This is a genomic window from Methylobacterium trifolii, assembly GCF_022179685.1.
Classification (GTDB): domain Bacteria; phylum Pseudomonadota; class Alphaproteobacteria; order Rhizobiales; family Beijerinckiaceae; genus Methylobacterium; species Methylobacterium trifolii.
This window is the reverse complement of sequence record NZ_BPRB01000050.1, coordinates 1-48027: the sequence shown is the minus strand read 5'-3', so window position 1 is coordinate 48027 and position 48027 is coordinate 1. Positions and strand designations below refer to the sequence as shown.

Here is a 48027-nt window from a genome sequence, read left to right as displayed (position 1 = left end):
TCATAACACGCTCTAGAGCTCGTAGGGCTCCTGCCTTCCTTCGTAGACGCCCGAGACCAGATTCATCCCGTCGCGCAGGAGGCCGCCATTGCAGGTCGCGACGTTGAAGCCGCAGATGAAGAAGTTGTCGGAGGTCCGACCAAGTCACGGATTGCTGTTGACGCCCGGCATATAGGCGAGCGTGTCGGTGAAGTTCTGCTCACCCTTGTCTCGGATCTGCCGGGCCAGTACCACGGAGATCGGTTGCGGGGTTTCCAGAATCGGCGTGTCGGTCTTCGAGCCCGACGCGCTCCGTGTGGCGTAGTAGCCGCGCACGGGTCCGGTGGCGCGCGCAACGGCCGGTCCGCCCTGCCCGACGACCTTCAACTCGTCGGGGGTTAACTGTGGCCGCGTCGGCCCCGCGGGTATGCGCGGCTGCACTGCCGACGTTCGGTGCGAATCCGAAGGCGGCAAGAGCCGAGAGCGCGACGCTCGACGGGGCCGTACCGCCGATGAAGCCACGGCTCGCGCCGTCGCGGAACGGGGCACCGTCGATGGAACTGCGCCTGCTTACTCTCCCCGGTTCGACCGAAATGCCTACGCCGAGCGATCGCAATCGGCGGAGCGGGCTTCGAACGCCGCCCCGCCTTCGATGGGGGAATTGTGTTCGCGCGCTGGCATGCATTCGGCAATACGGGAATACAGCCACGCCTACGCGAAATATAATCCGTAATAATTAGAGCAAAAAATCGAACTATTATCCTTATAATGTGTCCTGCAAAAGTCTGTTACGCGCGATTCCGGACTATTCCAGCTGCGACCAAGCTGGATGGATTGGCACTTACTCGGAGAACAGCGTCGTGAAAGGCAGCTTTCGGCAATCAATTGCGTGGTTGCACACATGGGCGGGTCTGGTAGTGGGCTGGCTGCTCCTCTCGGTCTTCGTTGCCGGCACCGCGAGCTACTACCGGGCGGACATTTCCCGCTGGATGCGTCCGGAGTTGCAGGGCGCCGCCGCCGTCGATCCGGGGCAGGGCGCCGACCAGGCCATCGCAGCCCTGAAAGCGCGCGCGCCGGAGGCACGGCAATGGCACGTGCGTCTGCCGACGACCTCAGACGGTTCCCTCGGCCTGCAATGGCGCGGCAAGGTCGGCCCCCGAGAGAACCTACTCCTCAATCCGGCGACCGGCATCCCGGTACAGGTGCGCGGCACACTCGGGGGCAAGTTCCTCCACCAACTCCACTACGAGTTGCACATGCCTCCGCTCTGGGGGCGATAGATCGTCGGCATCGCGGCGACAATCATGCTAGTGGCCATGGTAAGCGGTGTCGTCACCCATCGCCGGATCTTCAAGGACTTCTTCACGTTCCGGCCGCGCAAGGGAGCCGGCGCGCCTGGCTCGACGCGCACAACGTCGTGGGCGTTCTGGCGCTGCCGTATCATCTCCTCATCGCCTATAGCGGCCTCGTCCTGCTGTCCTTGACCCTGATGCTCTGGGGCGTCGTCGCCGGCTACCGCGGCGACACGGCGCGATTTATACGGAAGCCGGTGTCACGGCGATGTCACCCCGCCCGGCCGCCGGGCGCGCGGCCGCCGTCGCCCGGCTCGGCCCGATGCACGCGGCGGCGACCCTGCGGGCGGGCGCCGAGCCGGAGCACCTCGTGATCGACAAACCATGCGACGCCAACGCCACCGTCCTGACGGAACAGCTCCGCGGCATAGCCTACCACCACCCCCAGATCGCTGTCGACGGCGTCACGGGCGCAGTCCTGGCCGAGACGGGCACGCCTCGGTTGGCCGCGTAGACCTATTTCACCTTGAGTGGACTCCATGAGGCGGACTTCGCCGGTCCGGCCCTACGCGTCCTCTACGTCCTGTGCGGTTTGGACGGCGCGGCAGTGATCGCGACTGGGCTCGTGCTTTGGGTGCAGGCGCGCATGCCCGCGCCGGGAGTTCCGCTCGCGCTCGGCCTTCGCCTCGTACGCGGCCTCAACCTCGGGACCCTCGTTGGATTGCTGGCCGGCATCGCCGCCTACTTCCTGGCCAACCGCCTCCTGTCGCTCGAACTCTCCGATCGCGCATGCTGCGAGGTCCGCGCCTTCTTCGATGCTTGGTTGGCGACCGCGGCAATGCCGGCGATCCTCACCTGCGGAACCGCCCGGCGCTCGGCGCTGGCCGCCGCCGGGCTGCTTTACTTGGGTGATTCCAATCGTCGATGCGGCAACCGTGCGGTGCACCGACACGGCATTCCTGATCTTCGATGAGACCATGCTCTGCTTGGGTCTCGTGCTCCTGCTTAGCGCCTGGCAGATCAGAGCCCCCGAGCGTGCAATCGAAGCCGATTTCGGTCCTGCAATCGAAAGGCTATAGAGGAAGGGAAGCGGAGCGATCGAATGCCCTGGCTCATCCACAGGCGCGACACGACGGCCGGAACCGCCATCGCGCCGCCGATCAGGTCTCGCCTTCCTCAACCTCGATCCCGTGCTCGGCCAGTATCCAGAAGATCGCCTCCAGGTCTTCGGCCGAGACATCACGGGGGGGCAGGGCCTCCTCAAGGTCGTCATAGGTGAGGCAGCGGCTGCGCTGGGCCTCGGCCTTGGCCAGCAGGGCGTCGATCGCCCGGCGGATGTCCGCGGCAAGCGCGTCGTGGCTCGGTAGGCGGTAGGTAAAGGCCGGGCGCAGGGCGTCGGCCAGCATGCCGTCGATCACGGCCTGCCGCCGGCCATGCGCGTCGTCACGCTTGCCGGCCCCGTCCCTGCCTTTGCCTTGCTTTGCCATCGGTGAAGATATGGCTCGGGACCGCGCCGAGTCGAGTGCCTGCCGTGGCTTAGCACGGTGCCGGCCTACCCGACGCCGACCGGACGCTTCGTCACCGCCGGGACGCGCAGGGTGACGAGTTCCTCGGACGCCGTCGGGTGCACGGCGATGGTGCGGTCGAAATCGGCCTTGGTGGCGCCCATGGTCACGGCGATGCCCACCGCCTGGATGATCTCGCCCGCGTCGTGGCCGAGGACGTGGACGCCCACCACCCGGTCGCTGGCGCAGTCCACGATCACCTTCATCAGCACCCGCTCGTCGCGGCCCGAGAGGGTGGCCTTCATCGGCCGGAAGCGCGCCTTGTAGACCTCGATCTCCCCGTAGACCGCCCGGGCCACGTCCTCGTTGTGGCCCACCACCCCGATCTCGGGCGTGGAGAACACGGCCGTGGGGATCAGGGTGTGGTCGACGCAGGTCTCACGGCCGCCGAACACGGTGTCGGCGAAAGCGTGGCCCTCGCGGATCGCGATCGGCGTGAGGTTGGCCCGGTCGGTCACGTCGCCGACCGCGTAGATCGAGGGCACGGCGGTGCGCGACCAGGCGTCGACCGGGACGGCGCCGGCCGCGTCCAGTGCGATGCCGACCCGGTCGAGGCCGAGCCCGGCGACGTTGGGCCTGCGCCCCGTGGCCACCAGGACCTGGTCGACGACGATCTCCGTCCCGTCGTCGAGGCGGGCGCGGATGCCGCCCTCCGCCCGCTCCAGGCTCTGGAGCGTGCGGCAGAGGCGCAGGTCCATGCGCTTGCCGTAGGCCTCGCCCAGCGCGTCCCGGATCTCGTCGTCGAAGCCCCGCAGCAGGCGGTCGCCCCGGTGCAGCAGGGTGGTGCGGCTGCCCAGGCTCGCGAACACGCCCGCGAACTCCACCGCGATGTAGCCGCCGCCGACGACGAGGATGCGCTCCGGCAGGCTCTCCAGTTCGAACACCTCGTTCGAGGTGATGGCGAGTTCCATGCCCGGGACCGCCGGCTCCTTGACGGGGTGTGCGCCGACCGCGACCAGGATGACCTTCGCCCGGACGCGCTCGCCCGTGCCGGTGAGCCGCACCGTGTGCGCGTCCTCGATCACGGCGCGCTGCGGCACGATCTCGACGCCCGCGCGCATCAGGTTGGTGTCGTAGATGCCCTCCAGCCGCGTCACCTCGGCGTCGCGCCGGCGCTTGAGCACGCCCCAGTCGAAGCGCGGCGGCTCGACCGTCCAGCCGAAGCCGGCGGCGTCCTCGAACTCGTCGGCGAAGCGGCCGGCATAGACCATCAGCTTCTTGGGCACGCAGCCGCGGATCACGCAGGTGCCGCCGACCCGGTACTCCTCGGCGAGCTTGACCTTCGCCCCGTAGCCGGCCGCGATCCGCGCCGCGCGCACCCCGCCCGAGCCGCCGCCGATGACGAAGAGATCGACGTCGTAGGTCTCGCTCATGGGGCTGTCCTGTCGAGGGAAGAGGGCGGGCGCGGGGCCGCTTCGCGCAGCAAGGAGGCTTGGCGCAGCCGGAACGCCTCACGCAACCACGTGATCGCAGCCCCCAGCCCGGCCGTCCACCAGGCCGCCCAGGCATTGTGCTCCACGAAGGCGATGGCGGTCCCTGCGGCGATCAGGGCCAGCGCCGTGGCGCGCTCGGCAGGCGCCGCGCCGGACAGCGTCCGCAGGGTCAGCATCGAGACCAGGGCGGCGAGGCCCGCGCCGACGATCCCGAGTTCGGCCCAGACCTGAAGGAAGCTGTTGTGGGGATGGCCGACCGCCAGCAGCCCGCGCATGTCCGGCTCGAGGCGGGCCGCGACCGGGGTCTCGGCGAAGCGCGGCGCGACGCCGAAGCCCGCCCCGCGCCACGGGTCGGCGGCCACCGCCGCGCCGAAGCTGCGCGCGATGGCGACGCGGGCGCGGGAGGACGATTGCGTCAGCCGGGCATGGGCCGCCTCGGGCATGACGCGTTCGAGCAGGTCGCCCTCCACCGGCGCCAGCGCCAGGGCGAGGCCGAGCATCAGGCCGCAGAGCCCGATCGCCGCTCGCCTCGGGAGAAGGCGGGCGAGGGCGAACACGGCGGTGCCGGCGATCAGCCCCAGGGCGGCGGCCCCGCTGACGGAGCGCAGGATGCCCAGCGCCGAGAACGCCAGGGCCGCGAAGGCCGGCAGGCGTCGCCCCTGCCGCCACAGGACCAGGGCGAGGGGGCCGGCCACGAGCGACAGCGTCAGGGCAGGCCGGTTGAACACGAAATCCGCGATCCGCTGGCCCAGGACCTTCTGGATCGGCAGCCCCGCGGCGAGGCTTCCGGCGACGAAGAGGCCGGCCGCGACGATGGCCGCCGCCGCGAGGGGCGCGGCGAACGCCGGAATCCGTCCCGGTGCGAGGCGCGCCAGGACGTAGGCGGCCACGAGGACCGGCAGGAACTCGCCCGCGCTGCGAAAGGACGCCGCCGGGAACGGACTCCAGGCCAGCGAGGCGAGGCACCAGCCGAGGAAGGCCAGGGCAGCGACGCCCAGGGGCGTGCGCAGAGGGCCGGCGAGCGCGCGGCCCGCCGCGGCACGATCCTCGCTCGCGCGACCGGCGAGGAACAGGAGCGCGGCGAGGCCGACGACCGCGGGGCTCGACCGGTTGGCCAGCGCCATCACGAGCGGCATCGACGCGAGCAGCGCCGCGCCCGCCGCGTAGAGGCGGCCGGGAACCATCACCGATGCCCCGGATACGGGACGGGGCTACTGCATCTGCTGGCCGCGCTTGCCCATCTCGGCGCGCACGCGGACCATCACGTATTCCGACACGTCCTGCGTCCACACCTGCATCGCCTGGACCATCTCGTCGAGCACCTGCGGCTGGGTCTCGACGTAGCGCTTGCCGGCGGCCGAGCGGAAGAAGTTCGCGATCTCCTGCAGCTCCGCCTCCGTCATCTTGCTCGCGTAGATGCGGGCGGCGACGTCGATCATCCGCTGCTTCTGCAGCTCCATCTCCGGCCGGAGGGCGGTCAGAACCTCTTCGAGGTCCTTGGTCAGCTCGGGACGCGTCACCGCCTGCTGGCGGATCTGGTCGGCGAAGGCCGGCAGGACGGAATCGAACGAGCGGGCGATGCCCGAACTCAGCATCACCTCGCGGGCGAGCGCCAGATGGTTCGGGGTGTAGGTGGGCGCGGCCGGCGTCGGCGCCGGTGCGGCGGGCTTGGCCGGCGCCGGCTTCTGCGCGGCCGGTTTGGCCGGCTGGGCCACGGCGATGCCGGGCATGGCGGCCAGCAGGACGGCCAGGATGGCAGCGAGGGTGCGGGGCATGGTGGGCGTTCCTGGAGAGGCGTTTGCGTTCGGGGCGCGGGGGGGCCTCAGGCGAGGCTGCCCAGCACGGTGATCTCGGCTTGGCCGTCGCGCTCGGCCGCAAGGATGGCCATGGTGGCGATGCCGAGGAACAGGCCGTGCTCGACCACCCCCGGCACGGCCCAAAGGGCACCTGAAAGTGCTTCCGGATCGGGGATACGGCCGAGATGCGCGTCGAGGATGCGGTGGCCGCCGTCCGTCGCGAGCGGGCTGCCGTCGCCGGCCAGGCGCAGGCGGACCGCGCCCCGGCATCCGGCCGCCGCGAGGGCGGCCTCGACGGCGATCTGCGTGGCGCGCAGGCCGAAGGCGTTCACCTCGATCGGCAGGGGGAAGGCGCCGAGCGTCTCGACGCGCTTGGCAGCATCCGCGATCACCACCATGCGCCGGCTCGCGCAGGCGACGATCTTCTCCCGCAGCAGCGCGGCACCGCCGCCCTTGATGAGGCGCAGGGCACCATCCACCTCGTCGGCCCCGTCGACGGTGAGGTCGAGCTCCGGCATCTCGTCCAGGGTGGCCAGCCGGATGCCGGCGCGGGTGGCGGCCGCATGGGTCGCCTCCGAGGTCGGCACGCCGACCACGTCGAGGCCGGCGCGCACCCGCTCGCCCAGCAGGTCGACGAAGGCGGCCGCCGTCGAGCCGGTGCCGAGGCCAAGCCGCATCCCCGGCCGGACCAGGTCGAGGGCGCGGGCGGCGGCGGCGCGGCGCAGGTCCGGCCCGCTCACCGGATGAACTTTCGACGCTGGGGGGACGCGTAGGACATGGTCTGTCGGATGCCGAAGATTTTCGCGAAGTGGATGGCGCGCCCGTAGCATGCCGGCCGCGGCGTCGGGAAGGCGACGATCCCCAAAGCGGTTACGGACGCCCCCCTTGCGGCGGCGTGGCGCTGGCGCCGGCCCGGCCCGGAACCGGCCCGGTGAGGGGCGCGTCCGGCACGCGTTCGGCCGAGGCGCTGGCCTGCTGGGTGCAGACCACCTGCTCCTTCTTCACCAGCACGAAGCAGATGCTCATCTCGCCGGTGCGGTAGTTGACCCGGAACACGCCGGCCTCGCGGGTGTGGTGGGTGGCGACCAGACCGTACTCGGACGGGGCCTGGGATCCGGCCCCCTCCCCCGGCCCGAAGCAGACGGTGAGGCCGATGCCGCCGCCGACCTCCTGGAGCCCGTACTGGCAGGACGTGACCTCCCCCGTGACCTTGTCCACCCGGTACATGCGGTTCAGGTCCGCCTGAGGCGCGGGCACGAACTCGAAGGAGGCGGCCGCGGCCGAGGCGGCGTGGAGGGCAGCGCAGGCCGCCAGGACCGGCAGACGGACTATCATGGCTTGTCTCTGAGTGGACGGGTCGTCGCCGTGGAGGATCGCGTGTCTTGTCCGCGCCCTTTCGGGCAAGTCTGGGGCGCTGCCTTCACGCGCCGATCCTTCACGCACGCGCCCAGCCTTGCCTCACGCGCCAAGCTTTGCTGCGCGCACCAAGCCGTGCCTCACGCGGGTGATGGCTCAATCTGACATGCGATCCGGCTCGACCGGCCGGTCCCGAGCCGACCCGGCTGTCGAGCGGTCCGGCAGGTGGCGACCCATGCCAGCGGTGCCGACAGCCGTCAGCGCTTCCCGAAAGCGGCCATTCGTCGGCCGTCCGGCAGCTTCGGCAAGGGGTGGCAAGGGGTGGCAAGCGGACCCTGACCCATCGCCCTGAAGGGGAGATTCCGTCTCCGACCCACCCTGGTCGTACTGGCCGCCACCAACCTCGCAACGCAGCAGGCCTGAGTTCAGGACCTTGGGGGCATGCAGGGCTTGGCCGAACGCCGTTCGCCCGCTTTGAGCCTTCGACCGCCTAAAGTCCAAGTCGCCGGACGGCAGTTACATAAGCACCGGAATCGGCCGTCCCTTCCGGTTTTCGGGGGGCACACACGTTGCGTCGATTCGCGCAGGGATTAAAACCGATCCTCAAGAAATGCGGCCCTCGAAACGGCCGCGGCTAGTTTCTGGAGGGACGCCGTGGCTACGTTCTCGGAACGCGATCGATCCAAGTCCAAGGTGGCGACGGTGCTTCGCGTCACCAGCGGCAACTTCCTGGAGATGTTCGACTTTTTCCTTTTCGGATTCTACGCCTCCTATATCTCCAAGGCTTTCTTCCCGGTCGCCAACGAATACGCGTCCCTGATGCTGACGTTCGTGACGTTCGGCGCGGGCTTCCTGATGCGGCCCCTTGGGGCGGTGATCCTCGGCGCCTACGTGGACCGAATCGGACGGCGAAAGGGCTTGATCGTCACGCTGATGATCATGGCCCTTGGAACGGTCCTCATCGCCTTCGTGCCGAGCTACGCGACGATAGGGCTGTTCGCCCCCTTCCTCGTTCTCATCGGTCGCCTCCTGCAGGGGTTCTCGGCCGGCGTGGAACTCGGCGGCGTCTCGGTCTACCTCGCCGAGATGTCCACCCCCGGCAACAAAGGCTTCTACGTATCGTGGCAGTCCGGCAGCCAGCAGGTCGCGGTGATGTTTGCCGCGATCATCGGATACTTCCTGAACCACGCGCTCGTCCCCGCCGAGATGAACGACTGGGGCTGGCGCATCCCGTTCTTTATCGGATGCGCCATCGTCCCGTTCCTCTTCTACATCCGCCGCTCGCTGGAGGAGACGGAGGAGTTCCTTCAGCGCAAGGTACGGCCGAGCACGCAGCAGATCTTCAGATCGCTCGTTCAAAACTGGAGGATCGTCGGCCTCGGCATGCTGCTCGTCGCCATGACGACCGTGTCCTTCTATACGATCACCGTCTACACGCCGACGTTCGGCAAGAACGTACTCAAGCTCTCCGACACGGACAGCTTGCTCGTGACTTTCTGCACGGCCCTATCGAACCTGTTCTGGCTGCCCGTCATGGGGGCGCTGTCGGACCGGGTCGGTCGCAAGCCGCTCTTACTGATCTTCTCGGCGCTGACCTTGCTGACGGCCTACCCTGCGCTGTCATGGCTGGTCGCCAACGCGTCCTTCACGAACATGCTGATCGTCTTGCTTTGGCTGTCGTTCCTGTACGGCAGCTACAACGGCGCGATGGTCGTCGCCCTCACCGAGATCATTCCCACGACTGTGCGCACGGCAGGGTTCTCGCTCGCCTATTCGCTGGCGACGGCCTTCTTCGGAGGGTTCACGCCCTTGATCTCCACATGGCTGATCGAGGAGACGGGCAACCAGGCGGCACCGGGATACTGGATGGCGTTCGGGGGGCTTTGCGGCCTTGTCGCGACGATCGTCATCTACAGGGGCGTCGCCGTCAGGGACCGGCTGTCAAACCTCGAAACGACCGCCGCATTGCGCTGAACCATACGCCAGCCGGTGAAACCATCGGCCTGTTGTCAGGCGTGCGAGGGTGGGCAACGTCCCTGGTTTCGGCACCGAAAGTGGACCAGTCGAGATTCGCCTGTTCCGGTCGTCGGTCGGTATCCACCAAGCTGCCGGGAGGCGGACCGGCGGAAATCCACCCGTCACGGACGTTCAGGACACATCTCGAACCGAGACACTGCCCCCACGCACCGGGCCTTGCCCGTGCCGTAGCCGGCCGTTAGCGAGGGCGCGCCGTCCACAGTGAGACTCCGCATGCCCGCCCTGCCGCCGATCGCCGTGTTCGACCTCGACGGCACCCTCGCCGAGACCGCTGGCGACCTGATCGAGACGCTCAACGTGCTGCTCGTGCGCGAGGGCCTGGTCGAGCTGCCCCTGTCCGAGGCGCGGGAGATGATCGGCGCGGGCGCCAAGGCCCTGATCCGGCGCGGCTTCGAGGCCGAGGGCCGCGCGCTGACGCCCGAGCACCACGAGACGCTGTTTGCCGACTTCATCGCCCATTACGGGGCGCATATCTGCGACACGTCGCACCTCTATCCGGGCGTCGTGGAGGCCCTGGACCGGCTGGAGGCGGACGGCTTCCGGCTCGCCGTCTGCACCAACAAGTACGCGGCGCAGGCCGTCGACCTCCTGGAGCGGCTCGGGGTGGCCGCGCGCTTCGCGGCGATCTGCGGCCGGGAGACCTTTCCCTACAGCAAGCCGGACCCGCGCCACATCACCCTGACGATCGCGCAGGCCGGGGGCGATCCGGCGCGCGCGGTCATGGTGGGCGATTCCCGCGCCGACATCGACGCGGCCAAGGCCGCCGGCATCCCGGTGGTGGCCGTGACCTTCGGCTACACCGACACGCCGGTGGAGCGGCTCGGGCCGGACAGGATCATCGGGCATTTCTCGGAACTGGCCGGCGCCGTCGCGGCCCTGGTGCCGCGGGCGGCGGCCTGAGCGTCGCGCCGGGACGCCCCTCGCAACCCTCGAAGAACCGCTCTATAAGCCCGGCTTCGCGGGGGAATCACCCCGTTCGACAAGACGCCGAGAGGTGCCGGGAGTCAGTGATGGGCGAGCGTTGGACACCGAAGACATGGCGCAACCTGCCGATCCAGCAGGTGCCCGAGTATCCGGATGCGGCTGCGCTTACCGCGGTCGAGACCCAGCTCGCGAGCTTTCCGCCCCTGGTCTTCGCCGGTGAGGCCCGCAAGCTGAAGGCGTCGCTCGCGCGCGTCGCCTCGGGCGACGCCTTCCTGCTCCAGGGGGGCGACTGCGCCGAGAGCTTCGACGAGCACTCGGCCGACAACATCCGCGACTTCTTCCGCGTGTTCCTGCAGATGGCGATGGTGCTGACCTTCGCCGGCGGCTCGCCCGTGGTGAAGGTCGGGCGCATCGCGGGACAGTTCGCCAAGCCGCGCTCCTCGCCGACCGAGACCCTCGACGGGGTGGTGCTGCCGAGCTACCGCGGCGACATCGTCAACGGGCTGACCTTCACGGACGAGGCCCGCATTCCCGACCCGCGCCGCCAGATCGAGGCGTACCGCCAGTCGGCCGCGACCCTCAACCTGCTGCGCGCCTTCGCCACCGGCGGCTACGCCAACCTGGAGAACGCGCACCGCTGGATGCTGGGCTTCGTCAAGGACAGCCCGCAATCGTCGCGCTACCAGGACGTGGCCGGGCGGATGTCGGACGCCCTTGACTTCATGCGCGCCATCGGGATCAACCCCGAGACGCACCAGGAGGTGCGCACCACCGATTTCTACACCAGCCACGAGGCGCTGCTGCTCGGCTACGAGGAGGCGCTGACCCGCGTCGATTCCACGAGCGGCGACTGGTATGCCACCTCGGGCCACATGCTCTGGATCGGCGACCGCACCCGGCAGCCGGACCACGCGCATGTCGAGTACGCCCGCGGCATCCGCAACCCGATCGGCCTCAAGTGCGGGCCGTCGATGACGGCCGACGGCCTGATCCGCCTCATCGACCTCCTCAACCCGGAGGACGAGCCCGGCCGCCTCAGCCTGATCTGCCGCTTCGGCGCCGACAAGGTGGGCGAGCACCTGCCCAAGCTGATCCGCGCCGTCGAGCGGGAGGGCCGCGGCGTGGTCTGGGTCTGCGATCCGATGCACGGCAACACCATCTCGGCAGGCCGCTACAAGACGCGCCCCTTCGAGCGGGTGATGCAGGAGATCGAGGGCTTCTTCGGGGTCCACCGGGCCGAGGGCACGATCGCGGGCGGCATCCACCTGGAGATGACCGGCAAGGACGTGACCGAGTGCACGGGCGGCGCCCGCGCGCTCACCGCGGACGACCTCCAGGACCGCTACCACACCTATTGCGACCCCCGCCTCAACGCGGAGCAGGCGCTGGAGGTGGCATTCCGGACGGCGGAACTGGTCAAGCGCGAGCGCACGGAGATCGAGCGGCCGCGCCTCGACGCCGCCGAGTAGAACCGCCGCCGACGGACCGCGGCGGACCGGTGATGGTCCGCCGCGGACGCGATGCCCGTCAATGAAGCCAGGGCGTGAAGAAGTAGATCAGCAGGATGATCGGCAGGGGAATGCCGATCAACCACAGAAGGCCACCTTTGAGCATCGCGGAACTCCGACGGATACGAGCCGAGCCCAACGGCCGTCCGTTCACATCAGTTCCGTCGATCGTCCCCGACCGTACGGCGGTCAGGCGGTGGCCCGCTCCTCCCCGTTCCAGCGGGCGATCAGCGTCGGCAGCTCCGAGGCCGGAACCGGTCGGCTGACGAGGTAGCCCTGCACCTCGTCGCACCCCTCCGCCCGAAGCTTCGCGAGTTGCGCCTCCGTCTCGACCCCTTCCGCGGTCGTGGTCATGCCGAGGTTGGCCCCCAGTCCGATCACCGCCCGCACGATGAATTCCGTCCCGTCCGTCTCGCACAGGTCGCGCACGAAGGACTGGTCGATCTTGATCTTGTCGAAGGGGAAGCTGCGCAGGTAGCTCAGGGACGAGTAGCCCGTGCCGAAATCGTCCATCGAGACCCGGACTCCCAGCGCCTTCAGGCTGTGCAGGATCGCCGTCGTCGCACCGGGGTTGGCCACCAGCACGGATTCCGTGATCTCCAGTTCGAGCCGCCGCCCCGGAAGCCCGGTGCTGCGCAGGGCCTCGCGGACCGCGCTGACGAGACTTGCCGAGGTGAACTGCACGGCCGAGACGTTGACGGCCACCTTGAGGCCGTCCGGCCAGCGGCTCGCCTCTTCGCAGGCCCGTGCCAGGACCCATTCGCCCAGGGGAATGATCAGGCCGAGCTCTTCCGCCAGCGGGATGAACTCGGCGGGCGAGACCCGGCCGCGGACCGGATGGTTCCAGCGCAGCAGGGCCTCGAATCCGCAGATGCGATCCTCCCGCAGGCAGTAGATCGGCTGGTAGTGGGCCTCGAACGCCTTGCCCGCCACGGCCTCGCGCAGATCCTGCTCGAAGATGCGCCGGGCCTGGAGGCGGCCGTCCATCTCCGGCTCGAAGAACCGGAAGGAGCCGCGGGCCTCGGTCTTGGCCCGGTCGAGGGCGATGTCCGCGTTCTTGAGGAGCTTGTCGCAGCTGGTCCCGTCGCCCGGCGCGAGGGTGATGCCCATCGTGACGCCCACGGTGACGACGTGGCCCGAAAGGACGTAGGGCGCCGTCAGCACCTCGATGATCCGGCGGGCGAGCACGGCCGCCTCCTCCGGACGCTCGATCCCCCGCTGGACGACGGCGAATTCGTCGGCGCCGATGCGCGCGACGCTGTCGATCTCGCGCACGCAGGCGCTGAGGCGGTTCGCCACGGCGACGAGCAGGGCGTCGCCGATCACGTGCCCGAGGGTGTCGTTGACCGGCCGGAACGCATCGAGATCGAGGCAGAAGACGGCAAAGCCCAGGTCGCGGCTCGCCTGGTCGACGGCGGCGTCGATCAGGTCGCCCATCAATGCCCGGTTCGGCAGTCCGGTCAGGGAATCGTGGTGGGCCAGGAAGGTGATGCGCGCTTCGGCCTGCCGCCGCTCGGTCACGTCCTCGTAGGTCGCGACGAAGCCGCCGTCGGCCGTGTCCCGTTTGACGATGGCCACGATCCGGCCGCCCTTGAGTTCCTGGAAGCAGGTGCGGCCGGCATCGATGCCGAAGGTGGCGCGTTCCTCCCGGATGAGGTCGTCGACGTCCAGGCCGGGATGGTTTCCCGCGGCGATGCTGCGCTGCAGGACCTCGAAGCTCGTCATGCCGACAGTGACGGCATCGGGAGCGAGGCCGTAGATCTCCGCGTAGCGCCGGTTGACGACGATCAGCCGGCTCTCCGCGTCGTAGAGGCAGAGGCCCTGCGACATGTTGTCGAGGGCCGCGTCGAGGCGCAGGTTGGTGGTCGTCAGGCGGTCTTCCTGATCCTTCAGGAGGCTGATGTCGCTGCACACCGCGACGAAGCCGCCCTCCTGAGTGGCACTGCGGCTGACGCGCAGCCAACGGCCGTCCGCGAGGCGCAGTTCGCCGTCGCGCGCCAGCGTCGTCGCGCATTCGGTGATCGGCGCGGCGAGCGCCCTGTCGTCGTCGAGACCGATGACCGGGCTGCCGGCCTCGACGGCGTCGCGAAGGCCGTCGAAGAACGCCAGCGCCTGTGCGTTCGCCAGGGCGACCCGGCCGCGGGCATCGACCACCACCACGCCTTCGCGGGACGACTGGAGGGCATCCGCGAGCAGCGTTTCCGCCGAACGGCGCTGGCTGACTTCACGCTGCATCATGGCCCGGATGTTGTCGCGCATCGCCGTCATGGCGCGCAGGAGGCTTCCGAGCTCGTCGCGGCCACCGGTCGGAATGGCACCGTCGAGGTGCCCGGCCGCGATCCGTTGGGCGACGGTGGAGGCCGCGCCGAGAGGTCCGACGATCCTCCGGTTCAGGAGCCACGCGACGATGGCGGACAGCAGGATGGCGATGCCTGCCGAGATCGCGTTGAACCGGATCTCCTGGGCCACGATCGTGCGGGCCGCCTGGCGGAAGGTGAAGCCGTCTCCGGCCGTGTAGTTGACCAAGAGGTCGATCTGCCCGTCGACCGTCGCAGCCTGACGATCGAGGGCGTCCCAGGCCGCACCCTTGGCGTTGTCCTTTCCAGTCAGATCGAGGCCGCGACGCATCTCCTCCCAGGTCGCGACCCCGGCCTGCACCGCCCCGGCGGTGCGGACCACGCGATCCGATTGCGAGCGCTCGACGGCGATCGTCAGGTCGTCGGCCAGTACGACGTACAACTCGGCGATCTCGGAATCGAACTTCTCGGCACTTGCCGGGTCTTGCGTCATCGCCCGGCGCGCGAAGACGGCACGCATCTTGGCGAAATCGGCAGCGGTGGCCCGCGCATAATTGATCGACATCAGCGATTCGTCGTAGGTCCGGCCGACGAGATCGCCCGTGTGCTGGATCGCCAGGACGGCATAGAGGCCCAGCGCAGCCGTGAGCAGGCTCATCGTCAGGAAGGCGACGAGGATCCGGCCGCGAACCGTCGTGGCCCCATCGAGGACGCGGCGCATGGTCGACGGTCGGGCCATGCCAGCCCCTGCCTCCGTCGCTGTCGTTCGTTCTGGCATCGAAACGAAGCTGCTCTGGTTAATTCGATAGGCTCAACCTAGGGGCGATCCGTTAAGAGCTGATTAGCCGCGCAGAAGGATGTCGTCGGGTCGTTGCCCCCGCCCTCGGGCCGCGCCGAGCCTATCCTGGAACATCGCCGAGACGCCCCGATCCCGTGCTCCCCGGTCCCGACTCATGAAATCTCAACTTGTCCGCGCTTATCGTGGCCGGGACAGCAGAGTTCGACATGCGCGCACCGTACGACCAGCATAATTCTACTTATCGCAAGCGTCGCCTCGCGGTCGCGACCTGCCTTTCGCTCGTCGCGGGCCTGCTGAGCGGCGCTCTCCTGGTGACGCGGCTGGAGGCCTCGGGACATCTGGTCTCGCAGAAGGGCCGCGCCTTCCAGCCGGCCAGCCTCGCGATCACGCGCGGCGACACGATCACCATCGTCAACGACGACAGCGACCTGCTCCATCACGTCTATATCGAGTCGGACGCCTTCAACTTCGACTCGGGCGACCAGGAGCCGGGAAGCCGGACGCTCGTCACCTTCACGAAAAGCGGTGTCTTCCAGGTGCTGTGCGGCATTCATCCGAAGATGAGGCTCACGGTACGGGTGAACTGACCCGGAACGACGGACGGCTCCGAGTATCCGTCCCGACGCCCAGCCCTGGCGCGACCCGCGCGGGCGGGGATGCCGCCGGGGGCGGTTCGACAGGACATCCCGGTCGATTCGAGCCTGCGACTGCGCCCTCAGCGGTTGGCGGCGTGGATCGGCTTGCCGTCACCGGGATCCTCCCCGCGCTCGATCGTCTGTCCGTCACGCAGATCCACCGGTGGACCGAGCACGATGCGCTCGTGGCCGGACAGGCCCTGGTCCAGCTCGATCGTCTGTCCGAAATCGCGCCGGACATGCACCGAGCGCCACTCGGCCCGGTTGTCCTCGCCGGCCACGGCCACCTGGGTTCCGCGCTGGTTGAAGACCAGGGCCTCCGCCGGAACCAGCACCGCGGGCCGGAGCCGCGGGATCTTCAGGGTCACGTAGACGTAGAGGCCGGCGCGCAAGGTCCCGTCCGGGTTCGGCACGTCCACCTGGGTCGTCAACGTCCGCGAGGCGGTCAGCAGCGCCACGGAACTGCGTTCGACCCGGCCCACGAAGGTCCGATCCGGCATCTGCGGAACCTTGATCTCGGCCTGGACGCCCGGATGCACGCCGACGGCCGCGTTCTGCGGCACGTTCACCGAGATGCGCAGCACGTCGTCGCGATCCATGGCGAGGAGCACGGTGCCGCCGCCATCCGCCTTCACGAGGTCGCCGACCTCGACGCTGCGCGTGGTGATCACGCCGTCGAAGGGGGCGGTCACGTCCTTGAAGCCGGTCAGCGCCTTCAGGCGATCGACCATCGCCTCCTGCGCCTTGATGTTGGCCGCGGCGACCTTCACGCCCGCCTCGGCCGCCGAGAGGTTGGCCGTCTGGCTCAGGACGCCCGCCTGGGAGTTGTCGGCGTTCTGGCGCGACGCCCAGCCCTGGGTCGCCAGGGTCGAGGTGCGGCTGTCGGTGACCTTGGCGAGGTTCACGTTGGCGCGGGCCTGGTCCACCTGCGCCTGGGCCTGGAGCAGCTGGGCCTTCATCTGGCCGACCTGCGCCTCGGCCTGGGCGAGCTGCTGGTCGAGGTCGGGAGCCGCGATCCGCAGCAGGACGTCCCCCGTCTTGACCCGGGAGCCGATGTCGACCCGGCGCTCGGCGACGTAGCCCGTGGCACGGGCCGAGATGGCGGCACGGGAGAACGCCTGCGTCTCGCCGGGCAGCGTCAGGTCGGTGGGTGCGTCGGTCTTCTCGACGGCGGCGGTGCGCAGGCGGGGAACGAAGGCCTTGACCCGGCGCTGCGTCTCGGCCGCGTCGGCCCGCTGCCGCCATTGCCCGTAGCCGCCCCAGGACAGCAGCCCGAGGGCGACGAGTCCGACGAGGACGAACGGCCCCTTGCGCGGGACCGGCGGAACGTCGTGCACCTCGCCATGGGCCTTCATCGATCCTGCGACCTTCGGGGTGAGGCATACCGTATTCCGGTACGATAGACCCGCGGGAGAGGCCGGCATAGCGCGCCTCACGCCGCAGCCTCGGGCGCCGGGCGGCCGCGTCACCGATATCGTGCTGCGATGCCGAAGGAAGGGTGGCAGGGAATGGTGGACGGTGCAGGGATCGAACCTGCGACCTTTCCCGTGTGAAGGGAACGCACTACCGCTGTGCTAACCGTCCTTGCCGGTCGGAACACCCTTCGCGTCGGCCAAGCGCACGCTGCGAGTCCCCGAACCTGCCGGCCTTCTATGGCCAGGCGGGCCGGGCCGTCAAGGTTCGCGGGAGCCGGATGCATCCGGCTCCCGCGAACCTTCGGGCCGCCGCCTGCCGCGGTCGTCCCTGCCGAGGTTGACAAGGCAACCCTCCCGGTGCGCTGTGCGCGCCATGGATGAAACGTCCGAAACCGCGGCGCCCAAGCCGCGGGTCGCCATCACCTATTGCACCCGGTGCAACTGGCTTCTCAGGGCTGCCTGGATGGCGCAGGAACTGCTCTCGACGTTCCGCGACGACCTCGGCGAGGTGGCGCTGGTCCCCGCCTCGGGCGGGGCGTTCCGCATCCAGGTCGGCTCCGAGACCGTCTGGGAAAGGACCCGCGACGGCGGCTTCCCGGACGTGAAGGCCCTCAAGCAGCGCGTGCGCGACCGTCTCGATCCCGCGCGCGACCTCGGCCACATCGATCGGCCATGATCGGGCGATGCGCGCAGTGCATCGGGAGGGGCGCGCGGCGGACGCGCCGGTCCGGACGACGGGGGACGCCGTGAGCCCGGACCTCGATTCGACCGAGGCGGCGGTGCGGACCGCGCCGCGGCGGCCGTCCTGGCTCGCCCGGCGCCTGACCCGGTTCGGGCGGAACGGGTTCTCGACGCAGGTCTATCTCGTCGCCCTGGTCGTGGCCCTGATCGGGCCCGGCCTGCTGTTCACGGCGATCCTGCTGATGCGCTACGCCTCGGCCGAGCGGGCCCGGTTCGAGCAGGATGCCCGCGAGAACGTGCGCGGCATCGCCCTGTCGCTGGACCGCGACACGGCCGGGCTCGTCTCCGTCCTCCAGACCCTCGCCACCTCGCCGCGGCTGAGGGACGGCGACTTCGACGCCTTCGACGCCCAGGCGCGCCTCGTGCGCGAGGCGATCGACCTCGACATCATGCTGCGCAGGATCGACGGGCAGGAGGTCGTCAACACCGGCGTCAAGCGTGGGGCTCCGTTGCCGACCATGGCGATGCCCTTCGATGCGGAGATCGCCGGCGGCACCCAGCGCGCGACGGTCTCCGGCTACATTCCGGGGCCGACGCCGGGCCAGGCGAGCTACGCCATCGCCGTACCGGTGCAGGTCGAAGGGGCGGTCGCCTACATCCTCAGCTTCAGCGCCCCCCTCGCCCGGCTCCAGGGCATCCTGGGCCGCGAGGTGATCGAGGGCTGGACGACCGGCATCTCCGACCGGAACGGCCTCGTCATCGCCCGCCTGCCGGACCCCGCCGCGGTCCTCGGCCGCCAGCGGCTCGCGACCCTGCGGCAGATCCAGACCGACACCCCCGGCGTCTGGGAGGGCAAGGACCGCCAGCTCCGGCCGGTGGTCGTGGTCGAGGCGCGCTCGCGGCTGACCGGCTGGACCGTCGGGGCGAGCATTCCGCAGACGCTGGTGGACGCGCGCCTGCGTCGCTGGGTCTGGGCCTTCAGCGGGTTCGGTCTGCTGGTCCTGGCCACCTCCTCGGTGCTCGCGGTCAACCTGTGGTCGCGGGTCTCGCGGCCCCTTCGCCAGCTCGCCGCCTCCGGGCCCGCCCTGTCGCGGGGCGAGGCGATCCCCCGCGTCGCCTCGCCGGTGCACGAGATCCAGCGGCTCGCCGAGGTGCTCTCGGACGCCTCCCTGAGGCTGCGCACCCGCGAGGCGGAGCGCGACAAGGCCCTGGCCGAGACCAAGCGCGGCCTCTCGGCCCTCAGCGAGAGCGAGGCACGCTTCCGCCACATGGCCGATTCCGCCCCGGCCCTGATCTGGATGACGGACGAGACGGCCGAGATCAGCTTCGCCAACCTGCATTTCGACCACGTCTTCGGCATGCCGGCCTCGGCGCTGGCGGGGGAAGGCTGGCACAGGATCATCTACCCGGAGGATTTCGACGCCTTCTCGTCGGCCTTCGCGGACGCCTTCGCCGCCCGCCTGCCCTTCCGCATGGAGGTGCGCGTGCTCGACCGCGACCGGGCCGTGCGCTGGCTGCGCTGCGAGGGCGTGCCGCGGCTCGACGATTCGGGCGCCTTCCTCGGCTATACCGGCTGCAACGTCGACATCACCGACGCCAAGCTCGCCGAGGAGCACCTGCTGCTCCTGATCCACGAGCTCAACCACCGGGTGAAGAACACCCTGGCCACGGTCCAGTCGATCGCCAGCCAGTCCCTGCGCCGGCTGGAGGGCACGGAAGCCGATTCCGCGCGCGACGCCTTCGAGGCCCGCCTCCTGGCGCTCGCCCGCGTGCACGACGTGCTCACCCGCGAGAGTTGGGAGGGGGCCGAGATCGGCACCGTCGTGGCCGACGCGATCAGGCCCCTCGAATCCGGCGAGGGCCGGCGCTCGCGCTTCGGCGTCGCCGGGCCGGCCCTGCGCCTGCCGCCGCGCCTCGCCCTCTCCGTCGCCATGGCGCTGCACGAACTCGGCACGAACGCCGTGAAGTACGGGGCGCTCTCGCAGGAGGGCGGCCGTGTCGACATCACCTGGTCGGTGCGGCGCGAGGCGGAGACCCGGCTGTTCCTGCGCTGGAGCGAGAGCGGCGGGCCGCCGGTCTCGAAGCCGACGCAGACCGGCTTCGGCTCGCGGCTGATCGAGCGCAGCCTCGCCCGGGAACTCGGCGGCGACGTCCAGCTGCTCTTCGCCCCGGGCGGCGTCGTCTGCACGATCGAGGCGCCCGTGCCCTCACCCGGATTGCTGGAGCGCCGAGGCGGCACCACCCTGCCGCGGCTTGCGCCCCTGCCGATGCCGGGCTGAGGGGCGGTCGAGGCCGGACGGCGCGCGTCCGCCGGGTCTCCGGGTTCCCAATCCACTGCAGAGGGGCCGTTTCGGAAACACGTCCCCGACGGCGCCCTTGCCAAATCCCTGCGACGATCTGTAATGATGCTCACCCCCTTCCCGGTCCCGCCGGTCGCCATCGCGGCCCGCGGATGCGGCCGGATCACGATTCGGACGCGTCTTCGCAGTCGGTTATCCGCGGCGACCGTCGGACTTCTTTCAAGATCGGGCGGGTGGCGACTGACGCGGCGAGATTGGTCTCGACGCAACCGTTTTTGGAATTCGCGGCCGGTCCGGGACCGGTCGAGATGTCTTCGCGAGGTCGGGGAAAGGATGGACGGACGCACGGCATCGGTTACCGCTGCTCGTGCCGCAAGCGCGCGCTCTTCGCGTCGCGCCGGTCCGCCCCTCCCCCCGGCCATGTTCAACCCCAGGCGCGCCGCGCACGCGCGCCGAACGGCGGTTGACGGCAATCCCTTCAGCACAATTCCCGCGGCCTCGGCGACGAGGCCCGTGCGAGCCCCCTTCCCGACGGCCTGCGTGCCGGGAGAGGCTCCACCGGGACGAGGGCCCAGGAGAGCGACGTCGGCCGCCATGTCGAAAGATCGTCATGGCCAACATCAACAAGATGCTCATCGACGCGATGCACCCGGAGGAGACCCGGGTCGTCACGGTCCACGGATCTAAGGTCGAGGAATTCGACTTCGAGGCCGCCAACCGGCGCCAGCTCCGCGGCAACATCTACCTCGCCAAGGTCACCCGCGTGGAGCCCTCGCTCCAGGCGGCCTTCATCGAGTACGGCGGCAACCGCCACGGCTTCCTCGCCTTCAGCGAGATCCATCCGGACTACTACCAGATCCCCCTGGCCGACCGTCAGGCGCTGCTGGAGGACGAGGCCCGCGACGCCGAGGAGCAGCGCGAGCGGGAAGAGCGCCGCCGGTCGTCCTCGTCCCGCCGCTCGCGCGGACGCCGCGCCGAGGCCGCCGCCCGGCCCGACGAGACCGTGAGCGCCGAGGACGCGGCCCTGGCCGCCGGCCCCGAGGGCGTGCCCGACGAATCCGGCTCGCACGAGGCGCACGCGCACGAGACGACCACGGACGAGGCCGGCTCGGAGGATGCCTCCGCGCAGGCGGGCGGCGGCGCGACCGCCGACCTGCCGCGGACGGATGCCGCGGCCGCGCCGGACGACGAGGCTTCGCAGGACGCGGAGGCCGGCGCGCCGGGCGGCGGCGAAGAGAGCGCGCCGGCCCCCGAGGCCGTCGTCGCGGTGGCCGAGGCCCTGACGCATGCCGAGGCGCCCGAGGCCGTCGCCGCGCAGGACGAGGCGCACGCGGAATCCGACGAGGAACACGACGACGAGGATACGGACGAGGACGACGATTCGGACGACGAGGAACACGAGGACGACGAGTCCGACGATGACGATCCGGACGCGGAGCCGAAGATCGCGCTGGTCGGCGGCAACGGCGACGCGATGGCCGAGATCCCGGAGCGGCCCCGCAGCTACCGCCGGCACTACAAGATCCAGGAGGTGATCAAGCGCCGCCAGATCATCCTGGTGCAGGTCGTCAAGGAAGAGCGCGGCACCAAGGGCGCGGCGCTGACGACCTACCTGTCGCTGGCCGGGCGCTACTCCGTGCTGATGCCGAACACCGGCCGGGGCGGCGGCATCTCGCGGAAGATCACCTCGGCCGCAGACCGCAAGCGGCTCAAGGAGGTGGTGCAGGATCTGGAGGTGCCGGACGGCATGGGCGTGATCCTGCGCACGGCGGGAGCGTCGCGGACGAAGCCGGAGATCAAGCGCGACTTCGAGTACCTGATGCGCCTGTGGGAGAGCGTGCGCGAGCTGACACTCAGCTCGATGGCGCCGGCGCTCGTCTACGAGGAGGGCTCGCTGATCAAGCGCGCGATCCGCGACCTCTACAACAAGGACCTGGAGGAGATCCTGGTCTCGGGCGAGGACGCCTACCGCGAGGCCAAGGACTTCATGCGGATGCTGATGCCGACGCAGTCCAAGGTGATCAAGCCCTACCGCGACCCGACGCCGATCTTCGCCCGGCACGGGGTCGAGCAGCAGCTCGACGCGATGTTCTCCACCCACGTCACCCTGCGTTCGGGCGGCTACCTCGTGATCAACCCGACCGAGGCCCTGGTCTCGATCGACGTGAACTCGGGCCGCGCCACGCGCGAGCACGACATCGAGGACACCGCACTCAAGACCAACATGGAGGCGGCCGAGGAGGTCGCCCGCCAGCTGCGCCTGCGGGATCTGGCCGGCCTCGTCGTGATCGACTTCATCGACATGGAGGAGAAGCGCAACAACCGCGCCGTCGAGAAGAAGCTCAACGACTGCCTGAAGAACGACCGCGCCCGCATCCAGGTCGGGCGGATCTCGCCCTTCGGCCTGCTCGAGATGAGCCGCCAGCGCATCCGTACGGGCGTGCTCGAATCCTCCTCGATCCCCTGCATCCATTGCGGCGGCTCGGGCTTCGTGCGGGCGACCGCCTCGGTGGCGCTCCACATCCTGCGCTCGATCGAGGAGGCGCTGCTCAAGAGCACGAGCCACAACCTGATTTTGCGCACCCGCACCGAGGTGGCCCTCTACATCCTCAACCAGAAGCGGGCGCACCTGCGTGAGCTGGAAATCCGCTTCGGCGTCACCGTGACGATCGCGGCCGACGAGCGCCTCCCCGCCACGACCGCCTTCCAGCTCGACCGGGGCGAGCCGGCCCAGCGCGCCGAAGGGCCCGTCACGGGCGTGCGCGCCGTCGCGATCTCCCCCACGACGGCCGTGGAGGACGATTTCGACGAGGAGGATCAGGCCGACGAGACCGAGGCCGAATCGGAGGGCGAGGCCGAGACCGCCGAGACCGCGGACGGCGCGCCTGCCGAGACCCGCGAGGACGCGGACGGCCAGCGCCGCCGCCGCCGTCGCCGCCGCCGCCGGGGCGGTCGCCCGGAGGGCGGCGAGGATGCGCGCGGATCGGCATCCGAGGAATCCGACGACGAGTCCGAGGCCGAGGGCGATGAGTCCGAGGACGGCGGAGAGGCGGCTCCCGAGGAGGCCGTGTCCGAGCCCGTCGCGGCCACTCCGGAATCCGACGAGGAGGGTGCCAACCGCCGCCGCCGCCGTGGGCGCCGGGGTGGCCGGGGCCGCGCCGAAGGTCGTGGTGAGGGCCGCCTTGAGGGTCGTGGGGAGGGCCGCCCGGAGGGTGGAGAGCGCGAGGGTCACGAGGCCGTCGACGACGCGCAGGAGGGCGTTCCTGCCGCCATCCTGCAATCCGAGGTGCCGGTGAGCGCCGAAGACGTCGCCGAGGCGTCGCCCGAGCCGGTCCAGGCCGCGGTCGAACTGCCCGTTTCGACCGTCGCCGAGGCGTCCGAGCCCGCAGCGGAGACCGGGTTCGTCACGGATTCCCGGCCCGTGACGGAGTCCGAGCCCATGATGGAGTCTCGGGCCGTTCCTGCACCGGCGAGAATACCCGAGCCGGTGGCCGTCGTCCTGACGGAACCCTCCGATCCCGACCGGCCCAAGCGGGCGGGCTGGTGGTCCCGGACGAAGGCCGCCCTGACCGGCGAATAATCCGGCCGCGGGTTCGAACCGTTGCGTTCGAACCCGCGCCGAACCTGCCGATCGGGCCGGTCCCGGCCAGGCCGAGGCAACACGCGGGCAACATCCGGCTGCACGCGCAACGTGCAATTTTGCGCCGTTTTAATCCGACATTTAGTATTCCACCTACACAATCCGACCCGCAACACAGACGGGCCGGGCGCACGATGTTCGATTTCCTCCGCAAAGCGCAGCCCGTGACATCGGCTCCCGTCGCGCCGACCGTGACGGTCCTGCACGTCGAGGAACCGCCGGCACCGACCACCGATGTCGAGGGTCTGCGCCTCCAGGCGAACCTCTCCGCGGCGGCCTCGGAGGCCGGCACGTCGATCGGCTGGATCACGCACGACGCGGCGCAGGTCTCCGAGCAGGCCCGCCTGATCGCCGCGGCGAGCGAGGAGATGGCCGCGTCCACGAGCGAGATCGCGGCCCGGTCGCAGACTTCCGCCGAGACCGCGGAGCGGGCACGGGCCGGCATCGCCACCTGCGTCGACGACATGCGTCGCGCCGGGGAGCGGATGCAGGTGATCGAAGATCGCACGTCGGAGATCGGCGGCTGCCTCGACGGGTTCGCGGCCGCCGCCCGGCGGATCGAGGAGATGGCCACCGCCATCGCCTCGATCTCGGCCCAGACCAACCTGCTCGCCCTCAACGCCACGATCGAGGCGGCGCGCGCCGGCGAGGCGGGCCGGGGCTTTGCCGTGGTGGCCGGCGAAGTGAAGGCGCTCTCCGCTCAGACGGCCAAGGCCACGGAGGAGATCCGCTCGCGGCTCGGCCTCCTCCAGGGTGAGCTGTCGGCCATGCAGGGTGCGGTCGAACAGAGCCGCACGGCCGTCGCCGCGGGCTCGGAGGTGATCGCGCGGGCCAACGGCCGGGTCGAAGCCGAGAGCGCGGCCGTCGCTGAGGCCGCGGCGGAAATGCGGGCCATGGCCGAGATCATGGAGCAGCAGATCGCCGTCACCGGCGAGATCGCCTCCAGCGTCGGCCGGATCGCTGCGGGAACGGACAAGTCGCGCGGGGAGATCTCGGACGCGATCGGACGGCTCGATGCCCTCGAGGCGATGAGCCGGACGATCCTCGACCGGCAGCAGGGCGACGCCCTCGGCCTGGCCCTCGGCCGCCTTCCTGCCGATTGCGCCGCCTGGCGCCGCAGGCTCGCATCGGTCCTCGTCGGCCTGACGCCGCCGGGCGATGCGGCGCAGGCCGCGATCCTGCCGGCCCCGGTCCTGCCGGCCGCGGTCGCGAAGCCGTTGACAGAGGCCGGCCGCCTGGCGAACGCGTTCCTCGGCCATGTCCGCGGTGCGGAGTGGGACGCGGCGACGAAGGCGTTCACCGATTTCGAGGCTCGCATCGCCGACTCGGTCGCCGAAGCCCGGCGCGCGAACGCCGTCGGGCTCGCTGCCTGATCTCTCTCACGCGGCCTGATCTCCTGCGGCCGACCGGGTCTCCGATCGGCCGCAGGAAAATCGCCGACCCGCGGTGCACAATCCCGATCTCGGGCGTTCCCTGCACGATGGATGACGCCGACCCCCATGCCCGGAGGGTCGGAGCGTCCCTGTGTCGAGGAGACAACCATGGTTGATACGGATCGGATCGTCGGCAGCGCCAAGGACATCGGCGGGCGTGTTCAGTCCGCGGCCGGAGACTTCGTCGGCTCGAACCGCGACTCGGTCGAGGGCCGGTTCCGCGAGGCCCAAGGCAAGGCGCAGGATGCCTTCGGGCAGGCCAAGGACACCGTGCGCGACGTGGCTGGCAGCGCCGGCGAGCGGGCCCAGGACGCCCTCGGACAGGCCCAGGACGCCTACGGGCAGGCCAGGGAGAAGATCCGCGACGTGGCCGACAATGCCGGCGACTATGCGAGCGACGCCTACGACCGCAGCGGCGCCTACCTGCGCGACGGCCGGCAGGCGGTGAGTGCGCGTGTCGAGGAGAACCCGCTGGTCGCGCTCCTGATCGCGGGCGCGGTCGGCTACGGCCTCGCCCTGCTGCTGCACAGCCGCCGCTGACGCCACAGCATGCCCCGCCGACAGGTTCGGCGGGGCATCGCGTATTCGGCGTCCGCTACGGCAGACGCCGACCGGGCCGCCCTCATTGCGCGGTCCAGCCGCCGTCCATCGACAGGTTCGCCCCCGTGATCTGGCTCGCCGCGTCCGAACACAGGAAGACGGCCAGCGCCGCCACCTGATCGACCGTGACGAACTCCTTGGTGGGCTGGGCCTTCAGGAGCACGTCGTCGATGACCTGTTCCTTGGTCAGCCCTCTAGCTTTCATCGTGTCCGGGATCTGCGCCTCGACCAGCGGCGTCCAGACATAGCCCGGCGAGATGCAGTTCACCGTGACCTTGTGGGGCGCGAGTTCCAGCGCCGCGGACTTGCTCAGGCCGGCGATGCCGTGCTTGGCCGCGACGTAGGCCGACTTGTAGGGCGAGGCGACGAGCGAGTGGGCCGAGGCCGTGTTGATGATCCGGCCCCATTCGCGCCGCTTCATGCCGGGGATCGCGGCCTGCATCGCGTAGAAGGCCGAGGAGAGGTTGATCGCGATGATCTGCTCCCACTTCTCGGCCGGGAATTCCTCGATCGCCGAGACGAACTGGATGCCGGCGTTGTTGACCAGCACGTCGACCGAACCGAAGCGCTCCTCCGCGTCGCGCACCATGGCGGCGATCTGCTCGGGCCGGGTCATGTCCGCATCGGAATGATGGGCCCGGACGCCGAACTCGGACTCGATCCCGGCGCGAGCCTTCTCGATGTCCTCACGCTTGCCGAAGCCGTTGATCACCACGTCGGCGCCCTCGCGGGCGAACCCGCGGGCGATGGCCAGGCCGATGCCGCTGGTGGAGCCGGTGACGAGGGCGGTCTTGGATTTCAGGGTCATGCGGCCTCCGCTGGACGACGCTCGGGAGCCGCCCACGAGACGGCCCGGTAGGGGGATAGACCTGCCTCAACGACGGGGCGATGTCGACGCCGCCGCCTCACACGGCGCTCACGGCGTCACGTCGGCGGCTTCCGCCCCGTCCCCGGCCCCGAAGGCGCTGGCGAGGTAGGCCCGCACGAAGCCGGGCATGCGCCCGTCGTCGATCTGCGAGGCATCCCGCACCGCGACCATGCCGGCGAGTTCCGGCGCGGCCTCGTGCCGGCAATGCCGCTCGATCCGGTCGATGAGGGTCCGGGCCTCCTCGGGGAAGCGCACCGGCCGCAGGAAGGCGAGCTGGCCCTCGCCGCGCAGCAGCGCCCATTCCCCTTGCGCATCGTCGGGCAGGCGCAGGCCCGTCTCCTCCAGGAATTCCCGGCCGGCGCTGCCGGCGAGGTCGACGCCCGATCCGCGCACGTCGTCCCGGTCCGGGGTGCCGCAGGGGAAGTAGATCTGCCCCGCATTGGCGGTGTGGCGGCCCATCTCGCCGAGGAGCACCGCCCCGTCCGCCGTCCAGGGCACCACGGCGGCGAAGGCGTTGGCGACGCGCCCGTCCGGCGAGCCGCCGTCGCGGTAGGCGATGAAGCGGGAATAGGTGGTCTCGAAGAACTCGACGGTGCAGGCGGCATCCGCGATGGCGCAGGCGCAGGAGAGCAGCACCGGCCCGTCGAACAGGCCGGGCCGGCTCGCGAGGCGGCGCTGCCAGTTCTGCGCGACGCGTTCGGCGTTGTCGCGGGCCCAGGCCCAGTCGTAGGCGACGAGCCGGGCCTCGACGCGGTCCAGCCGCACGACCTCGAAGCCGTAGGGGCGCCCCTCAGACATGCAGCGTACCCTCGCAGACGATCACCGCACCGCCGCCGATCTCGACGGAGCGGAGCGCCCCCTGCTCGACCATCACCTGGAGGGCGATCTCGCTCGGCCGGCCCATGGCGACGCCTTGGGTGATCGCCACGTCGTGGGTGCCGTCGCCCAATGCCTCGAACTGCATCAGCACCCCGGCGAAGGCCGCCGCCGCCGAGCCCGTGGCCGGGTCCTCGGGCACCCCGAGATGGGGCGCGAACATCCGCGCCTGGTAGCGCCGCCCGAGCCCCTCGGGGTCCGGCGCGTAGAGGTAGAGCCCGTCCGATTCCGGCCCGGCACCGACCCGCGCCGCGTCGAGCCGCTCGGCGGAGGCCACGGGCACGAAGGTGAAGCTCGGCCCCGCCGCGTGCCGGCTCGGGCGATGGCGGCCAAAGCCGATATCCTCGGGCGCGAGCCCCAGCCCCGCCGCCAGCGTCTCCGGATCGGGCCCGTCGCCGAGGAAGTCGGGCAGCACGGGCAGCTTGAAGCGGGCCCGCCCCCTCCCCTCGCCGACCTCGACGACGCAGGGCACCGTGCCGAGTTGGGTCTCCAGCCCGAAGGCGACGGCATCGGTCCGCGCGGATCGGGCGTCCTGCAGCGCCAGCAGCACCGCGGTGCCGACCGTGGGGTGGCCGGCGAAGGGCAGTTCGCGGGCCGGCGTGAAGATGCGCAGGCGCGCCCGGTGCCGGGCCTCGGCGGGCGGCAGGACGAAGACCGTCTCCGACAGGTTGAACTCGCGGGCGACGGCCTGCATCGCGGCCGGATCGAGGCCGTCCGCGTCGAGGACCACGGCCAGCGGATTGCCGGCGAGCGCCCGGTCGGTGAACACGTCGAGGGTGACGAAGCGTCGGGCCATGCTGCGATCCGTTCGTATGGGGGCCGGCGGTGCCGCGGCTCAGGCGGGCAGGACCGGAAAGGTCTCGCTCGGGGCGACGAACTCGTCCTGCGCCGCCACCGTGAGGATCTCCCGCGAGCCGGCTTCCGCCGTGCGCCGCAGCAAGCCGTAGACGGAGGCGCCGGCCATGCCCAGGGCCAGGGCGGCCGAGCCGGTGCGGGCGTAGTGCACGAAGAACAGGGCGGCGACGCAATCGCCCGCCCCGTTCACCGAGAGGCTGAGCCGGGGGGTGCGCAGGGACCAGAACCGCCCGCCCTCCCCGGCCAGCAGGTCGATGGCGTCGGCCGGCGTCTCGCGGGTGACGAGGGAGGTGACGAGGACCACGCGGGGGCCGCGGGCCTGGAGGGCACTGATCGCAGCCTTGGCCTCATCGAGGGTGCCCGTGGGCAGGCCGGTGAGCAGGGTCAGCTCGAACTGGTTCGGGGTGAGGATGTCGGCGGCCGGCACCGCCCGCTCGCGCATGAATTCCGGAATGCCGGGGCGGACGTAGACCCCGCCGTCGGTGTCGCCGATCACGGGGTCGCAGCAATACAGGGCCTTCGGGTTGGCCGCCCGCACGGACTCCACCGCCCGCAGGATGGCGGTGCCGATGTCGGCCGAGCCCATGTAGCCCGACAGCACCCCGTCGCAGGCGCCCAGCACCCCGCGCTCGGCGATCCCCGTCACGAGATCCTCGATCATCGGCCCATCGAAGACCCGGCCGCGCCAGGCGCCGTAGCCGGTGTGGTTGGAGAACTGCACCGTGTGGATCGGCCAGACCTCGACGCCGAGCCGCTGCATCGGGAACACGGCGGACGCGTTGCCGACATGGCCGTAGGCGACGTGGGACTGGATCGACAGGACCTTCACCGGGCCGCTCCCTGGCTCGACCGAGGAGGCGTGTTAGCGGCTTTCGCCAGCGCCCGCATCCGCGCCCGCGGTTGCGGCGCCGCCGCCCTTGCGCCAGATGAGGCCCATGGACCTCGACGCCCTGCGCACGACGACCCTCGGCTTCGTCGAGGCCCACAAGGACTGGGCGCCCTTGATCGCGGGCGTGCTCGCCTTCTGCGAATCGATCGCCTTCCTGTCGCTGCTGGTGCCGGCCACCGTGATCCTGATCGGGATCGGCGCGATGATCGGCGCCACCGGCATCCCGTTCTGGCCGGTGGTGGCCGCCGCCGCTCTCGGCGCAGCCCTGGGCGACTGGCTCTCCTACGAGTTCGGCCGCCATTACGGGGACGGCGCGAAGGGGATGTGGCCGATGCGACGCTACCCCGAGATGGTCGAAAAGGGCGAGGTCTTCCTCAAGCGCTGGGGCGCGGCGGCGGTGGCGGTGGGGCGCTTCTTCGGGCCGGCACGCGCGGTGGTGCCCCTGATCGCGGGGATGTTCGGGGTCGCGCGCCTGCCCTTCCAGGTCGCCAACGTCCTCTCGGCGGTTGTCTGGGCCTTCATCCTGCTCGCCCCCGGCGCCGGGTTGCTGACCTGGTTCCAGGACTGATGCGCCGCTTCCCGCCCGAGCGCATCGTCTGCCTGACGGAGGAGACCGTCGAGACGCTCTACCTGCTGGGCGAGGAGGCGCGCATCGTCGGCGTCTCGGGCTACGCGGTCCGGCCCCCGCGGGTGCGCAAGGAGAAGCCGCGGGTCTCGGCCTTCACCAGCGCCGACATGGGCAAGATACTGGCCCTTGAGCCCGACCTCGTGCTCGCCTTCTCGGACCTTCAGGCGGAGATCGTGGCCGACTTGGCGCGGGCCGGCATCGCGGTGCACCTGTTCAACCAGCGGGACGTGTCCGGCTGCCTCGCGATGATCCGGACGCTGGGCGCCCTCGTCGGCGTGCCGGACAGGGCCGAGGCGCTGGCGGCCGGCTACGAGGCGCGGCTGGCGCGGGCCTCGGAAGAATCCGCGGGGCGGCCGCGCCCGAAGGTGTATTTCGAGGAATGGGACGCGCCGATGATCTCCGGCATCGGCTGGGTCGCCGACCTGATCCGCTTGGCCGGCGGGCAGGACGCGTTCCCGGACCTGAGCCGGGCGCAGGCCGCCAGGGACCGGATCGTCAGCTCCGAGCAGGTGATCGCGGCGGCCCCCGACGTGATCCTCGCCTCCTGGTGCGGCAAGCGCGTCAACGTCGCCCGCATCCGCGAGCGGCCGGGCTGGGAGGCCGTGCCCGCCGTGCGCGACGGGCGCATCCACGAGATCAAGTCGCCGCTGATCCTCCAGCCGGGGCCGGCGGCGCTGACGGACGGTTTCGACGCGATCCGGGCGGCGCTGGGCTGATCGCGCCCTCGCGCCCTCGCGCCGCAGGTGACAACGGGGGTCCCGGCTTGGCAGGATGCCCCGATTCGGGACAGCCATCGAACGCCGGACCATGTCAGCAGCCCTCGCCCACGCCTTCCCGGCCGACCCGGCCCTGCCGCCGGACCGGCGCCAGTCGCCCACGGCTCTGCGCCTGCAGCGGGGGGTGCGGCGGCTGTTCGCGGAGATGGGCTGCGTGACGCTGCCGGAGTTCTCCCTGGTCAACGGGCGCCGGGCCGACGTGATCGCCCTCTGCGGGGCGGGGCGGCTCACCATCGTCGAGATCAAGTCGAGCGTGGCCGACTTTCGCGCCGACCGGAAATGGCCGGATTACCGCGACTTCTGCGACCGCTTCCTGTTCGCCATTCCCGAGACGGTGCCGGAATCCCTGATCCCGGCGGAATGCGGCCTCATCGTCGCCGACGCCTTCGGAGCCCTGGTGGTGCGCGAGGCCCCGGAGCACGCCCTGAGCCCGGCGCGGCGCAAGGCGGTGACGCTGCGCTTCGCCCACAGCGCGGCGCGCCTCCTGCACGCCCTGGCCGATCCGGGCGCGATCCGCGAGGGAACGCTCTGAGAGTCTGTTCGACCGATCGACTCCCAACAATCCCCTCATCCCGAGGTGCGGCGGCAGCCGCCTCGAAGGAGCCCTCCAGCTATCGCAGAGATTTCTGGAGGCCTCCTTCGAGGCTTCCACTGCGTGGAAGCACCTCAGGATGAGGGCTTTGTTGAGATAGACGTTCGGTCCACCGATCGCACAGGCCGACTCTTCGTTTCGAACCTCGAAAATGCGCCTCAGCCTCGGCGCTCGGCGTTCCAGACCCCGCCGCAGGCAGTGGCGCCGGCCGTCTGCCAGGTCCCGTTGCCGAACTGGCCGTCCAGGGCGCCGACGACGTCCGCCCGGTCCGCGCCGCGGGCGATGCTGCCCTTGACCCGGCCGTTGCCGGTGACCTGGCCCGAAACGGTGAAGTCGGTGCCGCCGTCGTAGCGGGCCTGCCCGTTCTCGATGCGGATGCCGTAGCGGTAGGCGCGGTCGCAGGAGCCGCGCTCGGTGATGACCTCGATGCTCCACTTGCCGTCGAAGGCGTGCGCCTTCTCGGCCTTGGCGGCGGGGCCGGCCGAGACGGCGGTTGCGGAGAGAGCGGCGAGGAGGCCGAGGACGAGGGGGCGGGTCATGGGGATGGACCTTTCGGTAAAGGGGGGGTGGGTCACGACCTGCCGGCGATGCGCCCGGCCGGGCGCACGTCGAAGGTCTCGCCGTCGCGGGCGCGACGGCGGGCATGGGCGTAGAGGGCGCGCATCGCCGTCTGGTCGAAGGGGGCGGAGGACGGCGCCCTGTATCCGGCATCGATGGTGGCGACGCGCAGCACGATGCGGCGCTCGCGCGCGAAGCCCGCATGCACCTTCAGCGCGGCCCGCGTCCCCGCCTTCACGGCGGACGAGAGGGCGTTGCCGATGACCGAGGTCAGATTGCGCTGCGTCGGCAGGAATTCGGGTTCGAGACGGCTGTTGACGACGACGTGCACTTCCCGCGCGGGGAAGGGCTCGGCGACGTCGGCGACAACGGCCTCGGGCGCCACGTAGAACGGCGCGGTGATGCCGCCGTCCGCGTGCATCTCCTGAAGGGGCTGCCCCTGGGAGACCGTGTCGATCACGACCGGCGGGAACAGGCCGGGGATGCTCCCCGAGGCCAGCAGCACGTCGCGGAAGAGCTTGAGCGCGGCGGCGTCGCCCTTGGCGGCGATGGCGCCCAGGTTCCAGGCGACCGGCCGGCCCGAATCGAGGTTGGTGGTCAGCACGAACAGGCGCCGGCCCTTCGCGTGTTCGAGGGCGACCGCCGCCAGCAGGTCGGGCGTGACGTGGCGGGCGATCAGCCGGGTCAGCGGCCAGGTGTCCAGCAGGCTGGTCTCGGTGGCGCCGATCTCGAACACGTCGGAGGCGCCGATGGCGGTGTAGGCGTCCCGCAGGGCGCCGTCCCAGCGCGGGCCGAGGAAGGCGAAGGGGGCGATCAGCGCGCCGGTGCTCACCCCGGTGACGACCGCGTAGGTCGGCCGCGTGCCGGCCTCGCTCCAGCCGTTCAGCAGGCCCGCGCCGAAGGCCCCGTTCTCGCCGCCGGTCGACAGGGCGAGCCAGGGCGCCTCGGACAGGATCGGCGCAGTGCCGAGGGCCGCGAGATAGGCGTCGACCCGGTCTGCGGAAAAGCGCGCCTCGGGGATGCCCGCGACGACGGCCCGGTCCTGGTCCTCGGCGGTGCCGGTGAGGCGCGGCGCGGGAGCGCGGGGCGCGACGGCCTTCGCCAGGGCGGCGGTGGGGAACGCGCTCGTCGCGGCGATTGCCGGGGCGGACAGCGCCGCGAGGAGGAAGCGTCTCTTGGATGTCTGCACGGTCGCTCTCCCGAGGATCGAGACCAGAGCCTGGAGGTCTTTGTCCAACCGGACCGACCACCCCTCTGCGGTATGGTGAAGGTTTCGCAGCGTCCTGTTGCGTGGTGATTTCGTGTAATCGTACGGGCCGGATACACGGGAGCGCCCCCCTCGAAACATTGCAGCCATGCGGAATCCGGCGGCCGCATGAAGCATTCGCGCGAATGGACACTCTCAGTGCGTCCGGCGGCCCGGATCGCATCACGCCTCGACCGGCAGGAGCGGGCGGGCGCGTTACCGAATGGTCATCCCCCCGCGACGGGGCGGTAATCCCGGATCGGGCACGAGGGTGGACCCGTATCGCGCCCTGGGAGGATCGCCATGCTCGCGCCCGCCGAGACCCGTTCCCCGCCGCCCCCGCCCGCGCTATGCACCGAAGCCATGCGGCTTCTCATCATCGAGGACGACCGGGAGGCGGTGGCCTACCTCGTCAAGGCGTTCCGGGAGGCCGGCCACGTCGCCGACCAGGCGCTGGACGGGCTCACAGGCTACGCCCTGGCGCAGGAGGGCGCCTACGACGTGCTGATCGTCGACCGGATGCTCCCGAAGCTCGACGGCCTGTCCCTGATCCGCTCCCTGCGCGAGCAGCAGGTGGACACGCCCGTGCTGATCCTCTCCGCGCTCGGACAGGTGGACGACCGGGTGAAGGGCCTGCGGGCGGGCGGCGACGACTACCTGCCCAAGCCCTACGCCTTCTCCGAACTGCTCGCGCGCACGGAGGTCCTGGCCCGCCGCCGCGGGGCGGGCGCGGCCAGCGCGGAGGCGACGAGTTACCGCGTGGGCGACCTCGAACTCGACCGGCTCTCGCACCGGGTCTCCCGCGCAGGCCAGGAGGTGCCGCTGCAGCCCCGCGAGTTCCGCCTGCTGGAATACCTGATGCGCCATGCCGGCCAGGTCGTCACCCGCACGATGCTGCTGGAGCATGTCTGGGACTATCATTTCGACCCGCAGACCAACGTCATCGACGTGCACGTCTCGCGCCTGCGGGCGAAGCTCGACAAGGGCTTTCCGACCCCGATGATCCACACGGTGCGCGGCGCGGGCTACATGCTGCGGGCCGAGGAGACGCGCGCGCCGTGACCCTCCCATGGCGATGACGGAGGCCTCGGGGAGCGCAGCCCGTGAAAGCCTGCCGGCGCGGGTCCAGAAGCTGTTCCGCACCACGGCGTTCAAGCTGTCGCTGGCCTATCTCGCGATCTTCGCGGCCTGCGCCTTCTTCGCGCTCGGCTACGTCGCCTGGAGCGCCAGCCGGGTGCTCGACGACCAGATCGTCTCCACGATCGACGCCGAGATCAACGGCCTGTCCGAGCAGTACAACGCCGGTGGCCTGCGGCGGCTGATCGGCGTGGTCGAACGGCGCTCGCGCGAGCCCGGCGCCTCCCTCTACCTCGTCACCACCGCGGCCGGCGAACACGTGGTCGGCAACGTCGGAACGGTGCCGGGGATCGTGCTGGCGACGCCGGGCCTGGCCGAGACCGCCTACGGCCGCAGCGACGCGGAGGGCACCGGGCACCGGGCGATCGTGCGGATCTTCACCCTGCCCGGCGGGTTCCGACTGCTGGTCGGGCGGGACGTGGAGGAGCGCGACCGCCTGCGGGGGGTGATCGGCCGGACCTTCGGCTCGTCGCTCGCCATGGTGGTGGTGCTCGGCGTGATCGGCGGCTGGTTCGTGGCGAGCCGGGTGCTCAAGCGCGTCGACGCGATGACGCGCACCACCCGCGCCATCATGGCGGGCGACCTCGGCGACCGGCTGAGCGTGGCCGGCAACGGCGACGAACTCGACCGGCTGGCCCTGAACCTCAACCTGATGCTGGAGCGCATCGGCGAGCTGATGACCGGCCTGCGCGAGGTTTCCGACAACATCGCCCACGACCTCAAGACCCCCCTGACGCGCCTGCGCAACCGGGCCGACGAGGCCCTGCGCGGCAGCGATTCCCCACAGGCTCTGCGCACGGCCTTGGAAGGGGTGATCGAGGAGAGCGACGGCCTGATCCGGGTGTTCGACGCCCTCCTGATGATCGCGCGGCTGGAGGCGGGCAACGCCCGCGAGATCATGGCGCCGATCGATATCGGCCCGGCGATCCGCGGCATCGGCGACCTGTACGAGGCCCTGGCCGAGGAGCGGGGCCTTGCGCTCGCCATCGACGCGCCGGACGGGCTGGTGCTCGACGGCAACCGCGAGCTGATCGGGCAGGCGGTGGCCAACCTCATCGACAACGCCATCAAGTACGGTGCGGCCGGCACCGGTTCGGACCCGCGCATCACCGTGGAGGCGAGGGCCGAGGGCAACGAGATCCGGCTTTCCGTCTCCGACCACGGCGCCGGCATCCCGGAAGCCGAGCGCGCGCGGGTGCTGGAGCGTTTCGTGCGCCTGGAGGATGCCCGCTCGCGCCCCGGCTTCGGCCTGGGGCTGAGCCTCGTCAACGCCGTCGTCCGCCTGCACCAGGGCCGCCTCGCCCTGGAGGACAACCGACCCGGCCTGCGGGTCGTGATCGGGCTGCCCGCAGGCGCTCAGACGGTGGAGAAGCGGTAGGTCGTGGCCGACTCGAAGTGCTCGTCCGGCCGCAGCACCGCGGAGGGGAAGTTCGGCTGGTTCGGCGCGTCGGGAAACCCCTGCGTCTCGAAGCAGACGCCGTCGCCGGAGCGGTAGGTCCGCCCGCTCGAGCCGACCAGGGTGCCGTCGAGGGTGTTGCCGGTGTAGAGTTGCACGGCCGGGAGCGTCGTGGCGACGTCCAGGCGCCGCCCGCTCGTGGGATCGACGCATGAGGCCGCCGGGCGCAGGTGCCCCGCCTGCCCGCGGAGCACGAAGGTGTGGTCGTAGCCCTTGGCCCGCACGATCTGCGGATCGCCGTCGCGGATGCGGGCGCCGAGCGGCGTAGCGTTACGGAAATCGAAGGGCGTGCCGGCCACGGGGCGGATTTCGCCGGTGGGGATCTGCGTCGCGTCGGTGGGCAGGTAGGCGTCGGCTGCCAGTTCCACCACGTGGCCCATCACGTCGCCGGAGCCTTCGCCACCGAGGTTGAAGTAGCTGTGGTTGGTCAGGTTCAGCACGGTGGGGCGGTCGGTCCGGGCGCCGTACGCGATCCGCAGGGTCCCGTCCTCGGGCAGGCTGTAGACCACGCGCACGTCGAGGTTGCCGGGAAAGCCCTCCTCCCCGTCGAGGGAGCGCCGGGTCAGGGCGAGGCTCGTGGCATCGGCCCGCTCCACCCGCCAGAGCCGCTTGGAGAATCCCGTCACCCCGCCGTGCAGGGTGTTGGGCGGATCGTTGACCGGCAAGCGGTAGTCGTGTCCGTCGATGCGGAAGAGGCCCTTGGCGATGCGGTTGGCGTAGCGCCCGGCCAGTGCCCCGAGATGCGGGCTCACGGTCTCGTAGCCCCTCACGCCGTCGAGGCAGAGGGCGACGTTGGCGATCGCACCCGCCCGGTCCGGCGTCTCGATCGCCGTGACGACGGCGCCGTAATCGATCACCTGGACGCGCAAGGGTCTGCGCACGAGGGTGAAGCGCGTCACGGCCCGGCCGTCCGCCGTCCGCCCGAAGCTCTCGCCCGCCATCCGTATTGCTCCACGCTCTCCGCAGGGAGCTAGCGCGTCAGGGAGCGTCGGACAGTTGCATCCGGTGGAGGCGGGCGTAGGCGCCGCCGGCCGCGATCAGGTCGTCGTGCCGGCCGGTCTCGATCACGCGGCCGGCCTCCATCACCACGATCAGGTCGGCCTCCCGCACGGTGGAGAGGCGGTGGGCGATGACCAGCGTCGTGCGCCCGCGCATCAGCCGGGTCAGGGCGCCCTGGACGAGGCGTTCGGATTCGGAATCGAGGGCCGAGGTCGCCTCGTCGAGGAGCAGGATCGGCGCGTCCTTGAGGAAGGCGCGGGCCAGCGACACCCGCTGGCGCTCGCCGCCGGAGAGCCGTCCGCCGCCGGGGCCGACCCGGAAGTCGTAGCCCTCGGGCAGCTTCGCGATGAAGCCGTGGGCGGCGGCCGCCTCGGCCGCGGCCTCGATCTCGGCCTGGGTCGAGCCCGGCCGGCCGAAGCCGATATTGGCCGCCACCGTGTCGTCGAACAGCGTGACCTCCTGCGAGACCACGGCCACCGCAGCCCGCAACGACGGGATGGTGAGGGCGCGCACGTCCTGCCCGTCGATGGTCACGCGGCCCCCGCCCACGTCGTAGAGGCGCGGCACCAGGTTGAGCAGCGAGGACTTGCCCGAGCCCGAGCGGCCGACGAGCGCCGTGGTCGAGCCCGCCGGCACCGTCAGGTCGATGCCCTCCAACGCGGGCGCGTCCTCGCGGTAGCGGAAGCGCACGGCCTCGTAGCGGATCTCCCCCGGCCCGGCGCTGAGCGGCACGGCGTCGGGCGCCTGGCGGATACGGGGGGCCTCGTCCATCAGGTCGAAGTAGCGCCGCAATGCGGCGGCCGCCTCCTGCAGGATCGCATTGAGGGTGCCGAGCGCGCGGGCGGGCTGGGCCGCGAGCAGCAGGGCGGCGACGTAGCCCGTGAAGTCGCCGACCGTGCGCTCGCCCGACATCACCCGCTGCCCGACCAGCATCAGGACGGCTGCGACCGCCAGTCCCCCGCCCACCTCCAGCAGCGGGTCGAGGCGCCCGCGGGCGTTGGCCGCCTTCATCTTCAGACGCCGGACCTCGTTCAGGGCGTCGCGGGCCCGGCCCTTGAGGTAGCCTTCCATGGCGTAGGTCTTGGCGACGCGCACGCCCTGGAGGCTCTCGGAGATCAGGCTCGCCATCGCCCCCATCTGCTCCTGCGTCGTGGTGGAGACGCGGCGCAGCTTCTTGCCGATCCGGCCGATGGGCCCCGCTACGAACGGCACGGTGACGGCGGCCACCAGGGTCAGCACCGGGTCCATCCAGATCAGGGCGGCCACGAGGCCGACCAGCATGGCCACGTCGCGCAGGAGCACGGTGGAGATCCGGGTCAGCGCCTCCTTGATGAAGGCGAAGTCGGTGGTGAATCGCTGGGTGAAGGCGGCCGGGCTCTCGCGGCCGAGCTGCGCCAGGTCGGCGTCGATCAGGTGGGCGTAGAGGGCGGCCTGCATGTCGGCCTCGACGCGGGTGACGACGCGGTTGGTCAGCACCGTCTGCCCGAACAGGCTGAAGCCCCGCACCGAGGTGACGAGGATCACCACCAGCGGCCCGTAGGCCAGCGCCGCCGAATCCTTGTGGTCGAAGGCGTCGAAGGCGGCCTTGATGAGCGCCGGGTAGAGTCCCGTGGACGCACCGACCAGGGCGATCAGGAGAAGCACAACCGCCAGCGTACCGCGGTGGGGCGAGAGCCACTCGCGCCAGACGCGCATCAGCAGCGGGATCGTGTCGCCCTTGAGGCGCGCCATGGGGTGTCCGCGTGTCCGGACGACGGGCCCGGCCCCCGTCGCCTCCGGGCGGCGGTCCGGCGGGTTTGCCGCCGCCAGCGCCGCGGATCAAGCGCGCTCACGGATCGGCCGGGTTTCGGTTCCCGATCCGATCGCGAACGGTCGCGCCTCGCGGTCCCGGACCGGTTCGTCGCACGATCCGTTCCATCGGCGCCGATCGGAAGCCAAGACGCGCCGCACCCCGGATCGAGACCAGGCGATCATGCCTGAGCCGACACGCGGCGGTCACTTCGTACGAACGTGTACGAAGCGGGACCAGGCCCTGGGCCGTGAGGTGGAGCGCTTGTATGGTCGGCGGACCACCGATTTTTACCGTCAGGCATCGGTGGCTGAGAGTGCCCTTTGCTCCCGCCTCAGCGCGAGGGCTCATGCATGCCGACCGGACCCGAACCTCGGTGGAATGCGGCTCTCCGGCGTCTCAGGCAGGTCCTGCTGGGCGACTTCGAGGCGGCCGATGCCATCGAACGATCCCGTGCGCGCGTTCGGGACGCACGCGATGCCCTCGAACGCTCGGCACCCCGATCCCGGTCCGTCGTCCAGGTCGCATCGCGGCCGATCATCGGCAGCGGTGACGAGGGACGCCGCTACTTCGTTCTCGTCCTGGACGCGAGCGGCATGGTGAGCACCCATACGATCCTGGCCTGCGATGACGAAGACGCCACGGCGCGGGCTCAGGCCCAAGCCGACAGGTGCGCGTTCGACGTATGGGACGGCTGGCGCTTCATCGGGCGTTTCGACCCATCGTCGCTTTGATGGGTCGGCGACAGTGCATCCTGCAAGCCCGGCCAAGCCTTCCGGCTCCGGACATCCCATCGCTCAGTTGATGCGTGTGCCGGGCTTGCTCTGGCGAGCGAGCCCGCGTCCGACGAGAAGCAGGGCCTCGCGAACGGCCGGGAGCGCGCGCTTGTCATCGCCTTCGGCGACGAGAGCGTGCGCGATCAACAAGTGGTCCGCGACCATGTCGAGGCTGGAGACGGGCATCGTCGAGAGATGCGGCGGCGGGGGCGTGAAGCTGCCGACGGTTCCATAGGCAACGAGCACGTCCGTGGCACTCGTCGCCATTTCGGTCATCGAGCCGAGATAGCCGAGAAACGTCCTGCCGGGCGGCCCGAAAGACGGGACGCCGCCCGCTCCGATCCAACGCGTCGCACCGTCGGCGCACTGGACCCGAAATCGGATGCTGAACGCAGCTTCATCGATCACAGCCTCCGAGAAGATGCTGCGGACGACCTGCCTGTCGTCCGCGTGGACCCTTTCCAGCCACCCGTTGCCAAAATATTCCTTGGGAGTCTGACCGGTATAATTTGTCCATTCCGGACAAAGATATTCGAACACGCCAGCAGAATTGGCCGCGAATATCATTTTTCGACTCGCAGAATGCGAAGCGAAACCAATAGCACGAATGTATTTTTTGATTCAAAAATATGAAATCTTTTCCGCGCCGCCCGATTCGGTCTGAAACGGCACGCATTTTCGGTGCATAGGCAGGCGGCTCGGGCGTCGAAGTGGACCGCGGCCGGAATTAGGATACCGCCCGGCGGATCGTCGACCCATTCAGGACGAAGGCGTCAGGCGCCGTCCGAAACGGATGGCGACCGGCTCCTCTCCGCCGTCTCGTCGGCAAGCCTGCGCAGCCGTCATGGCGGCATCGGGCTCCGGATCGTCCGAACGGCCCGTTCGAGGACGTGCCGCCCGGCCGCAGACGGACGATGATGCGTCCGACGCCGCGCGGCCCCGGATCAGCGCTCGTCGCGCGGCCCGTGGCGATGGTGCCCGTGGGCACGCATCGGCCGGGCGAGGATCAGGGCGCGGCGTTTCTGGTCGGGGTCGAGGGTGGCGTAGAGGGGAGCCGAGGCGTCGGCGAGCTTGCGCAGGGCCTCGCCGCGGGCGGTGGCCGCATCCGCCATGGCCCGCAGGGTGCCCGGCGCGTCGTCCACCATGCGCCCGCGGTCCCGCCGGGCCTCGCGCTGGTCGCGCCGCAGCCGCGACAGGTCGCGGATCGCGGTCTCGACCGGCGGCCACAGCTTCTCCTGGTCGGGGTTGAGGCCCAGGCCCGCATGCAGCGCGGCGATGCGCGCCTCGGCGAAGGCCACCCGGTCCTCGGGCGAGAGGTTGCTCCAGCGGCCGGGGCCACCGTGGCCGCCGCCCTCGTGCCAGTCCTTGGCCGCTGCCGCGCCGGCGAGGCCGAGGGCGGCGACGCCCGCGAGCAATAGACCTTTGGTGACGGATCGGGGCATGGGGGTCTCCATGGTTCGCGCCGAGGGGGGCGGCGACGGCCAGAACTGCCGAGGTTGCATATGGACGAGGTCGAATGGCGCCGCCCTGTCCGCCGCATGACATCCCATCCATGTCTCCGGCTTGTGTCTGTAACAATGTTACATTATCGAGACCGCGGATCGGGTTTGCGGGAGGTCGATGGTGGGGCGCCGGTACGTGTCGGAATCGTTCGGGCTCGCGGCGCGGCTCGTCCTGGCCTTCTGCGTGTCGGTCGGCCTCTGCGCCGCGGCCCGCGCCGAGGGCCCTTTGCGCGCGGTGGCGACCTTCTCGATCCTGGGAGACCTCGTGCGGCAGGTAGGCGGCCCGGACGTGCGCGTCACCGACCTCGTCGGGCCGGACGCCGACGCCCACGGCTACAGCCCGGCCCCGAGCGATTCCCGCACCCTCGCGCAGGCCGACCTCGTCTTCGTCAACGGCCTCGGCTTCGAGGGCTGGATCGACCGGCTGATAAAGGCCTCGGGCTCGAAGGCCCCGGTGGTGGTCGCCTCGACGGGCGTGGCGACGATCCCCGGCAATCCCGAGCACGACCACGATCACGACCGGTCCGGGGCGGACGGCGCCGGGCACGCGGCCGATCCCCATGCCTGGCAGAACGTCGCGAACGCGAAGGTCTACGTGGCCAACATCCGCGACGGGCTCGCCAAGGCCGACCCGGCCCATGCGGAGGCCTATGCCCGCAACGCCACCGCGTACATCGCCGAACTCGACCGCCTGGAGGCGGAGGTGCGCGCGACCATCGAGACGATTCCGCCCGAGCACCGGCGGATCATCACCACCCACGACGCCTTCGGCTATTTCAGCAGCGCCTACGGTCTGCGTTTCCTGGCGCCGCAGGGCGTCTCCACCGACAGCGAGGCGAGCCCCCGCGACGTGGCCCGGATCATCCGCCAGATTCGCCGGGACAAGGTGCCGGCGGTGTTCCTGGAGACGGTCAGCGACCCGCGCCTGATGCAGCAGATCGCCCGCGAGAGCGGCGCGCGCATCGGCGGCAAGGTATTCTCGGACGCCCTCTCCGGCCCGTCCGGCCCGGCACCGAGCTACGTCGCGATGATGCGCTCGAACCTGCGCGCGTTCGCCGCCGCGCTCGGACCGAGTCGGCCGACGCCCGGCGGCCCGGTCACTCGGTGAGCAAGGTCCGGGTCGCCGCGAGCTTGGACAGGGCGGTGCCGCGATAGGCCATGCGGCCGATATGGCCGACCGGCTCGTCGACGCAGGCCCAGATCTCGCCGCCGCAATCGCGGACCCAGCGGTCGCAGAAACCGTAATCCTCGCCGAGATAGGACCCGTCGATGTCCCGCTCCTGGGCGAAGCATTGCAGGACGCCTCCGGGGGGCGCGCCGAAGCGGGCATAGGATTTCGGGGTGTGGCCGAGCCACATGCCGGGCAGCGTCGTCCGCATCGTCTCCAGCACCGAACGCCGGATCAGCATGATCCCCGTGCCGACCCGCGTCGTGCGCATGAGGCCGCCCCGGACCTTGTAGGCTCTCTCGGGCCGCTCGAAATCCGCGATCGGCTCGTGCATCAGGTAGTTCTCGCCGACGAAGCTCAGCGAGCGCTCGAGGGCGTCCTGCGGGCTCCCCGTCAGCTTGGCGTTCGCGTGGAACTCGCGGGCGTCGAGGACCTTGGCCGGACAGATGACGCCGACGACGGGCTTGGCGGCCGCGATCATCTTCTCGATGAGTGCGGGCCGGAACTCCATGTCGGAATCGATGAACAGGAGGGCGTCGAACGTCGGGTCGTGCAGCACGACGCTCGCCAGCGTGTTGCGCTGCAGGAAGATCAGGGAGCCCATCGGCGTCGCGAGCCCGAAGACGATGCCCCGTCCGCGCAGCGCTTCGATCAGGCGCATGATCGAGCGCATGAACTCGATCTGCACGGTCCCGTCGTGCAATGGCGTTCCGATCAGGATTTTCACGCGCGGCTCCCGGGATCGGACCGGCTGGACAGGTCCGGCCGCGAGCGGCCATGCCACATCTTCGCTTGATAGTTAAGAGATTCGGCCCTTGCGCGGCAAACTCAATACTCGCAGTCCCGCTATTCAGAGCAGGCCGAGCTGCTTGTCCGCCGCAGGGCCATGGCTGCCCTTGGGTGCCTGGTCGGTCTTGACCTCAGCGCCCGAGACCAGCGCCTTGAAGACCGCGGCATCCGCGTAGGCCTGGACCTGGCTGGTGAAGCGGACGGGCGAGCACAGCACCGAGCGGGCGCGGGCATCGAACAGCGTCCAGAACCAGCGGCCCGCCGCGTCTTCGGTGATGTCGAACCGCATGTGCAACCCCTCGGTCGCCGGGCGTCCCGTCCTTGTACAGGAAACCAAGCGCGAGGGGTAAACGCGACAGGCGGATCAAGGGCTTAGCCCGGATTCCGGGGGAACGGTGCAGGCTTGTCCCCGCAATCACCGCTCTTCACATACCGCAATGCAGCAAGGCACGCGCATTCGCCGACGCGATGCCGGGCGGCGGCGTCATCCGCGTCGAGCGCGGCTCAGGAAGGAAGACCGGGATCAGACGGCGGCCAGTTTGGCTCGCTGGCGATACCGCGACTCGAACGGCAGGCCCCGATCCGCGAACTCGTCGGACCTCAGGAACACCAGGACGATCTCGTCGATCGGTTTCCCGACGTGATGCTGGAGATGGTAGCTCAACTCTTCCGGCCCCGGGTCTCGTGCCAGGAGCAGGCGAAAACAGGCCATGATGTCGAGAGAGGTCGCAAGATTGTCTGCGGCCATGACCTTCCCCGTTTCCTCCAGGCCGGTCTTGCCCTACGTCAGGGTGCAGCCGACGGACCGTTGTCCTTTTATAGACAGTCATCCTTTAACAGTCTGTTAACGATAACGAGAGGGACGGCGCCTGACTGTGCTGAAAATCCGGCCTCGATGCGTCCGCGCCACAGACCTTCCGCCGGCCTCCCGCTGCGCCGGACAAGGCAGAGCGCCAAGCCTGCCCGCGGGCATGACACAGCGTAAACCAAGGGTTAAGACGCCGGTTCTAGCTTGACCGTCACTGCGGAGGCCGTCCGGCCCGTCGTGGGCCGCCCGGGCCGAGGAGATCGCGTGCGTTGGGGGGCTGATCGCTGGCGCATCTATCGGCTCGTGGGGCGCGAGGTCGCGCGCACGATGCGCGCCGCCACGGCCCGGCTGACGGCACGGCCGGACATCCTGGCCCGCGTGCGCGTGACCGGCCTGGTGATCGCCCCCCACGACCTGCGCACCTCGGATTCCACCTTCGCCGACGACATCTATGCGGGCCTGTTCGTCTTCGCCGGCCGATCGCTGGCCGCCAGCGGCGGCTCGCCGTTCGACTACGCGCCCCCCTCGCCGGAATGGGCCGACGTGCTCTACGGCTTCGGCTGGTTGCGCCACCTGCGCGCCGCCGACACGGCGCTGGCCCGCGCCAACGCCCGCGCGTTCGTGGCCGACTTCATGGCGGGCCGTGGCGACGCGCACCTCGCCCGGCACACGCCGGTGGCCGCCCGCCGGCTGATCTCGTTCCTGTGCCAGTCGCCCCTGGTGCTGGAGGGGGCCGACCACGGCTTCTACCAGAGCTTTCTCAAGGCGTTGGCCCGTGGCGCGCAACAGCTGGAGCGCGACCTGCGCCGGGGCGTGCCACCGCAATGGCGGCTCAACGCGGCCGTAGCGCTCTGCTACGCGGGCCTGTGCTGCGAGGGCATCCAGCCGATCCTGCGCCGGGCCACCCGCGTGCTCTCGCGGGAACTCGACCGGCAGATCATGACGGATGGCGGCCACCGCTCCCGCGACCCGCGCTTCGCCATGGAACTGCTCCTCGACCTCCTGCCCCTGCGCCAGAGCTACCTCAGCCGCAGCGTCGAGCCGCCCGAGGCGCTGCTGCGCGCCATCGACCGGATGCTGCCGCTGCTGCGGCTCCTGCGCCATCCCGACACCTCCCTCAGCCACTTCAACGGCATGGGCGCGACGGCGGCCGACCACCTCGCCACGCTCCTGGTCTACGACGGCGCCCGCGCCCGGCCGATGATGCACGCGCCCAATTCCGGCTACGAGCGCCTGGAGGGCGGGCGGGTCGTCGTGGTGGCCGACGTGGGCGCGAGCCCGCCCCTGCCCTACTCCATCAATGCGGGGGCCGGCTGCCTCTCCTTCGAGATGTCGAGCGGCCCGCAGCGCATCGTGATCAATTGCGGCCTGCCCGCCAGCGGCCCGGAACTGCGGCGGCTGGCCCGTTCCACCGCCGCCCATTCCACGGCCTGCGTGGCCGACGCCTCCTCCTGCCGCTTCCTGGGCGGCGGCGGCTGGTGGGGCGAGCGCCTCGCGGCGGACTGGCTTGTCCGGCGCCTCGGCCCCGTGGTCCTGCGCGGCCCGGCCGCGGTGGAGGCCGAGCGCCTGGAGGAGGAGGCCAGCCTGGTGCTCGCCGCCCGGCACGACGGCTACGCCCGCGAGTTCGGCCTCATTCACGAACGCCGCTGGCAGCTTGCCGGCACGGGCGCACGCCTCGACGGCCAGGACGCCTTCCTGCGCGCGCCCCAGACGAAGGCGCGCCTGCGCGGGCGCGACGTGGCGATCCGCTTCCACCTGCATCCGGCCATCGCCGTGCGCGGCGTGCCCGAGGGCCTGGAACTCGCCTCGGCGCTGGGCGAGGTCTGGCAGTTCCGTGCGGAGGGGGCGGACATCGCCATCGAGGAGAGCGTCTACTTCGCCGGGCTGACCGGCGCGCGGCGCACGGACCAGATCGTGCTGCACCTGCGGGTGGCCGACGATGCCCAGGTGCGCTGGTCGTTCGAGCGGCTGAGTTCGGCGCCCTCACGTAGGGACGCCGCCGCGGACGCTCCTGCGACCTGAGTTGCGGCTTCGACAACGGTCGGACGCCGCTTTTGCGGTGTCAGGGCGCGAAGAGCGCCCCGCGAAGCGGGTTTTTCGGGACGAACGTCCCGGAAAACGCAAAAGCGGAGCGGAAGCCTGAGCCCGCGGATGCGAGCGCCGGCGATTGAAGCCAGGCAAAAAACCAGGGTGATCGCTCGCGAGCGATCACCCTGGCCCGGCTGGCCCCATCCATGCTACCGCGCGGGCGTCCCGTCCGTCAGAACCACAAGTCCGTCGATGTCGCATGATCAGGTGCGGATCTCCCGCGCGCTCCTCTCCGTGTCCGACAAGACCGGCCTCGTCGACTTCGCCCGCGCGCTGGCGGAACGGGGCATCGCCCTGGTCTCGACGGGCGGCACCCACCGCACCTTGCGCGAGGCGGGGCTGCCGGTCGCGGAGGTCGCCGACCTGACCGGCTTTCCGGAGATGATGGACGGCCGGGTCAAGACCCTGCATCCGGGGGTGCACGGGGGCCTGCTCGCCATCCGCGACAACCCCGAGCACCAGGCGGCGCTGGCCGCCCACGGCATCCAGACGATCGACCTGCTCGTGGTCAACCTCTACCCGTTCGAGGCAACGATCGGTGCGGACAGGCCCGAGGCCGATTGCATCGAGAACATCGATGTCGGCGGCCCGGCGATGATCCGCGGGGCGGCCAAGAACCACGCGGACGTCGCCGTGGTGACGGACGTGTCCGACTACGCCGCGATCCTGGCCGAACTCGCCGCGAACCAGGGCACGATCGGGACCGCCACGCGCAAGGCCCTGGCGCAGAAGGCCTTCGCCCGCACCGCCGCCTACGACGCGGCCATCGCCAACTGGCTGACCGGGCGCTTGGACGAGGCCGGGCCGGCCCCGTTCCGCGCCTTCGGCGGCAGCCTGGCGCAGGGCCTGCGCTACGGCGAGAACCCGCACCAGCGGGCCGCCTTCTACCGCACGCCGGGGCCGGCGCGGCCGGGGGTGGCCACCGCGCGCCAGCTCCAGGGCAAGGAACTCTCCTACAACAACTTCAACGACACCGACGCCGCCTACGAGTGCGTCGCCGAGTTCGATCCGGCCCGCACGGGCGCCGTCGCCATCGTCAAGCACGCCAACCCCTGCGGCGTGGCCGAGGCCGCGACCCTGACCGAGGCCTACGAGCGGGCGCTGGCCTGCGACCCCACCTCGGCCTTCGGCGGGATCGTCGCCCTCAACCGCCCCCTCGACGCCGAGGCGGCGCGCCGGATCGTGGAGATTTTCACCGAAGTCATCATCGCGCCTGACGCCTCGGAGGAGGCGAGAGCCATCGTGGCGGGAAAGAAGAACCTGCGCCTGCTGCTGACCGGCGGCCTGCCCGATCCGCGCGCGCCGGGCGAGACGGTGCGGACCCTGGCCGGCGGCCTGCTGGTCCAGGGCCGGGATGCGGCCACCGTCGACGACATGACCCTGACGGTGGTGACGAAGCGGACGCCGAGCGAGGCGGAATACGCCGACCTGCGCTTCGCGTACCGGGTCGCCAAGCACGTCAAGTCGAACGCCATCGTCTACGCCAAGGCCGGGGCCACGGTCGGCATCGGTGCCGGGCAGATGTCGCGGGTCGATTCCTCGCGCATCGCCGCCTGGAAGGCCGCGGAGGGCGCGGCGCGGCTCGGTGTCTCCGAGAGCCTCGCCAAGGGCGCGGTGGTGGCCTCGGACGCGTTCTTCCCCTTCGCGGACGGGCTGCTGGCCGCCGCCGAGGCCGGCGCCACCGCGGTGATCCAGCCCGGCGGCTCGATGCGCGACGACGCCGTGATCGCGGCCGCCGACGCGGCGGGGCTGGCCATGGTCTTCACCGGCATCCGCCACTTCCGGCATTGAGAGTTCGCTCGCCGTCTCGGCCCCGATCGATCCCCCCGTCCTGACAGGCTGTGAGTCGAACGGCTGCGCGGAGAGTTCAGGTGAGGTCGTGTGGTCGGTTCGTCATGGGCAGGGGTGTCTGGCGGCGCGGTAGGCCGGCCCGTGGTCTCGACGGCCCTCGCCCGTGCGGTGGTCGGCCGGCTCTGGCGAGGGCTTCCGTGCGCAGCCTGCGTTCCCTCGGGATGTCCATGGCGCGGGCGAAGCCGGTCATCCAGGCCGCGAGCTTGCGCAGGCGGGCATGGACGAGTTCGCAGCGCCGGCGGCGCCGACTGATCTCCATGGCCGGGACGCTCGGCTTCGACCGCCTGTCGCAGGCATGCCGGGCCTTGCAGGACGCCTGCGCCGCGGGGCGCCGCGCCGCCTCGCGCCCCGCGCGGGAGGCCGGCGATGCGGTCAGGCGGTGGCGGCCTGCGGTCTGAACGCCATGCGCGGCGCGTCGAGAGGCCTGCGGCCGGGCATCGGTCTGGAGAAGGGCCGGCGGGGTGAAGGATCGGCCGCGGGCCTCTCATCCTCCTAGCCGCTGGATAAGTCTCCGTTCCGGAACGCGTTTCCCCTCCCCCTTGTGGCTACGGCCTACACAGGTTTTACAATTCAGTCCGGGGGCCGGTCATAGCGCGCGTTCCTCTCCCCTCTGCGGGCTACCGGATTCACACATTTGCGTAGGGGAACTGGAGAGGTCCGTCCGAAACGCTGGGCGGCCCCCTCTC

Annotated in this window: 43 protein-coding genes, 1 tRNA gene and 1 pseudogene; 22 read left to right on the top strand and 23 right to left on the bottom strand. The window is 70.7% G+C overall.

Annotated features, from left to right (window positions below; all coding sequences use genetic code 11):
- Positions 1–144: 144 nt before the first annotated feature.
- A complete protein-coding gene (locus COGEMETH_RS04435; RefSeq protein WP_238181397.1) occupies positions 145–366 on the bottom strand; it encodes a TonB-dependent receptor plug domain-containing protein in 222 nt (73 codons plus the stop codon).
- A gap of 383 nt (positions 367–749) precedes the next feature.
- On the opposite strand from COGEMETH_RS04435, the pseudogene COGEMETH_RS25765 reads away from it, so the two are divergent.
- From COGEMETH_RS25765 to COGEMETH_RS04420, 3 genes and pseudogenes are all read left to right on the top strand, one after another.
- Positions 750–1645 (top strand): annotated as a pseudogene (locus COGEMETH_RS25765) (PepSY-associated TM helix domain-containing protein).
- Positions 1540–1785, top strand: coding sequence for a hypothetical protein (locus tag COGEMETH_RS04425; RefSeq protein WP_238181400.1), 246 nt, complete (start codon positions 1540–1542; stop codon positions 1783–1785). The pseudogene COGEMETH_RS25765 and the gene COGEMETH_RS04425 overlap by 106 nt, the downstream one beginning before the upstream one ends.
- Before the next feature lie 12 nt (positions 1786–1797).
- Complete coding sequence (locus COGEMETH_RS04420; protein ID WP_238181396.1) at positions 1798–2244, top strand: PepSY domain-containing protein; 447 nt, start codon at positions 1798–1800, stop codon at positions 2242–2244.
- A 187-nt stretch (positions 2245–2431) separates the two neighbouring features.
- Here COGEMETH_RS04420 and COGEMETH_RS04415 read toward each other — a convergent pair whose 3' ends face one another.
- The 6 genes from COGEMETH_RS04415 to COGEMETH_RS04390 all read right to left on the bottom strand — a co-directional run bounded on the left by COGEMETH_RS04415 (position 2432) and on the right by COGEMETH_RS04390 (position 7400).
- A complete protein-coding gene (locus tag COGEMETH_RS04415; protein WP_238181395.1) occupies positions 2432–2758 on the bottom strand; it encodes an RNA polymerase sigma factor region1.1 domain-containing protein in 327 nt (108 codons plus the stop codon).
- A gap of 65 nt (positions 2759–2823) precedes the next feature.
- Positions 2824–4209: a glutathione-disulfide reductase gene (gene gor, locus COGEMETH_RS04410; protein WP_238181394.1), complete on the bottom strand. Its 1386-nt coding sequence runs from the start codon at positions 4207–4209 to the stop codon at positions 2824–2826.
- Entirely contained in the window at positions 4206–5453 is a 1248-nt protein-coding gene (locus COGEMETH_RS04405; protein ID WP_238181393.1) for an O-antigen ligase family protein, read from the bottom strand. The genes gor and COGEMETH_RS04405 overlap by 4 nt, the downstream gene beginning before the upstream one ends.
- A gap of 27 nt (positions 5454–5480) precedes the next feature.
- The gene (locus COGEMETH_RS04400; protein ID WP_238181392.1) at positions 5481–6044 is read right to left on the bottom strand and encodes a DUF2059 domain-containing protein; all 564 of its coding nucleotides are present in this window, start codon (positions 6042–6044) and stop codon (positions 5481–5483) included.
- A 47-nt stretch (positions 6045–6091) separates the two neighbouring features.
- Entirely contained in the window at positions 6092–6805 is a 714-nt protein-coding gene (rpiA, locus tag COGEMETH_RS04395; RefSeq protein ID WP_238181391.1) for a ribose-5-phosphate isomerase RpiA, read from the bottom strand.
- 130 nt (positions 6806–6935) lie between these two features.
- Positions 6936–7400 carry a hypothetical protein gene (locus COGEMETH_RS04390; RefSeq protein WP_238181390.1) on the bottom strand — a complete coding sequence of 155 codons (465 nt, stop codon included), beginning with the start codon at positions 7398–7400 and terminating at the stop codon, positions 6936–6938.
- Positions 7401–8075: 675 nt separating this feature from the next.
- Between COGEMETH_RS04390 and COGEMETH_RS04385 the strand changes: the two genes are divergently transcribed.
- The 3 genes from COGEMETH_RS04385 (at position 8076) to COGEMETH_RS04375 (ending at position 11851) form a co-directional block, all read left to right on the top strand.
- On the top strand, positions 8076–9395 hold the full coding sequence (locus COGEMETH_RS04385) for an MFS transporter (protein ID WP_238181389.1): 1320 nt from the start codon (positions 8076–8078) through the stop codon (positions 9393–9395).
- A 276-nt stretch (positions 9396–9671) separates the two neighbouring features.
- Positions 9672–10358 carry an HAD family hydrolase gene (locus tag COGEMETH_RS04380; protein WP_238181388.1) on the top strand — a complete coding sequence of 229 codons (687 nt, stop codon included), beginning with the start codon at positions 9672–9674 and terminating at the stop codon, positions 10356–10358.
- Between the two features lie 110 nt (positions 10359–10468).
- Positions 10469–11851, top strand: coding sequence for a class II 3-deoxy-7-phosphoheptulonate synthase (locus tag COGEMETH_RS04375; protein WP_238181387.1), 1383 nt, complete (start codon positions 10469–10471; stop codon positions 11849–11851).
- 228 nt (positions 11852–12079) lie between these two features.
- On the opposite strand, the gene COGEMETH_RS04370 is transcribed toward COGEMETH_RS04375, so the two are convergent.
- Entirely contained in the window at positions 12080–14926 is a 2847-nt protein-coding gene (locus COGEMETH_RS04370) for an EAL domain-containing protein (protein ID WP_238181386.1), read from the bottom strand.
- Positions 14927–15192: 266 nt separating this feature from the next.
- Between COGEMETH_RS04370 and COGEMETH_RS04365 the strand changes: the two genes are divergently transcribed.
- Entirely contained in the window at positions 15193–15573 is a 381-nt protein-coding gene (locus COGEMETH_RS04365; RefSeq protein ID WP_238181385.1) for a plastocyanin/azurin family copper-binding protein, read from the top strand.
- Positions 15574–15701: 128 nt separating this feature from the next.
- Here the strand turns inward: COGEMETH_RS04365 and COGEMETH_RS04360 are convergent, their stop codons facing one another.
- On the bottom strand, positions 15702–16976 hold the full coding sequence (locus COGEMETH_RS04360) for an efflux RND transporter periplasmic adaptor subunit (protein ID WP_238181384.1): 1275 nt from the start codon (positions 16974–16976) through the stop codon (positions 15702–15704).
- A 154-nt stretch (positions 16977–17130) separates the two neighbouring features.
- Positions 17131–17205 (bottom strand) — tRNA-Val (locus tag COGEMETH_RS04355).
- Between the two features lie 204 nt (positions 17206–17409).
- Here COGEMETH_RS04355 and COGEMETH_RS04350 point away from each other — a divergent pair.
- From COGEMETH_RS04350 to COGEMETH_RS04330, 5 genes are all read left to right on the top strand, one after another.
- A complete protein-coding gene (locus COGEMETH_RS04350; RefSeq protein WP_238181383.1) occupies positions 17410–17712 on the top strand; it encodes an Rdx family protein in 303 nt (100 codons plus the stop codon).
- Positions 17713–17719: 7 nt separating this feature from the next.
- Positions 17720–19996, top strand: a complete 2277-nt coding sequence (locus tag COGEMETH_RS04345; protein ID WP_238181382.1) for a sensor histidine kinase — start codon at positions 17720–17722, stop codon at positions 19994–19996.
- 631 nt (positions 19997–20627) lie between these two features.
- A complete protein-coding gene (locus COGEMETH_RS04340) occupies positions 20628–23597 on the top strand; it encodes an Rne/Rng family ribonuclease (protein WP_238181381.1) in 2970 nt (989 codons plus the stop codon).
- 224 nt (positions 23598–23821) lie between these two features.
- The gene (locus tag COGEMETH_RS04335; RefSeq protein WP_238181380.1) at positions 23822–25030 is read left to right on the top strand and encodes a methyl-accepting chemotaxis protein; all 1209 of its coding nucleotides are present in this window, start codon (positions 23822–23824) and stop codon (positions 25028–25030) included.
- A gap of 168 nt (positions 25031–25198) precedes the next feature.
- Complete coding sequence (locus COGEMETH_RS04330) at positions 25199–25630, top strand: CsbD family protein (protein ID WP_238181379.1); 432 nt, start codon at positions 25199–25201, stop codon at positions 25628–25630.
- A gap of 82 nt (positions 25631–25712) precedes the next feature.
- Here COGEMETH_RS04330 and COGEMETH_RS04325 read toward each other — a convergent pair whose 3' ends face one another.
- From COGEMETH_RS04325 to pdxY, 4 genes are all read right to left on the bottom strand, one after another.
- On the bottom strand, positions 25713–26498 hold the full coding sequence (locus tag COGEMETH_RS04325; protein WP_238181378.1) for a 3-hydroxybutyrate dehydrogenase: 786 nt from the start codon (positions 26496–26498) through the stop codon (positions 25713–25715).
- Positions 26499–26606: 108 nt separating this feature from the next.
- Positions 26607–27356, bottom strand: a complete 750-nt coding sequence (locus tag COGEMETH_RS04320; protein WP_238181377.1) for an NUDIX hydrolase — start codon at positions 27354–27356, stop codon at positions 26607–26609.
- Positions 27349–28230: a PhzF family phenazine biosynthesis protein gene (locus COGEMETH_RS04315; RefSeq protein ID WP_238181376.1), complete on the bottom strand. Its 882-nt coding sequence runs from the start codon at positions 28228–28230 to the stop codon at positions 27349–27351. Before COGEMETH_RS04315 ends, COGEMETH_RS04320 begins: the two co-directional genes overlap by 8 nt.
- Before the next feature lie 39 nt (positions 28231–28269).
- On the bottom strand, positions 28270–29118 hold the full coding sequence (gene pdxY / locus COGEMETH_RS04310) for a pyridoxal kinase PdxY (protein ID WP_238181375.1): 849 nt from the start codon (positions 29116–29118) through the stop codon (positions 28270–28272).
- Positions 29119–29224: 106 nt separating this feature from the next.
- Between pdxY and COGEMETH_RS04305 the strand changes: the two genes are divergently transcribed.
- From COGEMETH_RS04305 to COGEMETH_RS04295, 3 genes are all read left to right on the top strand, one after another.
- Positions 29225–29746, top strand: a complete 522-nt coding sequence (locus COGEMETH_RS04305; protein WP_238181374.1) for a DedA family protein — start codon at positions 29225–29227, stop codon at positions 29744–29746.
- A complete protein-coding gene (locus COGEMETH_RS04300) occupies positions 29746–30522 on the top strand; it encodes a cobalamin-binding protein (protein WP_238181373.1) in 777 nt (258 codons plus the stop codon). Before COGEMETH_RS04305 ends, COGEMETH_RS04300 begins: the two co-directional genes overlap by 1 nt.
- 91 nt (positions 30523–30613) lie before the next feature.
- Positions 30614–31114, top strand: coding sequence for an MmcB family DNA repair protein (locus tag COGEMETH_RS04295; RefSeq protein ID WP_238181372.1), 501 nt, complete (start codon positions 30614–30616; stop codon positions 31112–31114).
- Between the two features lie 218 nt (positions 31115–31332).
- Here the strand turns inward: COGEMETH_RS04295 and COGEMETH_RS04290 are convergent, their stop codons facing one another.
- Complete coding sequence (locus COGEMETH_RS04290; RefSeq protein WP_238181371.1) at positions 31333–31713, bottom strand: hypothetical protein; 381 nt, start codon at positions 31711–31713, stop codon at positions 31333–31335.
- Between the two features lie 32 nt (positions 31714–31745).
- Positions 31746–32921, bottom strand: coding sequence for a patatin-like phospholipase family protein (locus COGEMETH_RS04285; protein ID WP_238181370.1), 1176 nt, complete (start codon positions 32919–32921; stop codon positions 31746–31748).
- 420 nt (positions 32922–33341) lie between these two features.
- On the opposite strand from COGEMETH_RS04285, the gene COGEMETH_RS04280 reads away from it, so the two are divergent.
- Both COGEMETH_RS04280 and COGEMETH_RS04275 read left to right on the top strand, forming a co-directional pair.
- Positions 33342–34040: a response regulator transcription factor gene (locus COGEMETH_RS04280; protein ID WP_238181399.1), complete on the top strand. Its 699-nt coding sequence runs from the start codon at positions 33342–33344 to the stop codon at positions 34038–34040.
- A 13-nt stretch (positions 34041–34053) separates the two neighbouring features.
- Positions 34054–35493: a HAMP domain-containing sensor histidine kinase gene (locus tag COGEMETH_RS04275; protein WP_238181398.1), complete on the top strand. Its 1440-nt coding sequence runs from the start codon at positions 34054–34056 to the stop codon at positions 35491–35493.
- Here COGEMETH_RS04275 and COGEMETH_RS04270 read toward each other — a convergent pair.
- The gene (locus COGEMETH_RS04270) at positions 35472–36512 is read right to left on the bottom strand and encodes an aldose epimerase family protein (RefSeq protein WP_238181369.1); all 1041 of its coding nucleotides are present in this window, start codon (positions 36510–36512) and stop codon (positions 35472–35474) included. The genes COGEMETH_RS04275 and COGEMETH_RS04270 overlap by 22 nt on opposite strands.
- A gap of 37 nt (positions 36513–36549) precedes the next feature.
- Positions 36550–38301, bottom strand: a complete 1752-nt coding sequence (locus COGEMETH_RS04265; protein ID WP_238181368.1) for an ABC transporter ATP-binding protein — start codon at positions 38299–38301, stop codon at positions 36550–36552.
- Positions 38302–38712: 411 nt separating this feature from the next.
- Here COGEMETH_RS04265 and COGEMETH_RS04260 point away from each other — a divergent pair, with 411 nt between their 5' ends.
- The gene (locus COGEMETH_RS04260; RefSeq protein ID WP_238181367.1) at positions 38713–39093 is read left to right on the top strand and encodes a hypothetical protein; all 381 of its coding nucleotides are present in this window, start codon (positions 38713–38715) and stop codon (positions 39091–39093) included.
- Positions 39094–39156: 63 nt separating this feature from the next.
- Here the strand turns inward: COGEMETH_RS04260 and COGEMETH_RS04255 are convergent, their stop codons facing one another.
- Positions 39157–39702 carry a PAS domain-containing protein gene (locus tag COGEMETH_RS04255; protein WP_238181366.1) on the bottom strand — a complete coding sequence of 182 codons (546 nt, stop codon included), beginning with the start codon at positions 39700–39702 and terminating at the stop codon, positions 39157–39159.
- Between the two features lie 377 nt (positions 39703–40079).
- Complete coding sequence (locus tag COGEMETH_RS04250; protein ID WP_238181365.1) at positions 40080–40577, bottom strand: Spy/CpxP family protein refolding chaperone; 498 nt, start codon at positions 40575–40577, stop codon at positions 40080–40082.
- Positions 40578–40755: 178 nt separating this feature from the next.
- Here COGEMETH_RS04250 and COGEMETH_RS04245 point away from each other — a divergent pair, with 178 nt between their 5' ends.
- A complete protein-coding gene (locus COGEMETH_RS04245; RefSeq protein WP_238181364.1) occupies positions 40756–41745 on the top strand; it encodes a metal ABC transporter substrate-binding protein in 990 nt (329 codons plus the stop codon).
- Here the strand turns inward: COGEMETH_RS04245 and COGEMETH_RS04240 are convergent.
- The 3 genes from COGEMETH_RS04240 to COGEMETH_RS04230 all read right to left on the bottom strand — a co-directional run bounded on the left by COGEMETH_RS04240 (position 41735) and on the right by COGEMETH_RS04230 (position 43342).
- Complete coding sequence (locus tag COGEMETH_RS04240) at positions 41735–42532, bottom strand: hypothetical protein (RefSeq protein WP_238181363.1); 798 nt, start codon at positions 42530–42532, stop codon at positions 41735–41737. The genes COGEMETH_RS04245 and COGEMETH_RS04240 overlap by 11 nt on opposite strands.
- 123 nt (positions 42533–42655) lie before the next feature.
- Positions 42656–42883 carry a hypothetical protein gene (locus COGEMETH_RS04235; RefSeq protein ID WP_238181362.1) on the bottom strand — a complete coding sequence of 76 codons (228 nt, stop codon included), beginning with the start codon at positions 42881–42883 and terminating at the stop codon, positions 42656–42658.
- A gap of 234 nt (positions 42884–43117) precedes the next feature.
- Positions 43118–43342: a hypothetical protein gene (locus COGEMETH_RS04230; protein WP_238181361.1), complete on the bottom strand. Its 225-nt coding sequence runs from the start codon at positions 43340–43342 to the stop codon at positions 43118–43120.
- A 324-nt stretch (positions 43343–43666) separates the two neighbouring features.
- Between COGEMETH_RS04230 and COGEMETH_RS04225 the strand changes: the two genes are divergently transcribed.
- The 3 genes from COGEMETH_RS04225 (at position 43667) to COGEMETH_RS04215 (ending at position 47739) form a co-directional block, all read left to right on the top strand.
- On the top strand, positions 43667–45424 hold the full coding sequence (locus COGEMETH_RS04225) for a heparinase II/III family protein (protein WP_238181360.1): 1758 nt from the start codon (positions 43667–43669) through the stop codon (positions 45422–45424).
- A 258-nt stretch (positions 45425–45682) separates the two neighbouring features.
- Positions 45683–47281: a bifunctional phosphoribosylaminoimidazolecarboxamide formyltransferase/IMP cyclohydrolase gene (purH, locus tag COGEMETH_RS04220; RefSeq protein WP_238181359.1), complete on the top strand. Its 1599-nt coding sequence runs from the start codon at positions 45683–45685 to the stop codon at positions 47279–47281.
- A gap of 197 nt (positions 47282–47478) precedes the next feature.
- Positions 47479–47739: an Hpt domain-containing protein gene (locus COGEMETH_RS04215; RefSeq protein ID WP_238181358.1), complete on the top strand. Its 261-nt coding sequence runs from the start codon at positions 47479–47481 to the stop codon at positions 47737–47739.
- The last annotated feature ends 288 nt before the right edge of the window (positions 47740–48027 follow it).

Bases quoted from the DNA above. Each gene is read 5' to 3' on its own strand.
- COGEMETH_RS04425 (WP_238181400.1), top strand. From the start codon at position 1,540: ATGTCACCCCGCCCGGCCGCCGGGCGCGCGGCCGCCGTCGCCCGGCTC.
- COGEMETH_RS04415 (WP_238181395.1), bottom strand. From the start codon at position 2,758: ATGGCAAAGCAAGGCAAAGGCAGGGACGGGGCCGGCAAGCGTGACGAC.
- gor (WP_238181394.1), bottom strand. From the start codon at position 4,209: ATGAGCGAGACCTACGACGTCGATCTCTTCGTCATCGGCGGCGGCTCG.
- COGEMETH_RS04405 (WP_238181393.1), bottom strand. From the start codon at position 5,453: ATGGTTCCCGGCCGCCTCTACGCGGCGGGCGCGGCGCTGCTCGCGTCG.
- COGEMETH_RS04400 (WP_238181392.1), bottom strand. From the start codon at position 6,044: ATGCCCCGCACCCTCGCTGCCATCCTGGCCGTCCTGCTGGCCGCCATG.
- COGEMETH_RS04390 (WP_238181390.1), bottom strand. From the start codon at position 7,400: ATGATAGTCCGTCTGCCGGTCCTGGCGGCCTGCGCTGCCCTCCACGCC.
- COGEMETH_RS04380 (WP_238181388.1), top strand. From the start codon at position 9,672: ATGCCCGCCCTGCCGCCGATCGCCGTGTTCGACCTCGACGGCACCCTC.
- COGEMETH_RS04375 (WP_238181387.1), top strand. From the start codon at position 10,469: ATGGGCGAGCGTTGGACACCGAAGACATGGCGCAACCTGCCGATCCAG.
- COGEMETH_RS04370 (WP_238181386.1), bottom strand. From the start codon at position 14,926: ATGGCCCGACCGTCGACCATGCGCCGCGTCCTCGATGGGGCCACGACG.
- COGEMETH_RS04365 (WP_238181385.1), top strand. From the start codon at position 15,193: ATGCGCGCACCGTACGACCAGCATAATTCTACTTATCGCAAGCGTCGC.
- COGEMETH_RS04360 (WP_238181384.1), bottom strand. From the start codon at position 16,976: ATGAAGGCCCATGGCGAGGTGCACGACGTTCCGCCGGTCCCGCGCAAG.
- COGEMETH_RS04350 (WP_238181383.1), top strand. From the start codon at position 17,410: ATGGATGAAACGTCCGAAACCGCGGCGCCCAAGCCGCGGGTCGCCATC.
- COGEMETH_RS04345 (WP_238181382.1), top strand. From the start codon at position 17,720: ATGCGCGCAGTGCATCGGGAGGGGCGCGCGGCGGACGCGCCGGTCCGG.
- COGEMETH_RS04340 (WP_238181381.1), top strand. From the start codon at position 20,628: ATGGCCAACATCAACAAGATGCTCATCGACGCGATGCACCCGGAGGAG.
- COGEMETH_RS04330 (WP_238181379.1), top strand. From the start codon at position 25,199: ATGGTTGATACGGATCGGATCGTCGGCAGCGCCAAGGACATCGGCGGG.
- COGEMETH_RS04325 (WP_238181378.1), bottom strand. From the start codon at position 26,498: ATGACCCTGAAATCCAAGACCGCCCTCGTCACCGGCTCCACCAGCGGC.
- COGEMETH_RS04320 (WP_238181377.1), bottom strand. From the start codon at position 27,356: ATGTCTGAGGGGCGCCCCTACGGCTTCGAGGTCGTGCGGCTGGACCGC.
- COGEMETH_RS04315 (WP_238181376.1), bottom strand. From the start codon at position 28,230: ATGGCCCGACGCTTCGTCACCCTCGACGTGTTCACCGACCGGGCGCTC.
- COGEMETH_RS04305 (WP_238181374.1), top strand. From the start codon at position 29,225: ATGGACCTCGACGCCCTGCGCACGACGACCCTCGGCTTCGTCGAGGCC.
- COGEMETH_RS04300 (WP_238181373.1), top strand. From the start codon at position 29,746: ATGCGCCGCTTCCCGCCCGAGCGCATCGTCTGCCTGACGGAGGAGACC.
- COGEMETH_RS04295 (WP_238181372.1), top strand. From the start codon at position 30,614: ATGTCAGCAGCCCTCGCCCACGCCTTCCCGGCCGACCCGGCCCTGCCG.
- COGEMETH_RS04290 (WP_238181371.1), bottom strand. From the start codon at position 31,713: ATGACCCGCCCCCTCGTCCTCGGCCTCCTCGCCGCTCTCTCCGCAACC.
- COGEMETH_RS04280 (WP_238181399.1), top strand. From the start codon at position 33,342: ATGCGGCTTCTCATCATCGAGGACGACCGGGAGGCGGTGGCCTACCTC.
- COGEMETH_RS04275 (WP_238181398.1), top strand. From the start codon at position 34,054: ATGACGGAGGCCTCGGGGAGCGCAGCCCGTGAAAGCCTGCCGGCGCGG.
- COGEMETH_RS04270 (WP_238181369.1), bottom strand. From the start codon at position 36,512: ATGGCGGGCGAGAGCTTCGGGCGGACGGCGGACGGCCGGGCCGTGACG.
- COGEMETH_RS04265 (WP_238181368.1), bottom strand. From the start codon at position 38,301: ATGGCGCGCCTCAAGGGCGACACGATCCCGCTGCTGATGCGCGTCTGG.
- COGEMETH_RS04260 (WP_238181367.1), top strand. From the start codon at position 38,713: ATGCCGACCGGACCCGAACCTCGGTGGAATGCGGCTCTCCGGCGTCTC.
- COGEMETH_RS04255 (WP_238181366.1), bottom strand. From the start codon at position 39,702: ATGATATTCGCGGCCAATTCTGCTGGCGTGTTCGAATATCTTTGTCCG.
- COGEMETH_RS04250 (WP_238181365.1), bottom strand. From the start codon at position 40,577: ATGCCCCGATCCGTCACCAAAGGTCTATTGCTCGCGGGCGTCGCCGCC.
- COGEMETH_RS04245 (WP_238181364.1), top strand. From the start codon at position 40,756: ATGGTGGGGCGCCGGTACGTGTCGGAATCGTTCGGGCTCGCGGCGCGG.
- COGEMETH_RS04235 (WP_238181362.1), bottom strand. From the start codon at position 42,883: ATGCGGTTCGACATCACCGAAGACGCGGCGGGCCGCTGGTTCTGGACG.
- COGEMETH_RS04230 (WP_238181361.1), bottom strand. From the start codon at position 43,342: ATGGCCGCAGACAATCTTGCGACCTCTCTCGACATCATGGCCTGTTTT.
- purH (WP_238181359.1), top strand. From the start codon at position 45,683: ATGTCGCATGATCAGGTGCGGATCTCCCGCGCGCTCCTCTCCGTGTCC.